47 protein-coding genes, 3 tRNA genes and 1 pseudogene (1 of these 51 running past the window's edge) are annotated in these 53,823 nt (G+C 35.5%); 18 read left to right on the forward strand and 33 right to left on the reverse strand.

Annotation, left to right across the window (positions count from 1 at the left end):
- A protein-coding gene (locus tag K8B81_RS21055; RefSeq protein ID WP_317196959.1) for a PKD domain-containing protein crosses the window boundary here: on the reverse strand, window positions 1–1,429 show its 5' portion. 2,912 nt of this gene lie to the left of the window's left edge; 1,429 of the gene's 4,341 nt are visible here — the first part of the coding sequence; the start codon lies at window positions 1,427–1,429; its stop codon lies off the left edge, out of view.
- A gap of 287 nt (window positions 1,430–1,716) precedes the next feature.
- Between K8B81_RS21055 and K8B81_RS12930 the strand changes: the two genes are divergently transcribed.
- From K8B81_RS12930 to K8B81_RS12940, 3 genes are read left to right on the forward strand one after another with little or no spacing between them, the layout of a single operon-like run.
- A complete protein-coding gene (locus K8B81_RS12930; RefSeq protein WP_223682014.1) occupies window positions 1,717–3,648 on the forward strand; it encodes a tetratricopeptide repeat-containing sensor histidine kinase in 1,932 nt (643 codons plus the stop codon).
- A gap of 10 nt (window positions 3,649–3,658) precedes the next feature.
- The gene (locus tag K8B81_RS12935) at window positions 3,659–4,420 is read left to right on the forward strand and encodes a LytR/AlgR family response regulator transcription factor (protein ID WP_223682015.1); all 762 of its coding nucleotides are present in this window, start codon (window positions 3,659–3,661) and stop codon (window positions 4,418–4,420) included.
- 46 nt (window positions 4,421–4,466) lie between these two features.
- Window positions 4,467–8,453: a T9SS type A sorting domain-containing protein gene (locus K8B81_RS12940; protein ID WP_223682016.1), complete on the forward strand. Its 3,987-nt coding sequence runs from the start codon at window positions 4,467–4,469 to the stop codon at window positions 8,451–8,453.
- A 165-nt stretch (window positions 8,454–8,618) separates the two neighbouring features.
- On the opposite strand, the gene K8B81_RS12945 is transcribed toward K8B81_RS12940, so the two are convergent.
- From K8B81_RS12945 to K8B81_RS12990, 10 genes are read right to left on the reverse strand one after another with little or no spacing between them, the layout of a single operon-like run.
- Complete coding sequence (locus K8B81_RS12945) at window positions 8,619–9,491, reverse strand: sugar phosphate isomerase/epimerase family protein (protein ID WP_223682017.1); 873 nt, start codon at window positions 9,489–9,491, stop codon at window positions 8,619–8,621.
- Between the two features lie 18 nt (window positions 9,492–9,509).
- Window positions 9,510–10,400 (reverse strand): hydroxypyruvate isomerase family protein, encoded by an 891-nt coding sequence (locus K8B81_RS12950; RefSeq protein ID WP_223682018.1) that lies wholly within the window; start codon window positions 10,398–10,400, stop codon window positions 9,510–9,512.
- Between the two features lie 22 nt (window positions 10,401–10,422).
- Complete coding sequence (locus tag K8B81_RS12955; protein WP_223682019.1) at window positions 10,423–11,652, reverse strand: nucleoside permease; 1,230 nt, start codon at window positions 11,650–11,652, stop codon at window positions 10,423–10,425.
- Window positions 11,653–11,692: 40 nt separating this feature from the next.
- Window positions 11,693–12,403 carry a 3-keto-disaccharide hydrolase gene (locus K8B81_RS12960; RefSeq protein ID WP_223682020.1) on the reverse strand — a complete coding sequence of 237 codons (711 nt, stop codon included), beginning with the start codon at window positions 12,401–12,403 and terminating at the stop codon, window positions 11,693–11,695.
- Window positions 12,404–12,432: 29 nt separating this feature from the next.
- On the reverse strand, window positions 12,433–13,896 hold the full coding sequence (locus K8B81_RS12965; RefSeq protein WP_223682021.1) for a Gfo/Idh/MocA family protein: 1,464 nt from the start codon (window positions 13,894–13,896) through the stop codon (window positions 12,433–12,435).
- Between the two features lie 8 nt (window positions 13,897–13,904).
- On the reverse strand, window positions 13,905–14,267 hold the full coding sequence (locus K8B81_RS12970; protein ID WP_223682022.1) for a c-type cytochrome: 363 nt from the start codon (window positions 14,265–14,267) through the stop codon (window positions 13,905–13,907).
- A 20-nt stretch (window positions 14,268–14,287) separates the two neighbouring features.
- Window positions 14,288–15,340 (reverse strand): sugar phosphate isomerase/epimerase family protein, encoded by a 1,053-nt coding sequence (locus tag K8B81_RS12975; RefSeq protein ID WP_223682023.1) that lies wholly within the window; start codon window positions 15,338–15,340, stop codon window positions 14,288–14,290.
- Window positions 15,341–15,350: 10 nt separating this feature from the next.
- The gene (locus K8B81_RS12980; protein ID WP_223682024.1) at window positions 15,351–16,505 is read right to left on the reverse strand and encodes a Gfo/Idh/MocA family protein; all 1,155 of its coding nucleotides are present in this window, start codon (window positions 16,503–16,505) and stop codon (window positions 15,351–15,353) included.
- A gap of 17 nt (window positions 16,506–16,522) precedes the next feature.
- On the reverse strand, window positions 16,523–18,229 hold the full coding sequence (locus tag K8B81_RS12985) for a GMC oxidoreductase (protein WP_394370722.1): 1,707 nt from the start codon (window positions 18,227–18,229) through the stop codon (window positions 16,523–16,525).
- Window positions 18,230–18,271: 42 nt separating this feature from the next.
- Window positions 18,272–18,835 carry a gluconate 2-dehydrogenase subunit 3 family protein gene (locus tag K8B81_RS12990; RefSeq protein ID WP_223682026.1) on the reverse strand — a complete coding sequence of 188 codons (564 nt, stop codon included), beginning with the start codon at window positions 18,833–18,835 and terminating at the stop codon, window positions 18,272–18,274.
- Between the two features lie 488 nt (window positions 18,836–19,323).
- Here K8B81_RS12990 and K8B81_RS20990 point away from each other — a divergent pair, with 488 nt between their 5' ends.
- Both K8B81_RS20990 and K8B81_RS21125 read left to right on the forward strand, forming a co-directional pair.
- Complete coding sequence (locus tag K8B81_RS20990) at window positions 19,324–19,452, forward strand: hypothetical protein (RefSeq protein ID WP_262902730.1); 129 nt, start codon at window positions 19,324–19,326, stop codon at window positions 19,450–19,452.
- Between the two features lie 163 nt (window positions 19,453–19,615).
- Window positions 19,616–19,950, forward strand: a pseudogene (locus K8B81_RS21125) (IS30 family transposase); the annotation flags it as partial.
- 53 nt (window positions 19,951–20,003) lie between these two features.
- On the opposite strand, the gene K8B81_RS13000 reads toward K8B81_RS21125, so the two are convergent.
- The 5 genes from K8B81_RS13000 to K8B81_RS13020 all read right to left on the reverse strand — a co-directional run bounded on the left by K8B81_RS13000 (window position 20,004) and on the right by K8B81_RS13020 (window position 23,701).
- Entirely contained in the window at window positions 20,004–21,719 is a 1,716-nt protein-coding gene (locus tag K8B81_RS13000; RefSeq protein ID WP_223682057.1) for an endo-1,4-beta-xylanase, read from the reverse strand.
- Window positions 21,720–21,814: 95 nt separating this feature from the next.
- Window positions 21,815–22,828, reverse strand: a complete 1,014-nt coding sequence (locus tag K8B81_RS13005; protein ID WP_223682027.1) for a non-reducing end alpha-L-arabinofuranosidase family hydrolase — start codon at window positions 22,826–22,828, stop codon at window positions 21,815–21,817.
- A gap of 563 nt (window positions 22,829–23,391) precedes the next feature.
- Window positions 23,392–23,474: transfer RNA gene (locus K8B81_RS13010), tRNA-Leu, on the reverse strand.
- Window positions 23,475–23,516: 42 nt separating this feature from the next.
- Window positions 23,517–23,589, reverse strand: a tRNA-Lys gene (locus tag K8B81_RS13015).
- A 39-nt stretch (window positions 23,590–23,628) separates the two neighbouring features.
- Window positions 23,629–23,701, reverse strand: a tRNA-Lys gene (locus tag K8B81_RS13020).
- Window positions 23,702–23,827: 126 nt separating this feature from the next.
- Here K8B81_RS13020 and K8B81_RS13025 point away from each other — a divergent pair.
- Complete coding sequence (locus K8B81_RS13025) at window positions 23,828–24,346, forward strand: shikimate kinase (protein ID WP_223682028.1); 519 nt, start codon at window positions 23,828–23,830, stop codon at window positions 24,344–24,346.
- Here the strand turns inward: K8B81_RS13025 and K8B81_RS13030 are convergent.
- Together K8B81_RS13030 and K8B81_RS13035 are read right to left on the reverse strand one after the other, a co-directional pair.
- On the reverse strand, window positions 24,338–24,838 hold the full coding sequence (locus K8B81_RS13030) for a phosphoribosyltransferase domain-containing protein (protein WP_223682029.1): 501 nt from the start codon (window positions 24,836–24,838) through the stop codon (window positions 24,338–24,340). The two genes, K8B81_RS13025 and K8B81_RS13030, sit on opposite strands and share 9 nt — an antisense overlap.
- Before the next feature lie 161 nt (window positions 24,839–24,999).
- Window positions 25,000–25,389: an RNA-binding S4 domain-containing protein gene (locus tag K8B81_RS13035; protein WP_223682030.1), complete on the reverse strand. Its 390-nt coding sequence runs from the start codon at window positions 25,387–25,389 to the stop codon at window positions 25,000–25,002.
- A gap of 79 nt (window positions 25,390–25,468) precedes the next feature.
- On the opposite strand from K8B81_RS13035, the gene K8B81_RS13040 reads away from it, so the two are divergent.
- Window positions 25,469–26,656, forward strand: coding sequence for an FKBP-type peptidyl-prolyl cis-trans isomerase (locus tag K8B81_RS13040; RefSeq protein WP_223682031.1), 1,188 nt, complete (start codon window positions 25,469–25,471; stop codon window positions 26,654–26,656).
- A 74-nt stretch (window positions 26,657–26,730) separates the two neighbouring features.
- On the opposite strand, the gene K8B81_RS13045 is transcribed toward K8B81_RS13040, so the two are convergent.
- The 3 genes from K8B81_RS13045 to K8B81_RS13055 form a co-directional block, all read right to left on the reverse strand.
- A complete protein-coding gene (locus K8B81_RS13045) occupies window positions 26,731–27,684 on the reverse strand; it encodes a transketolase family protein (RefSeq protein ID WP_223682032.1) in 954 nt (317 codons plus the stop codon).
- Window positions 27,685–27,758: 74 nt separating this feature from the next.
- Entirely contained in the window at window positions 27,759–28,613 is an 855-nt protein-coding gene (locus K8B81_RS13050; protein WP_163407504.1) for a transketolase, read from the reverse strand.
- A 239-nt stretch (window positions 28,614–28,852) separates the two neighbouring features.
- A complete protein-coding gene (locus tag K8B81_RS13055; protein ID WP_223682033.1) occupies window positions 28,853–29,155 on the reverse strand; it encodes a hypothetical protein in 303 nt (100 codons plus the stop codon).
- 425 nt (window positions 29,156–29,580) lie between these two features.
- Here K8B81_RS13055 and tgt point away from each other — a divergent pair, with 425 nt between their 5' ends.
- From tgt to dnaB, 5 genes are all read left to right on the forward strand, one after another.
- Window positions 29,581–30,711: a tRNA guanosine(34) transglycosylase Tgt gene (gene tgt, locus K8B81_RS13060; protein WP_223682034.1), complete on the forward strand. Its 1,131-nt coding sequence runs from the start codon at window positions 29,581–29,583 to the stop codon at window positions 30,709–30,711.
- An 88-nt stretch (window positions 30,712–30,799) separates the two neighbouring features.
- The gene (locus K8B81_RS13065) at window positions 30,800–31,888 is read left to right on the forward strand and encodes an LptF/LptG family permease (RefSeq protein ID WP_223682035.1); all 1,089 of its coding nucleotides are present in this window, start codon (window positions 30,800–30,802) and stop codon (window positions 31,886–31,888) included.
- Window positions 31,875–32,762 (forward strand): DMT family transporter, encoded by an 888-nt coding sequence (locus K8B81_RS13070; RefSeq protein WP_223682036.1) that lies wholly within the window; start codon window positions 31,875–31,877, stop codon window positions 32,760–32,762. The genes K8B81_RS13065 and K8B81_RS13070 overlap by 14 nt, the downstream gene beginning before the upstream one ends.
- A gap of 111 nt (window positions 32,763–32,873) precedes the next feature.
- Window positions 32,874–33,827, forward strand: a complete 954-nt coding sequence (locus tag K8B81_RS13075; RefSeq protein WP_223682037.1) for an acetyl-CoA carboxylase carboxyltransferase subunit alpha — start codon at window positions 32,874–32,876, stop codon at window positions 33,825–33,827.
- 140 nt (window positions 33,828–33,967) lie between these two features.
- A complete protein-coding gene (dnaB, locus tag K8B81_RS13080) occupies window positions 33,968–35,512 on the forward strand; it encodes a replicative DNA helicase (protein WP_223682038.1) in 1,545 nt (514 codons plus the stop codon).
- A gap of 92 nt (window positions 35,513–35,604) precedes the next feature.
- On the opposite strand, the gene K8B81_RS13085 is transcribed toward dnaB, so the two are convergent.
- From K8B81_RS13085 to K8B81_RS13105, 5 genes are read right to left on the reverse strand one after another with little or no spacing between them, the layout of a single operon-like run.
- Window positions 35,605–40,068, reverse strand: a complete 4,464-nt coding sequence (locus K8B81_RS13085) for a T9SS type A sorting domain-containing protein (RefSeq protein ID WP_223682039.1) — start codon at window positions 40,066–40,068, stop codon at window positions 35,605–35,607.
- Window positions 40,069–40,079: 11 nt separating this feature from the next.
- Window positions 40,080–41,012: a methionyl-tRNA formyltransferase gene (locus tag K8B81_RS13090; protein WP_223682040.1), complete on the reverse strand. Its 933-nt coding sequence runs from the start codon at window positions 41,010–41,012 to the stop codon at window positions 40,080–40,082.
- Between the two features lie 2 nt (window positions 41,013–41,014).
- Window positions 41,015–42,166: an ABC transporter substrate-binding protein gene (locus tag K8B81_RS13095; RefSeq protein WP_223682041.1), complete on the reverse strand. Its 1,152-nt coding sequence runs from the start codon at window positions 42,164–42,166 to the stop codon at window positions 41,015–41,017.
- A gap of 60 nt (window positions 42,167–42,226) precedes the next feature.
- Window positions 42,227–42,781, reverse strand: coding sequence for a phage tail protein (locus K8B81_RS13100; protein WP_223682042.1), 555 nt, complete (start codon window positions 42,779–42,781; stop codon window positions 42,227–42,229).
- A 27-nt stretch (window positions 42,782–42,808) separates the two neighbouring features.
- Window positions 42,809–43,363: a phage tail protein gene (locus K8B81_RS13105; RefSeq protein ID WP_223682043.1), complete on the reverse strand. Its 555-nt coding sequence runs from the start codon at window positions 43,361–43,363 to the stop codon at window positions 42,809–42,811.
- 464 nt (window positions 43,364–43,827) lie between these two features.
- Between K8B81_RS13105 and K8B81_RS13110 the strand changes: the two genes are divergently transcribed.
- The 6 genes from K8B81_RS13110 to K8B81_RS13135 all read left to right on the forward strand — a co-directional run bounded on the left by K8B81_RS13110 (window position 43,828) and on the right by K8B81_RS13135 (window position 48,907).
- Window positions 43,828–44,178 (forward strand): hypothetical protein, encoded by a 351-nt coding sequence (locus K8B81_RS13110; protein ID WP_223682044.1) that lies wholly within the window; start codon window positions 43,828–43,830, stop codon window positions 44,176–44,178.
- A gap of 20 nt (window positions 44,179–44,198) precedes the next feature.
- Entirely contained in the window at window positions 44,199–44,828 is a 630-nt protein-coding gene (locus tag K8B81_RS13115) for a hypothetical protein (RefSeq protein ID WP_223682045.1), read from the forward strand.
- 35 nt (window positions 44,829–44,863) lie between these two features.
- The gene (locus tag K8B81_RS13120) at window positions 44,864–45,622 is read left to right on the forward strand and encodes a hypothetical protein (RefSeq protein ID WP_223682046.1); all 759 of its coding nucleotides are present in this window, start codon (window positions 44,864–44,866) and stop codon (window positions 45,620–45,622) included.
- A 148-nt stretch (window positions 45,623–45,770) separates the two neighbouring features.
- On the forward strand, window positions 45,771–46,562 hold the full coding sequence (locus K8B81_RS13125) for a sensor histidine kinase (protein ID WP_223682047.1): 792 nt from the start codon (window positions 45,771–45,773) through the stop codon (window positions 46,560–46,562).
- 106 nt (window positions 46,563–46,668) lie between these two features.
- A complete protein-coding gene (locus K8B81_RS13130; protein ID WP_223682048.1) occupies window positions 46,669–47,337 on the forward strand; it encodes a response regulator transcription factor in 669 nt (222 codons plus the stop codon).
- A gap of 310 nt (window positions 47,338–47,647) precedes the next feature.
- Window positions 47,648–48,907 carry an asparagine synthetase B gene (locus K8B81_RS13135; RefSeq protein ID WP_223682049.1) on the forward strand — a complete coding sequence of 420 codons (1,260 nt, stop codon included), beginning with the start codon at window positions 47,648–47,650 and terminating at the stop codon, window positions 48,905–48,907.
- An 84-nt stretch (window positions 48,908–48,991) separates the two neighbouring features.
- Here K8B81_RS13135 and K8B81_RS13140 read toward each other — a convergent pair whose 3' ends face one another.
- The 7 genes from K8B81_RS13140 to K8B81_RS13170 all read right to left on the reverse strand — a co-directional run.
- Window positions 48,992–49,426 (reverse strand): carboxymuconolactone decarboxylase family protein, encoded by a 435-nt coding sequence (locus K8B81_RS13140; RefSeq protein WP_223682050.1) that lies wholly within the window; start codon window positions 49,424–49,426, stop codon window positions 48,992–48,994.
- Window positions 49,427–49,504: 78 nt separating this feature from the next.
- Window positions 49,505–50,077: a Crp/Fnr family transcriptional regulator gene (locus K8B81_RS13145; protein WP_223682051.1), complete on the reverse strand. Its 573-nt coding sequence runs from the start codon at window positions 50,075–50,077 to the stop codon at window positions 49,505–49,507.
- Between the two features lie 123 nt (window positions 50,078–50,200).
- Window positions 50,201–50,545 (reverse strand): 50S ribosomal protein L20, encoded by a 345-nt coding sequence (gene rplT, locus K8B81_RS13150; protein ID WP_007810721.1) that lies wholly within the window; start codon window positions 50,543–50,545, stop codon window positions 50,201–50,203.
- A 101-nt stretch (window positions 50,546–50,646) separates the two neighbouring features.
- Complete coding sequence (gene rpmI / locus K8B81_RS13155) at window positions 50,647–50,844, reverse strand: 50S ribosomal protein L35 (protein WP_026727505.1); 198 nt, start codon at window positions 50,842–50,844, stop codon at window positions 50,647–50,649.
- 97 nt (window positions 50,845–50,941) lie between these two features.
- A complete protein-coding gene (gene infC, locus K8B81_RS13160; protein ID WP_078226030.1) occupies window positions 50,942–51,493 on the reverse strand; it encodes a translation initiation factor IF-3 in 552 nt (183 codons plus the stop codon).
- A 22-nt stretch (window positions 51,494–51,515) separates the two neighbouring features.
- The gene (thrS, locus tag K8B81_RS13165) at window positions 51,516–53,462 is read right to left on the reverse strand and encodes a threonine--tRNA ligase (protein WP_223682052.1); all 1,947 of its coding nucleotides are present in this window, start codon (window positions 53,460–53,462) and stop codon (window positions 51,516–51,518) included.
- 161 nt (window positions 53,463–53,623) lie between these two features.
- The coding region (locus K8B81_RS13170) for a hypothetical protein (RefSeq protein ID WP_223682053.1) at window positions 53,624–53,823 on the reverse strand (200 nt) is incomplete at its 5' end.

The raw sequence follows: 53,823 nt of genomic DNA on the forward strand, positions 1-53,823 counted from the left end.
AAGTTCCGTTTGCAAAATTCCATTGACCTCTTCCTGATCCGGGCGAAGTTTCTTTACCACAATATGCCGGAGAATAACCAGTCACATCCCAAAAGAAACTTGAAACACCACAGCTTAAATTGGTGTCGGTAGTATTGTTTATCTGAACTGTTTCTGATGCACAGGCATTGCCAAAAGTAAATTGTGGCTGTAATACGGGTTCCACACAGATGTATTGTGCAGCAGGAGTGATCCCGACACCACAAGGTGTTGTAGCATTCAGGGTAACTTTATAAGTACCTGGCGCTGAATAGGAGTGATAGGGATTAACTTCTCTCGAAGTTGTACCATCTCCAAAATCCCAGGTATAAACATTCACAGTACTACAACCATTAGTATAACCTGCATAGGTTGAATTATTGAAGCGTACACCTGAATTTACACATGCAACAGACGGAATGTTAAAACTAATTACCGGCACGTCTAAAATAATAATGGGACCAGCAGTAAGATAAGTGCTTCCACAAGATGTTGTAATAGTTAAGGTAACAGTATTTCCTGACGGACAGTTAGCCCTTGTAAACTTATGTGGAATAGGAAAATTTTGTGAAGCCTGAGGATTGAACCTGTTATAATAAACAGAGCTTTCAAGTTGTGCCTGAGTATAAGGTTGAGTTGTGCCATCGCCATAGTCGACCACATATCTGGTATCTGATGGGTTAAGTGCCCAGGAACCAATCGCAAAATCCATTGGGTCTACCGGCACACATAAATTAGTTGTGTTTCCGGGAGCGATAAGGGCACCAATTGGATTATTAGAGTTCTTAACAACATACGTGACAGAATTATTACAGCTTCCAACGGCAGTAATCACCATATTAAAAGAACCCAATTTTTGGTATTCGTGAGTTTTTGGAAAAGTGACATTTGTTTCCGCACTTCCGTCGCCCCAGTTAACATTATAAGATGTTACACATGAAGCAGAAGCTGAACTATTTCCAACATTAATAGTATATTTTGGATTTGAATTATTGTCCCCGCATCTTTCAAAAGGTTTATTAGAACCCGGAGCATTTAGATCAGTAAATTTTAAATCGGGTTTTTGTTTTACAGAAACAGTTTTTGTAATAGAAGTTTCGCCACTGGCATCTGTAACGGTTAGTTTTACACTAAAATTCTGAGTTCCGCAACCTACTGCAGTAAAGATGTGAGTCGGGTTCATTTCGCTCGAAGTTGTCCCGTCATCAAATTCCCATTTGTAAGTAAGAGGTCCAGTACCGCTTGCATTGGAGTTAAAAGTAACCGGAGTGCCGGAACAGGCACCATCATTGGTAAAACTGAAATTAACGGTTGGAGGTAAAAATAATTTATTTGAACTGTTTTCGAAACTGTAAACAGTTGTGGTAATTATTGAAATAAAAAGTAATGTTAAGAAGTAAAGTTTCTTCATGTAGTATAATTCGGTTATTTTCGGCGGTAAAAGTATGTGTTTTTTTTTAATCAAAGAAAGATTACGAATAATGATTTTGAATAATTTGTAAGTTTTATAGCAAAATTGATAAAACCTGAAATTTCTTTTGTAGAGATAAATCACGAATCATTTATACAATAGTTTTAACTCTTTCACAATAAGTCAAAAGAATCAAATAATAATCAGAACCTTGTAAATAATAATTGTTAGTATGATAGTAAGAAACATATTATACATTTGTCAGACAACAACCAAAAACAAGCAAAGTGAATCTAAAATTACATCTTATAATTTTCTTTTTCGTCTTTCATATCTGCGGAATATTACATGCACAAAATGTTCAGTTAGATAGTTTAAAAAGGGTGGTTGAAAACACTAAGACTGACACGATCAAAGTTGATCAATATAATAAAATAGCCGACTTATATAAAGAAATTGATCCTGATTTGACTTTTTCTTACGCTCAGAAAGCAATTGTTATTAGTTTAAAAAACGAATATCATTTTGGATTGGCAACAGCATATGTAAACCAGGGAAATGCTTCTATAATACTCGGAAATTATCCGGATGCCCTGAAATTCTTTAAAAAAGCACAATCAGAATTTGAAATCGCATTGCAAAAAGAAGCCAACAAAAAGCGAATAAAAAGCGGTCTGGCTCGTGCTTATACAAGTTCCGGAGTTGTGTATTCCGAGCAGGGAGATTATACCTCATCATTAAAAAATTATGAAAAAGGCCTAAAATTATATCAACAGATTGACCAAAAGGAAGGCATTTCTAAAACGCTGAATAATATTGGAATTCTCTATAAATCGCAGCAAAAATATCCTAAAGCATTGCAATATCTCAAAGAGGCACACAAGATACAAACTCTTTTAAGTGAAAAAAATGCCCCAATGACATTGACTAATATTGGTGTTATTTATTTTGAAACTGGGGAATATCAAAATGCGATTCAGTTTTACCGGAAAGCTCAAAAAGGATTTGAGAAAAACGAAAACAAACGCGGTTCTGCATTACTCAATAATTATTTAGGAGATTATTATAAAGCACAGAAGAATTTTATTCTGGCAAATGAATATTATCAGAAATCATTGGCTTTGTATGAGGAAATTCAGAATAAATTCGGGGCTTCTCTTGCTTTGTACAACATTGGATTGTTGTTGCAGGAGCAGAAAAAATACAAAGAGGCTGTACATTTTGCTACGAAATCATTGGCCTATGCTCAGGAAATTGGCGTACTCGATCAAACTTTCCACACAGAAGAATTGCTAAGTGAATTGTACGAATCCTTAAAAGAACCTGAAGCTGCACTGGCTCATTATAAAAAATCAATTATTGCCCGTGACAGTATCATCAATCAGGAAACCAGCAAAAAGTTTGCAATGGCGGAAATGAATTATGAGTATAAGAAAAAAGAGGCCTTACTTTCTGAAAAGCACAAAAGAGAATTTCAGTTGATTGTGTTCTCTGTCTTGGGAGGTATTTTACTCGTTGTTTTAGGCTGGGTCATTTATAACCGAATGCAGGTAAAACGCCAACTCACACTTAAAAAAGAATTGGCGGAATACGAACAGAAAGCACTTCATATGCAAATGAATCCGCATTTTGTGTTCAACTGCCTGAGTTCAATTTCGAGTTTTATTGTACAGAACGGAACCGACTCGGCGCTGAAATATTTGTCGAAATTTTCAAAGCTGATGCGTCTGACACTTGAATATTCTAAAGGTTCTCTTATTCCGATAGACAAAGAAATCGAAAGCCTTCAGAATTATCTGGAACTGGAACAGCTTCGTTTTGAGAATAAATTTGAATTCGAAATCCATTCAAGCGAAAATGTAGAATTCAATGTGGGACTGCCTCCTTTGCTGATTCAGCCTTTTGTTGAAAATGCGATCCTTCACGGTTTGGTTCCCAAAGAAGGAAAAGGAAAAATAAATGTCGATTTTGATGTACAAAACGAGCAACTGATCTGCACTATTACTGATGACGGAATTGGACTATCAGAATCTAAACTCTTAAAAGAAAATTCGGTTACGGCACATCAGTCAATGGCATTGGATATTACAAAAAAACGCCTTAAGATTATGGAATCCATTACATCCAAATCAGCAAAAATTGAAATTCTGGAATTAAATTCAAACAAACAAACAGGTACAAAAGCAATATTGTATTTGCCTGTTCAATATATATCATAACAAAAAGCCAATGATAACAGCCTTACTTATAGACGATGACAAACATCTACGAACAGGTTTAAAAGCACTTTTAGAACGCTACACGAATGATATTTTTATTATTGGTGAAGCCGAAAGTGTTAAAACAGGAATAGCCGCTATTGAAAAACTAAAGCCTCAGGTTATTTTTCTCGATATTCATCTGACTGACGGAACAGGTTTTGACATTCTGGAAAATCTTTCAAAAATAAATGGAAAACTTAAAGCACATGTTGTTTTTATTACGGCTCATGAACAATATGCTTTAAAAGCGTTTAAATTCAGTGCTTTAGATTTTATTCTGAAACCCGTAGATCCTGAAGAATTGCAGGATACAATGGTAAAAATTAAAGATGCTGTCGGCAAAAAGAATTCTTTTGAAAACATTGATTTACTGCTTGAAAACATTCGGAAAAAAGTAGATAATTTCAAGCGAATCGCTTTATCAACAAGCGATGGCATTCATTTGTTTGAAGTTGCAGATATTATTCGCTGCGAAGCGAAAGCCAATTATACCGAGTTTTTTATAAAAAATCACAAGCCGGTTTTAATTTCAAAAACATTAAAAGAATACGAAGAACTGCTCGCAGAACATGGTTTTGAACGCATTCACCAATCGCATTTAATTAACCTTTCGTATTTGAAATCATATATAAAATCAGATGGCGGTTATGTAATTATGGCCGATAACAGTAATATTCCAATTGCCCAAAGCAAAAAGGAGAAACTGCAGGAAATGATCAAATCCTTATAAGATATATCTCCAAACTATAAACTAATCCAAAAACAACCTTTTAATTATGCAAAGAAAAATACTTTTGTTTGTGCTTTTACTGACCACGATAGTAAAGGCACAAAATGTTGCTGTCCCCGATGCAAATTTCAAAGCCAAATTGCTGGAAGCTGATGTTACAAATTCCATAGCACTGAATTCCGCTGGTATTTCAATTAAAATAGATGCCAACAACAACGGTGAAATTGATACTAATGAAGCCTTAGCAGTATATCAGCTGAAAGTTTCGAATTCAGGAATTCTTAATTTAACAGGAATTGCCAGTTTTACCAATCTTAAAAATTTAGATTGTTCCAATAACATCCTTTTAAACCTGGATGTTACAGCTTTAACCAATCTGACAAACTTAAATTGTTCAGCCAATTATCTGACGGCATTTAATGTCAGTACATTAACCAATCTTGTCAATCTTTTTCTGGACCAAAACCGATTAACCAGTCTGGATGTTAGTGGTTTAAGTAATCTTAAGATTTTATTCTGCAGTAATAATAAACTGACAAGCCTTAATGTCAATGGTTCAACCAGTGTTAAAACGCTATTTTGCAGCAGCAATGAACTTACAAGCCTTGATCTTGCCGGATTAACCAGTCTTGAATTATTGCTTTGTGAAACTAATAAACTTACCAATCTTAATCTAAATGGCTTAACCAATCTTAAATCATTGATTTGTAGCTATAATAATTTGGCTATTCTTAATTTAAATGGTTTAACAAACCTGGATAGCCTTGAGTGTAATTATAATCTTCTTACGAGTCTGGATGTTAGTAGTTTATCTAAACTTACGAAGCTGGATTGCTTTTATAATCAAATTACAAGTTTAGATTTAAGCAATACAACTCTTTTAACAGAATTAAGCTGTGGCGAAAACCACATTACTACTTTAAATCTGAGTGGTTTAAGCAATCTTAAAACTTTAGCCTGTTCGTACCTGCCTAATAATTTAATTATCAATGGATCGAACCTGACAGCTTTGAAAACGTTTCAATACACAGGTTCAAATTCAGATTTAACCTTAAATGGTTTTCCTGCTATTGAAAATTTTAATTTAAATTTATCTCCGGCAAACATCACTCTAAATGTATCCGGACTTAATACGCTTGCCAATATTAATCTGTTTAATAACCAAACCACCAGTTTTACTGTAAACGGTTCGGGGACAACTCATATTAAATCTATCAATTGTTCCAACGGTAAATTAACGAGTTTAAACTTAAATGGTTTAAACAATCTGGCTTCACTGAACTGCAGCAATAATAAATTGACAAGTCTAAGTTTAACGAATTTAACCAGCCTGACTTCCTTAAATTTTAGCCTGAACAAAATTACCAATATCGATTTAAGCAGTGTTCCTAATTTGAAATATTTGGATTGCAATAACAACGTTCTGGGAAGTTTAGATGTGAGTGGATTAACAAATCTGGAATATCTGGATTGCTCGAATCATATTTCGACAACCACCATAGGAAACCAAATTACTTCTTTAGCTGTCGGAGGATTAACAAAACTGAAATATTTAGATTGTTCTAACTATGGTTATAATGGTGTATTGGGCGCATTAGGAAACGTAATTACTTCTTTGGATGTAAATAATTTAACGCTGCTGGAACAATTAAAATGTTCCAAAAATCGTCTTCCTTCCTTAATTGTAAACGGACTGACAAATCTGACTACTTTAGATTGTTCTTATAATTTATTGACGAGTTTAGATTTGATAGGCTTAACACAATTGACAAATTTGAATTATGCGCACAATCAACTTTCGAATCTTAATATGATTGGTTTAATCAATATTAAGGAATTAGATTGTTCCTATAATACTATAAGTACATTAAATGTTTTGGGAATGCCTAATATTACAACATTAAATTGTAGCTTCAATGCGCTTACTACTTTAAACTTGAGCGGACTAAGCCAGCTTACAAAACTACATTGCGGCAATAATTTACTCACAAGTCTGGATGTAAATACGTTTACAAACCTGACCAACTTAAGCTGCAACAACAATAAACTGACTACGCTGGATGTAAATAATTTAACCAATTTGGACTATTTGCAATGCGGTGCTAATAAACTTTCCGGACTGAATGTAAATAACCTGACCAAGCTTACAAATTTACATTGCAGCGGTAATGAATTGACAAATCTTGATGTCAGCAATTTAACGTCACTGTTATATTTAGGATGCAGTGTTAATCAGCTTACGGCTCTTGATCTTAGTGGTCTGACAAATCTTTTGGATATCGAATGCAGAAATAATCAATTGACGAATATTGATATTACTACTTTATCAAATTTAAGATCTATTGATTGCAGATATAACCAGATTACAAATCTTAATGTTGCTAATTGTCCGGCACTTAATACGGTATCCTGTACTAATAATCAAATCACAACACTTGATGTGAGTTCATTAAAAAATCTTTCAAATTTATATTGTGCTAATAATTTGCTTACGAATTTATTCATGAAAAATGGCCGTAGTGAAACTCTGGATTTTTCCGGAAATCCGGGCTTAGCTTACATTTGTGCCGATGATGCTCAAATGGCGTATGTGCAATCGCAACTGAACAGCATGGGAATGACGGCAACAGTGGCAAATTCGTACTGTAGCTTCACTCCTGGAGGACAGCATAATACAGTTGTGGGAACGACAATATTTGATGGAAACAATAATGGCTGTAATCTTAACGATCCCTTGCATCCAAACATCAGGATAGATATAAACGACGGAACAACTACAGGTTCAGCTTTTACCAATACTGACGGAACTTCCACATTCTATACACAGGCAGGAACTTATAGTATATTTCCAAATATAGAAAATGCGGGTGCTTTCAATATCTCACCTGCAAGTGCTACAATTGACTTTACTGATAATAATTACAACACCAATTATCAAAGCTTTTGTTTGTCTGCAAATGGAGTACATCCCGATGTTGAAATAGTGATCAGTCCAATTACCCCTGCAAGACCGGGCTTTGATTCAGCATACAGGATTGTCTATAAAAACAAAGGAAATCAGGTGCTTTCGGGCAATATTACATTGGCTTTTGATGATTCAAAAATGGATTTGCTTTCGGCTACACCTTCGGCTGATACTGAAACAACCAATAATTTAGAGTGGAATTACAATGGTTTACTTCCTTTTGAAAGCCGTACAATCGATTTGGAATTCAATGTAAATAGTCCGGTAGAAACTCCGACGGTAAATAATGGAGATATATTTAACTTTACAGTTGCTATAACACCCGTTGCCGGAGATGAATCACCTGCGGACAATAGTTTTACGTATCATCAAACCGTTGTAGGCTCATTTGATCCTAACGATATTACGTGTCTGGAAGGCGAGAGCGTTTCTCCAAGTACAATTGGTGAATACCTGCATTATATTGTCAATTTTGAAAATACCGGAACGTATGAAGCTGAGAATATAGTAGTGAAAATTGCTGTTGATGAAAGCAAATACGACATTAGTTCTCTACAGCTGTTAAATTCATCACATTCTTCCAAGACCGTTATTCACGGAAATATTGTTGAATTTGTTTTTGACAAAATCCATTTGGCTGCTTCTTCAACTTCCAAAAAGAAAAACCCTGTAGGTGGTCACGGAAATATTTTGTTTAAAATAAAAAGCGCAGATGATCTTCTGAATGGTGATTTCGTAGACAAAACGGCTAATATCTTTTTTGATTACAATGCACCAATTGAAACCAATAAAGCTGAAACTGTTTTTGAATCATTAGGAAATAAGGATTTTGAAGTTGATAAAAGTATTTCACTATATCCTAATCAAACTAAAGGCAATGTAAATGTCAACTGTGATACTATTATAAAATATATTGAACTGTTTGATGTTCAGGGAAGACTGCTTCAGACTTCAATTGAAAATGATACTACTGCTAAGTTGGATATTTCGAATAAGCCAAACGGACTTTACTTTGTCAGAATCACTACTGAAAAAGGAGTCAAAGTAGAAAAATTAATTAAGGAATAAATTTAGGTACATTATTTATTCTGCTTAAAAGCCTTTCAAAGTCCGGAGATTTTGAAAGGCTTTTTTTATTATCTGAAATTATGAAAAGGTTCCATGATATCTTTTTCAAGGTGTTAAAGCTAAGTGATTTAGCTTAACAGCTTGATATCTATTGAATTGTTATGCCTAAATCAAATTTTTAGAGACAAACTCGGAACTTGTTTTAACAGATTCCATTGGATTTGGAGAGTAATTTGTTTCCTGTTCCACAAAAAAGTGCTGCATTCCGGATAGTTTGGCCTGTGCGAATATGTCTTTAAAGTTGATGCTTCCTTCTCCAACTTCCGTATTCCATTCTGCTTTGGATTTGTCCATGTCTTTTACGTGCCACATCGTAAATCGTCCCGGATTCGCTTTAAACATTTGCAAAGGATCATTTCCTGAGCGAACTACCCAGTATAAATCCAGTTCAAAATCAACTAATTTTTTATCCGTTTCCTGCAATAAAATATCATATCCGGTTTGATTTCCATGCTTTTTAAATTCAAAATCATGGTTATGATACGCTAATTTTAATCCTGATTGTTTGCATAAAACGGCTGCTTCATTTATTTTCTGGGCAATTCGTTTGTAACTGTCTAAATCACTTCTTAATTGTTCATCTAAATATGGAACCGTTATATACTCGCTTCCTAATTGATTGGCACCTTCAATACAGGCTTTTAGGAAATCGGCATTATTGTCTTTTATAAACGAATTAAAATCATAATGCCCGCTCGGTGCTTTAAGACCATTATCAGTCAATATTTTTTTGAAATCTTTTGCAGAAGTGCCAAAAAAACCTTTATCTGCAGAGAATCCATACGTTTCTACTTCTTTGTAGCCTGATTTAGATACATGTTCTAAAACTCCTTTTACATTTTTAGAAAAATCTTCTCTCAAAGTATACAGCTGAAGTCCGATATTTTTTGGCTTAGCCGAAAACGCAAGGGAAGGGGCAATTGCCAGTGCACCTAAAACCAACCCGCTGTTAATTATAAAATCTCTTCTCTTTATCATTGTTTTTACTTTATTAAGTTAGATGTCACAAATTGCAATTGCCTTTTTCAAAGAGGCTATTTTATCTTTTTGCAGCGGAATAAATTCCTGCCCTACAAATCCTGTAAAACCGGTATCTGCAATAGCTTTCATGATAGCGCTGTAATTGAGTTCCTGTGTTTCATCAATTTCATTCCGGCCTGGAACTCCGCCTGTATGATAGTGGGCAATGTATTTATGATTTTCTCTAATGGTTCTGATAACATCCCCTTCGTCAATCTGCATGTGGTAAATATCATAGAGCAGTTTAAAATTTTCAGAGTTGATTCGTTTTGCCAATTCTACTCCCCAGTATGTTTTGCTGCATTGGTAATCTTTATGATTGATTTTACTGTTCAGTAATTCCATAACCAGGGTTACTTTATGCTTTTCTGCCAGTGGAATCAGTTTTTGTAAACCCAGGACACAGTTATTCCAGCCTTCTTCATCGGTTTTTCCTCTTGTGTTGCCGCTAAAGCATATGAGGTTTTTGTAACCGGCCTGAGCTACCAGCGGAATCATTTCCGTATAATTTTTAATCAGCTGTTCATGAAATTTCTGATCATTGAAACCGTCCACCAGATTTAATTCGGCACCATTACACATAGTCGAAACAAGATTGTGTTTTTTTAGTACCGGCCAGTCTTTTGGCCCAACCAGATCAATACCGGTTATTCCAATTTTTTTAGCTTCTGAACAAAGCGTTTCAATATCAAAATCATTAAAGCACCAACGCGCTACCGAATGATTAATCCTTCCTTTCAGCATTGTATCTGATTTAGATTCTTCTTCAGGCTTAGCCAAAGCAAATAAATCCGCCGGAACTCCTAAGGTTACAGTCCCGGCAAGAATACCTTTTATAGCAGTCCTTCTGTTAAAAGTTGTACTCATTATTTTTTTACTTTAAAAATACTCAAATTTCATTTGCCAATTTGTTTTTATCCTTAAATAAAAGCGCAAAAAGAAGGAATACACCAAATGCGATTCCGGCTGGTATAATCCATACCATCACCCAGTTGACCGCTCCTTCGACAGTTTTATAATTGTCCGTAATCCAGCCTGCAACTGCAAATCCAATCAACATTCCGATGCCATAAGTAGCGAGCGTAATCAAACCCTGAGCGGCGCTTTTGTATTTTTCGCCTGCTTTTGAATTGGTATAAATTTGTCCTGATACAAAGAAAAAGTCGTAACAAATTCCGTGTAATGCGATTCCGGTAATCAGCATGAAACTCAAATCACCGCCATTTCCGTAAGCAAATAAAACGTAGCGGATAGCCCAGGCCAACATACCCACCAAAATAGTTTTCTTAAATCCAAAACGGGCAAAAAATACTGGAATAAATAACAAAAACAACGCTTCGGATATCTGTCCTATAGCCATTTTTCCTGTTGGATTTTCAACTTCGGCTGCTGTCAGGAAAGGATGTGCATTTTGATAATAAAAAGCTAACGGAATACAAATCAGAATGGATGAAATAAAGAATATCAGGAAATTTTTATCCTTTAAAAGCTTTAAGGCATCAAGACCAATAATATCTGCGATTCTAATTTTTCCTTCACTAACTTTTGGAGGGGTTTTTGGTAAAGTAAAACTCAATAAACCTAAAGCCAAAGCTGCAATCCCTGCTAAAAGAAATGTATTTTTAAGCAAACCATTAGAAACTGCTTCTGCTGAATCCCAATGAAAAAAGAAACTGATCGACAGTCCTGCCAAAATCCATCCAATTGTACCCCAAACCCTGATATTTGCAAATTCCTTTTCGGCATCTTTCATCTGATTAAATGCAACCGAATTTACTAAAGCCAATGTTGGCATATACAAAACCATATAACTCAAGACATAAGCATAAAACATACTAACATCTGTAGATTGATACATTTGATACATTAAAAAAGCACCTGCCAGATGTAAAATACCTAAGATTTTCTCCGCATTAAAATAACGATCTGCAATCAAACCTATGATAAAAGGAGCAATAATAGCTCCCCAGGATTGAGTAGAAAAAACGGCTGCTGTCTCTGCACCGGAAGCTTTTAGGTTGCTTCCTAAAAAAGTGCCAAGAGTAACAAACCATGCTCCCCAGATAAAAAATTCCAGGAACATCATTACAGATAATTTAATTCGGATAGTTGTATTCATATATAGTGGTTAATTTGGTTAGATAGGTTTTGAGCTAATATTATTTACAGCCGGTTGTAGTTTCCATAGTATTCCATTCTTTAATAGAAATATTGCGGTACCATACGTTGTTGCCGTGATCCTGCAAAGCAATTTTTCCTTTTTTGAATGTTCCGAAAGCCGGCCATGCTTTGAATTTACTTCCGGCAACCAGGGCTTTAAAATTATCATCCCAAAGTACCGTTTCAACAACAATAACGCCGTTTAAAACTAAGCTCAGTTTTCCGTTTTTGCAAACCACTTCTGCCGTATTCCATTCTCCAACTGGTTTAACTGGCTCCGATTTGCTTTGAATTAAATCGTATAAATCCCCGGCGCGGTGTTTTGTTATTTTTCCGTCAGGATGGCCATCATTGTCCAAAACCTGCATTTCTAAACCAGTTTCATACGTGTTTGGGTATTTTTGCGGATTTTCATTCACATAAAAAATAATTCCGCTATTCGCATTCGGAGCGACTTTCCATTCTAATTTTAAATGGAAGTTTTCATATTCGGCATCCGTGACTAAATCTCCGCCCTGTCCGTTTTTGGCAGCTTCAGGGTCAAAATGCAGTACACCATCTTCAACTTTCCATCCGGCACTTGCTGTTTTTTTACCATAGGTATGCCAGCCCGTTGTTGTTTTTCCGTCAAAAATAGGCTTGAATCCTTTTTGGGCGTGTAAGGTTTGTAATAAAGTGAATGCTAATACTGCTGTGATAATCTTTTTCATGGTTTTACTTTTTAATTCTTTACTATTTTTTAGAAGCTCAGGTTTTTCCAGCCTTCTCTATAATTGCGTTTTACAAATTGATTTACATCGTCTACATTGGTTACCTTCTTGGCATCATTATCCCAAAGTAATTTAACGGAACGGCCCGGATACACATCTTCACCTAAATACTCTTTGTGCAAGTCATATCCTCTTACGGCAAGATTAGCCATTAATAAAGCTTCTGTTAAAGGGCCTGCGATTTCAAATGGTGAACTCAGTTCTTTTTTACCATAACCGGCAATACATCCTTCAATCCATTGTTTTTGATGGCCATTTGCACCGTCTTTTACACGAGGATATTTTTCTTTTATTTTTAGATTTTCATTACGGCTTAAAGGCAGTAATCGTGGGTTCTCACTATAAGTGTCACAAAGCATTTTCCCTTTTTTTCCAATGAATAAAGTGCCGTTTCCGCCATCACCAAAGATTTCATTAGCCCCTAATTCCTCAGGGCGGTCAGGCTGGATACCACCATCCATCCAGTGAATTTTGATGTCGCCTTTCGTTTTATTCGTTTTTGGAAAAGTTAATGTCACATGACTTGAAGGAGGACAGCTTTCCGGAAAATAGCCTCTTCTGAACTCATCAACATAAACGGAGCCAACGCTGCATTGCACATCTTTGGCATATTTTAGATTTAATACAGAGAATGGTGCCTCCATCAAATGGCATCCCATATCTCCTAATGCACCGGTTCCGTAATCCCACCAACCACGCCAGTTGAACGGTACTAATTTGTCGACATAATTTTTATAGGGAGCAGTACCCAGCCATAAATCCCAGTCTAGTTCTTTGGGGATTTCGGTTTTTGCTGTTGACCATGGAATTCCCTGTGGCCATACAGGTCTGTCAGTCCAGGCGTAAACCGTGTGTACATCGCCAATTAAACCAGCTTCGTACCATTCCTTTAAAATCCGGGTACCATCATTAGATGATCCCTGATTTCCCATTTGTGTCACTACTTTATAGCGTTTTGCTGCCTCAGTCAGCATATGGGCTTCGTAGATATCATGCGTCAATGGTTTTTGTACATATACATGTTTGCCTAATTGCATGGCTGAAAAAGCCTGAATAGCATGATTGTGATCGGGTGTAGAAACAGATACTGCATCAAAATTTTTATGTTCCTTATCTAACATTTCACGCCAGTCTTTGTAAAATTTTGCTTTCGGATAAGCATTTACGCTGTCAGCAGCTCTTCTTGTATCAACATCGCATAAATAAGCGATATTGGCAATGCCGCTTCTTTCAAAAGACGCGATATCGGATCTTCCTTTTCCGCCAATACCAATACTGGCAATTGATAATTTGTCACTCGGAGCTACAAAGCCTCTGCCCATTACGTGTCTTGGAATAATCATAAATGCGGCAGTCGCCAGCACTCCTTTTTTTAGAAAATCCCTGCGTATAGTCGATTCTGGTTCTTTACTTTTATTGAAGTCCTGATCCATAGGTTTATTTATTTGTTCAATGATAGAATGTATATTGCAATTTTCTTTGCATCATCTTTTTTTAATGCAGTATGAGCCGACATAGGTATTGCACCCCAGACGCCTGAACCTCCTTTTGTGATTTTCTCCGTTAAATATTTGACATTTTTATCGTTCATTGGATATTTTTTGGCAATGTCTAAATAGGAGGGACCGACTACTTTTTTGTCTATTTTATGACAGGTAGCACAATCTTCTTTTTTTATTAAGGCTTCTCCTTCCGAAGGTTTGGCTTGCTTTATGACACTGTATTCTGCAGGAGCCGATTCATAATTCGAAAAAGAGTATAAAGCGCCCAAAACTATCATTGCAACTAAAATTTTAATTTTCATATGGTATTAATTAAACAAATTTATAATCCTAAATTTTTCCTGTTAAGCTGTGTATTGGTTTCTACCGCAGCAAAATCATCAAAAGCTTTCTCCGTCACTTTGATAATGTGTTTTTTTATAAATTCGGCTCCTTCACGGGCACCATCTTCCTGATTTTTTAAACAGCATTCCCATTCCATTACGGCCCATCCTTTGTAATCGTATTGTGCTAATTTGCTAAAAATGGTTTTAAAATCAATCTGACCATCGCCAGGTGAACGATAACGGCCTGCACGGTTCAGCCAGCTTTGGTAGCCTCCAAAGGTTCCTTGTTTTCCTGTTGGATTAAATTCGGCATCCTTAACATGGAAAGCTTTGATTCGTTCATGGTAAAAATCGATATATTGAATATAATCCAATTGCTGCAGGACAAAATGCGAAGGATCGTAGAGAATACAGGCTCGTTCGTGATTGTGTACAGCTTTGAGAAACATTTCGTAAGTCTCGCCATCAAATAAGTCTTCTCCAGGATGAATTTCGTAGCAAACATCTACACCATTTTTATCAAATTCATTCAATATTGGCAGCCAGCGGTTCGCCAGTTCTTTGAACCCATCTTCGATTAAACCAGGCGGACGTTGTGGCCAGGGATGAAAATATTGCCACAATAACGAACCGCTAAAAGTAGCATGCGCATTAAGTCCTAAATTTTGAGAAGCCTTTGCTGCGTAATGCAATTGCTGTACCGCCCATTCCTGCCTTGCTTTTGGATTTCCTCGTAATTTCTGTGGAGCAAATCCATCAAAAAAGTCATCATACGCAGGATGTACAGCGACCAGCTGACCTTGTAAATGTGTAGAAAGTTCAGATATTTTTAATCCGTACGAACCCACTATTCCGGTAAGTTCATCAGCATATGTTTTGCTTTCAGCGGCTTTTTGCAGATCAATAAACCGCGAATCTAAAGTAGGAATTTGTATTCCTTTAAAATCAAGGTTGGCTGCCCATTGGCAAATTCCTTCCAAAGAATTAAACGGAGCTTCATCCGATATAAATTGCGCTAAAAAAACCGCAGGTCCTTGCATTGTGGTCATTAGTAGTAATTTAAATTATAAATTCTGTCCATTTTTGAGTTGATTTTCCGGAGGCGATTACATTTTCTATAAAAGCCATTCCGCGTACACCATCTGCTGCTGTTGGAAAATCAAGCATGTTTTCTGTTGGTTCTTTGCCTTGTGATTTCGATTGTAAAGCCAGGGCAAAATTCTTGTATAAATTCCCGAAAGCTTCCAGGTATCCTTCCGGATGCCCGCTTGGAATTCGGGTATTAAAAGCGGCAATTGACGATAAATATCCGTTTCCGGTACGATACAATTGAGCGGGGGCGTCCTGCCATTTTACAATTAAAGTGTTCGGCTCCATTTGGTGCCATTCCAGGCCGCCTTTTTCTCCATAAACTTTGATTTTTAAGCTGTTTTCTTCACCGGCGGCAATTTGGCTGGCTACCAAAACTCCATTGGCGCCGTTATCAAATTTAAGGAGTACATTTCCATCGTCATCCAGTCTTCGGTTGGCAACTACAGTGTTGATGTCGGCACAAATCTGAGTTATTTTCAATCCTGAAATGTATTCTGCCAAGTGTGCTGCATGAGTTCCAATGTCTCCCATACAACCGCTGATTCCGCTTTTAGACGGATCTGTTCTCCATACAGCCTGTTTGTTTCCTGCATTTTCAAAGTCGGTGCTCAGCCAGCCTTGCGGATATTCAACCATTATTTTTCGAATGGCTCCAAAATCGTTTTCAGCTACCATTTTTCGGGCTTGTTTTACCATCGGATAACCGGCATAGGTATGCGTTAAACACAGATAAAGTCCTGTTTGTTTTACTTTTTGTTCCAATAATTTGGCTTCCGCTAAAGTCAGTGTCATCGGCTTGTCCAGAACAACGTGGAAACCATTTTCTAATGCCAGCATAGCAGGGGCAAAGTGGGCATGATTGGGTGTTACTATCGAAACAAAATCCATTCTTTCATCAGAAGGTAATTTTGCTTCGGTTTTAATCATTTGGTCATATGATTCATAACATTTATCCTGAGGCAAACCCAATTCTTTACCGGATTCAAGGGATACATCAGGATTAGAACTAAAAGCACCACAATGCAGTTCTATTAAACCATCCATGTTAGCTGCAATGCGATGAACTGCTCCAATAAAAGCATTTTTGCCACCGCCAATCATTCCCATTTTTAATTTTCTCATATTTAAATAATCCTAATCTAAATGTTTTTTTTCTTTAATTCTTTTACAGCGTAATCCACAGCTCTGGCAGTTAAGGCCATGTAGGTCAGGGAAGGATTTTGACAAGCACTTGATGGCATACATGAACCATCAGTAACAAAAACATTGTTTACTTCGTGCATCTGGTTCCATTTGTTCAGGACAGATTCTTTTGGGTCATTTCCCATTCGGGCTGTTCCCATTTCATGAATAGTCATTCCCGGATAACAGCCATTATCGTACGCTTTTACATTTTTGGCACCGGCAGCTTCAAGCATTTCTGCAGCGTCATACATCATATCCTCGCGCATTTTGGCTTCATTGTCTTTGTATTCACAGTCTATTGCCAATACAGGCTGTCCCCATTTGTCTTTTTTAGTATGGTCGATGTACACTTTGTTTTCATAATAAGGAAGCATTTCTCCAAAACCACCCAATCCCATAGTCCATGATTCTGCCGGTCTGGATAAAATTTCTTTGAAATCCCCGCCAAAGTCTAATTCGGCTACTTCTTTATGCCAATGGCCTCTGCTTGCTGCGCCCTGGTATCCAAAGCCTCGCAAGTAATCTCTTTTGTCACCATTAAAGTTCTGGTATCTCGGAATGTAAATACCGTTTGCTCTTCTTCCATAAGTGTATTTATCCTCAAAACCTTCAACAGTTCCTTCGGCACCACATCTAAAATGGTGGTCCATTAAATTGTGTCCAAGGTGCCCGCTGCCATTACCCAAACCATTCGGATGCGCTTCTGATGTTGAGTTCAGTAAAATAAAAGTGGAACCTAAAGTTGATCCATTAACGAAAACAATTTTGGCATAAAATTCCATGCTTTCATTAGTCTCGCTATCGATAACCATTACGCCTTTTGCTTTTTTAGTCTCTTTATCATAAATAATGTGATTGACAATCGAGTAGGGGCGAACCGTTAATTTTTTTGTAGCCATTGCTGCTGGTAAGGTAGAGGACTGCGTACTAAAATAAGCGCCAAAAGGACAGCCTCTGCTGCATAAGTTTCTATACTGGCAGCTGCCTCTTCCTAAGTGAGGGACAGTCAGGTTTGCTGAACGGCCAATGGTTAAAATCCGGGATTTGTTATAATGTTTTTCGATGCGTTCTTTTACGGATTTTTCAACACAGTTCATTTCCATAGGAGGTAAAAACTGACCATCAGGCAACAAAGGCCAGCCTTCATTCTGCCCGCTGATGCCTGCAAATTTTTCTACATAATCGTACCATGGTGCAATATCTTTATAGCGGATTGGCCAGTCATTTCCGTGGCCATCTTTTATATTATCTTCAAAATTCAGATCACTGAAACGATAACTTTGCCGTCCCCACATTAAAGATTTTCCGCCCACATGAAATCCTCTGTACCAATCAAAACGTTTGTCTTCGGTATAAGGACATTCTAAGTCGTTTACCCACCAGCTTTCATTAGCTTGCTGGTAGGGATAATCCCTGGTTTGTACCGGATGTGTTCTCTTTTGTTCCTGGGTTAATTGTCCGCAATAGGCTATTTCCCACGGCGCTTTCATTGCGGAATCATAGTCTTTAATGTGTTCTATGTTTTTACCGCGTTCTAACATCAGGACCTTTAGGCCTTTTTGCGTTAATTCTTTAGCAGCCCAACCGCCACTTATTCCTGAACCTATAACAATGGCGTCATAAGTATTTTGTTTCTTTAAGTCGGTATTGATATTCACGATGTCTTCTGATAAATTAGTAAAAATGAGTTAAGGCGCTTTTACTTATATTGCCCAGGCTTTCTGTCCGGGTTTATAGTCTACATTTCCATCATATTTCCCGGGTATAGGCAAATATTCTCTAGCCATTGTACAGCCAATTTCTGAAGAGAAGTATCCTAAAAGAGTTAAATCTCTGGCGATTAAAAAGAATGACGGTTCTCTGTTATTGTCTATCGTTTCTTGTTTTAGTTCATTCATGAGTTGGTTTTTCTCTGCGCTGCTAAGACTTAAGAATTCTTTATTGAATTTAGTTCTGCATTTTGCCAGCATATCTTCAAAACCTTTTTTAAAGATTTTTTGAAGATTTGATGGGTAACAGTCCTCTATAATCAATGGAATTAAAGTCCCAACGCCAGCTGCTTTTGCTCCGGGAGAGTTTGCAGTTGTGGGTAAAATAATTTCGGCAAATTCGGCAAAAATTTCTTCATCTGTAGCTAAAAACGAATAGGCATAATTCTGTTCGGGATTGTATACAGTAAAACTTTCAAATAAAACACCCATTGTTGTAGCAGAGATTGCTCCACCCATCAAATAAGCCATCTTTTTTAGTGCTTCTCTTCTTTCCATTCCAAAATATTAAAAATACGGTGTAAATATTAAAGATAATTTAATTATCAATACTTTACAATAATAATAAAAAAAGAGTTATATTTTTATTTTAAAACTTAATTAATTGTTTAAAATTAATAATCCTCATGTAATAAAACGTTTTAGTAATTATTTTTAAAAACATGTGACGTCAGTTAGGAATAAGTAAGAAAGAATGTAAAATTTTAAGAATGTTTTTTTAGAACAAATGACGTATGGTGGATTTTTTAGTCGTTTTATACTTGTTAAAAATAAAGTGATTTAATCTGATTCGTCATTTGTAATATTGGAAGGGAGGTTAGGTGGTATTGTAAATCCTTCGGTTTTATTGTTGAAAATTATGTATTCGCTATGCTGGATTGGGTGAAATTTATTTTTAAATTAAAGCGATCTTGTTTTTGATTTTATAATATTGGGTAAAATACAGGCAAAACATAAAATGAATAAAAGAATATCAAGAATAGAAAATGAAGTGGAGGACAGAAATTGTGGAAAAGGTTGCAGTAGAAAACCTTGAAGAGTTTTCTTCAGTAGAAGAACTTGGTCAGGAATTATTGCTCAAATATATGCTCTGCCGGAAACAATTTCTAAACTGAAGAAAGTTAAAAAAATATGTCTTTATGGAAGTAGGTTAAAGCGTATCCTGCCAGAAATTGGAGAGATGCATGCGCTTGAATACTTTAATCCTTATGCTTCATATGATTTGCATTGGTTTTCTTATGAAATAACAAATTGTAAAAATCTTAAAGATAGTAGGTGTTTAAAAAGACTTTTAGAAAACTTTCTGGCAACTTAAAACTGTCTTTGACCTATGACAACGGAACAGAGATGGCGCAACACAAAACTTTTACTAAAAACTGCAAAGTAAAAGTCTATTTTGTCCATCCCTATAGTCGTTGGAAAGACCAGTAAATGAGAATACAAATGGATTAATTAGAGACTATTTTCCCAAAGGAACTGACTTTAATCTAATACAAAAAAAACAGCTCAAAGAAGTACAAAATCAGCTTAATGAAAGAACTAGAAAAAACCTGGAATATGAATCAATAATAAATACAATTAGCAGATTATATATGAATCAAAATTTTATTTAATAATTTGCTAAATTCAAATCCCAGGTTATTGGCGTTATGCATTTTTCTAGAATTTATTTTACGATAACTTTTTTAGTAATAAGTTTTGCATTCTCTTTTTCGATTACAATAAAATAGATCGCTGGAGAGAGATTACTACAATCCACTGCCAAAGTACAATTACCTATTGCAAATTTTTGAGAAGCTATGTCTTTAACCGCAGCCCCACTAGAATCAACTAATCGGACAGTTATATTTTGTTCTTTTTCATTGTAAAACTCTAAATTTGTATTGCCATCAATAGTTGGGTTAGGAAATACGATTATTTCAGTTTCGTCCGATTCAATTTGCGTTACAAATTCTTTTGATGTTGCCATACGATTGGTAGTAGCTGCAAATGCAATATAACCATTACAATGCATCATTTGGCTGCTTCCGCCACCACCACAAGTGTTGTTGGAATAAAATGCTGTATTAACCGTTTGATTTTCGGCTTGTAAAACCGCACTATCCACTTGCAAATAATCTACTTCTACATCTCTATTTGCAATATCATTTACAACTTCTAGACGTACAGCACCTGTAGTTGTTGACGACGTGCTATAATTTGCAAAAGCCGTAGTGAGGTTGTATGTATCAATTACATTTCCGTTGATTCGCAATTGTAATTGAGCACCAGTAGCAGTACCACGAGCTCTAGTTACAAAATTACGAGTTGTCACAGTAGTGCCACAACCACCAAATGGAGCTGGTGCAGGACAACAAGAAAGCGATGGGCGACCGCTTAAATAAGATTTTAACCATGTCATTGCTGGGCGATCTGCAAAATTTCCATAAACTAATCCAGAATCAGTTCCGCCAGCACCAGAGGCACCATTACCATTGATCCAAGTTTTGCCTTGAATATAGCCCCATAATGTAATACCGGCTACTCTTGGATGTTCCCAGGCTACTGGAATTAGACTAGCGTAAACATCTCTTTGTTTGGTCTCGTTAGGATTAGCTGGTTGGTCAAACTCAGTAATATGAATTGGAACACCAGTTTTTGCCCAGATTTCATCGATACATGCTTTAAAATTTGCAGCAGTTAAATTTTCAATACCATGTGCCTGTAAACCTACACCATCAATCAGATTTTTTGTTCCATTTGTAAGGTTTGGAGCATTTTTTACAGCATTTACCATCGCAATATAAGGTGCTCGACAGTTGTTCCAGTTCATTTCTACATTGTATTCATTAATCAATAACGTAGCATTTGGAAAATTTTTTCTAGCCAATTGAAAGCACCAAATTACCCAACCATATTGATTATTGATGTCACCTGCATTGGCTGGTTCTGCTCGATAACCTGCAGTAAGAGCAGCCTTATAATTAGCTGTCATTGGGGTATTTACTGGCTCATTTAATACATCAATCATTTTTAGACCGCCCAAAGGGTTGTAATGGTCAGCTGTGGCTTTTATGAAGGCTTGTACCGAAGCTTGTATCGTTGCTGTACTAGCACTTGCAACCCAACCTGGTGTTTGAGCACCCCAAACTAAAGTATGAAACTTGAATAGTCCGCCGCTGTTTTTGGCTTGATTGTAAGATACATCCGAACCAGACCAATTGTAAACGCCTTTTGTGCCTTCAATTGAGCCCCATTTTGAAGCATTTTCACTGGTAGTCTGATTCCAAAATGTATTGTAATTACTTGGAACACTGCTTTGAATGATATTTCCAAAGTATTTTCCTTTACATTTTGCCAATTGAGCTTGCGCATTATTGCCCAATACTATACCTACTATCACTAACAATAACCACTGAATTCTAATTAAAATTCTATTGTTTTTCATAATTATGTCTTTTTATGTTTTTTATTAAAATTGTGTGTAATCTTTATTTCTTAAAAGTTTTGCATTAATCCTAAATCGTAAGGAATTTTGATATAACTACCAAAATTTCCATTTACCACACCTTGTATAAGGACTTCACAACGATCAATATTGTTTATTTCCATTAATTGATTGTTTCCTGAACGCAATATTTCACCATGTGAAATCTGATCAGTCCAATGCTCACTCCGTTCTGTTAAGTTTGCTTTTGTAGCCCATGTTTCGGAAACTTTAGTCCATGTTCCGTTAAGCGTAGTAGCCGACCAAAGCTCGAAGTATCTTGCAGCATCTTCGACCATCATATAAAATTTACCATCTGCTTTGTTTTTATATACATGAGGGGCTTCAAAAGTATTTGTTGCAGCAATTGTTGGCGCTTCCCAACCATTTGGAAAATTAGCGATCGTAGTTCTACGTCTTTTAATATTATTCGAACCATCTTGTGCAGAATAAAAACAATATACATGGCTATTGTCAGCAATGCACCAAAAGTCGATACCGTCACTAAACCCCATTGTTTTACCTGCTGCCCAACCTCCGTAATTGGATACACTAGTATTGGTAGAATATGTGGCGCCTAAACCCGATTGATATATTAAATACCATTTTCCTTTTACAGGAAAGTTGAATACTTGCGGAGCACAAAAATATCCCCCACCATTTAACGAATTCATAAACCTGCGGGGATCGGCTTTCATATTGAATAATGAGACTGTGTTTACATAACCCATCTTCCAATTCTTTCCATCTGTACCGGTATAAAACACATGCCATTTGCCACCGTCGTAAACAAGTGTTGGATCTTTTACGGCAACAGATTCAAAAGAACCCGCTGCACCTTGTTCAAAAATTTTGCCTGTAACACTCCATTTTGGACTTAAAATTACACTGACTTTTGCGTTTTTTTCAGTTTTACCGATGACCTCTGCTGAGGAAATGACTTCATCAGGTTTACTACAACTACATGCCATAATCACAAAGGAAGTTATAGCAAATTTTAATAAATTGTTTTTTTGATTTTTCATAATATTTTTAGGAATTAACTTACCAAATGTAATGAATAAAATTATTTAAAACGCAAATAATTTATATAAAAATTAAACTATTGTTTTGTAAACAAGCTTTTTATGTAAAAATCATAAAAAAAAATAATAAAATATTGAAATAAAAGTATTTGTAAATTTTGACAAAATCATCAAAAAAAACACCCAATTACGTATCCAATTATACTTCAGTTTAAAGGAACTCAAACGCTCTTAAAGCCAGATTTTACGAAAGGTTACAATGTAAAATTATCTCGAAGCTAAGAAGCAAAAATGAGATCAAAGACATCAATACGTTTTAAATTACCAAAGGAGAAACCGATATCATTTATGTTTGGAATGGTAGTTGGCAAATTGCAACCTACAATGAGAACTAAAGCATTTTCATGATTTTAACATACAAGTTAAGAAACATTTACAGGATTCGAACCAGAAAACTCAACAATCATAAGGGTTTGTTAGTCACTCTAAAATATCGAATCTTTTGTCGGACCAGAAAAAAAGCCTGCAAAATATACACTTTGCAGGCTTTCATTTTTTTAAAGTGACCATGGAGGGATTTGAACCCTCACGCCCTTGCGAGCACCACCCCCTCAAGATGGCGAGTCTACCGTTTCTCCACATGGCCGAAAAAGAAAAAAGGTCAAGTAACTTAATACTCGACCTTTTGTGACCCGACTGGGGCTCGAACCCAGGACCCCATCATTAAAAGTGATGTGCTCTACCGACTGAGCTATCGAGTCATTGCTTCAAGAAACTTAATTTGTTAATCACAAAATTTGTGACCCGACTGGGGCTCGAACCCAGGACCCCATCATTAAAAGTGATGTGCTCTACCGACTGAGCTATCGAGTCATTATGTTTCTTGAACGCGGGTGCAAATATAAGGAGTTTATTTTATTATTTCCAAGCAAAATTATTATAAATTTGTCTTTTTTTAACCAAATCTCACAATGCCTTAGTTTATAAGGTTTTATTAAAATGAAAAAAATCATATTATTAGGTTATATGGGTTGCGGAAAGTCTACAATTGCCCAAATTTTATCAAAAACTATCAATATTCCGTTTCTGGATTTAGATAATTGCATCGAAAAAAAAGCAAATTTGTCTATAAAAGAGATTTTCGTGCAGCATGGAGAAATCTATTTTAGAAAATTAGAGCATGAAATGTTTGTAGAATTACTTCAATCTTCAGAAAACAGCATAATTGGTTTGGGTGGCGGAACACCATGTTATGCTAATAATCATGAATTATTAAAAAGAGATGATGTTACCTCAATTTATTTAAAAGCTTCAATAGATACTTTATATAATAGGCTAGTGTATAATAAAAGCAAGCGTCCGCTCATTGCGAATATGGATGAGGAGGAAATGAGAGAGTTTATCGCGAAACATTTGTTCGACAGAAGCTTTTATTACAACCACGCGCAACATAAAGTTTCTGTCGATGATAAAACCGTTGAAGAAACAGTTCAGGATATTCTGGAGATATTAACTTAAAGAAGCGTAATTGCCTCCGTTTTCATCAAAAACAACTTTTACGTGTTCTAATAAAGATGTAGAGAGCGAAATTCCTTTGAAATCTGCTTTTACAGGGTATTTTTTGTGATTTCGGTCAACAAGTACTGCTGTTTTAAATTTTTTCAATGGAACGTCGAGAAAATGGCGAACAGCGTAGATTAGTGTAGTTCCGGAATTTAAGACATCATCAACCAATACCAGGCCTTTGTTTTCGTATTCAGATATAGCCAAAGAAGTCTGAATTGGTAATTGTGGATTCTGTTTATCTATGACAACTTCACACAAAGAAATTTTAAGGGTAGAGATACTGCTTAATGCTAAAGCAATTTTTTCGGCAAAAATACATCCGTTAGTAGCAATTCCTGCTATTACAACTTCGTCTTCATCAACAAAAGTCTCATAAATCTGATAGGCGATACGTTTTATTTTATGTTCAATTTCCTGATTTGTTAAGATGATATTTTGGCTCATGATTTATTTTTTTGCTAATGTACAAATTTAAAAATTCCAATATAAAAATTCCAAATTCCAATTTTATAAAGGAATTTCAAATCTTCAAATTACAAATTCCAATGTTAAGGTAGATAATTTTATAGTTGTAATTTTGGAATTTGAGATTTAAAAATCGGAATTTAATTTTCTTCCTCATCATCAAAAATTTCATTACCATACTCGTCAATATCCCTTCGGTCTTTTTTAGTTGGTCGCCCGGTACCGCTTTTACGGTAATGTTCTTTGGATAGTTTTAATAATTCTAAATGGGCATATGCTTCCGGAGGTGTCTCATTTTTACGATATATGTCAACGAGTTTTGCTCCGACACGACTTTCGGGGATATCCAGTACAGTTATAATTTGTGTAATCTGATCTTTTCTAAACGTAATTCGGTCTGCAGGAAAAACTTCTTTAGATGGCTTAGCTACCTGACCATTTACTGTGATATGGTTCTTTTTACAGGCCTCAGTAACCATATTTCGTGTCTTGTAATATCGCACGCACCAGAGGTATTTATCTATTCTCATAATTTTTCTAAAATCGGAGTTAAATTCTTTACAAAAATAAATCAATATTGTATCTTGCGCACCTAAAAAATTAACAATAATGAATAAATTTAAATATTTTTTTATTTTACTGATAGCGCTCTTTGCTTTGGTTTCTTGTAATAAAAATAATAATGATGATGATTTTCAAGTTGAGCCATTAAGAGATTTTGCTACTCAATATGCAACTGATAAAGCAACTATAGAGGGATATTTGAATACACATTATATAATTGTTAGTGAAAGTCCCGGTAACGTGGAAGATATGGATGTGGTTATTGACTCTATTGAAGATCCATTGACGCAAGTCCCAATTATGTCTTATAAAGCTAATGTAGGAACTGCTGTTTATCCTCAATTAAAATCTAAAAATGTTGATTTGCATGGAATAACTTATCAATATTATTATTTAGTGCTAAGAGAAGGATCAGGTGAGTCACCGATGAATACTGACGGTGTGTTGGCTTCTTACAGCGGTAGTTATTTAAAGGATGTGGCTAAAACTGATAAGAATTCTGCGTATATTAAGGCTACTTTTTTCGAACAACTTGTGTATCCACAATCTTTTACAGATTTGACTGGGGTTGTGTTAGGATGGTCAGAGATTTTTCCTGAATTTAAGACTGGGATTGCCGTTGGAAAAGACGATGGAAATATTAGTTATAAGGATTTTGGTGCAGGTGTAATGTTTATACCTTCAGGGTTAGGGTATTACAATACAGGAAAAGGCTCTATTCCTTCTTATTCTCCTTTGGTCTTTAGTTTTAAATTGTATAAACTGCAAAGATTGGATCATGATGGTGATGGAGTATTGGATGTTGATGAAGATATAAATGGAGATGGATATGTTCGTGATTATCGTAATACAACTTTGTATCCTAATGCTCCGGTAAATCCAGATGATACTGATAAAGATGGTGTTGCAGATTTCATAGATATTGATGATGATGGAGATGGATACACGACTCTTTTAGAAATTACAAAGCCTACTGGAGAGGTTGGGGGGGCTTTTGGTCCAAGTAAATATTTTCCATTTGAGGCTTTTGCTGTAGAAGATGATCCGACAACACCCAATATAAATGAAGCATTGAATAGTGAGCCAAGAGGGATTCCTTCATTTTTGAAAACTATAACAGAAAATGGTGTAACAAGGAACGAATATGATTATACTACACCAGGCAGAAAAAAGATTCATCTTGATAAAGATCATAATACGACTAAAGTTACTACGATAACAGCAAAAAAATAAAAAGATTAAGATTTAAAAATAAAAAACCTCGAAATGTAAATTTCGAGGTTTTTTTATGATTAAAAAAATTGAAATTATTTTCTTTTGATTACTCTTTCTACAGCTTCAACAATCGCCTGATTGTTTAGTTTGTATTTCTCCATTAATTGCTCCGGAGTTCCAGACTCACCAAAACTGTCTTTAACAGCAACAAATTCCTGAGGAGTTGGATTGTTTAAAGCTAATACACCAGCAATGCTTTCTCCAAGACCACCAAGGTAATTGTGTTCTTCAGCTGTTACGATGCATTTGGTTTTAGCTACAGATTTTAAAATGGCTTCTTCATCAAGAGGTTTGATAGTATGTATGTTGATTACTTCGGCAGAAATTCCTTTTGCTTCAAGAGCCTCGGCAGCAATAAGAGCTTCCCAAACCAAGTGTCCTGTTGCAACGATTGTTACATCAGTTCCTTCGTTTAACAGGATTGCTTTTCCAATTACAAATGGTTCGTCAGCAGGAGTGAAGTTAGGTACAACCGGACGTCCGAAACGTAAATATGCAGGTCCGTGGTGATCAGCAAGAGCTAAAGTAGCAGCTTTTGTCTGATTGTAATCGCAAGTATTGATTACAGTCATACCTGGCAACATTTTCATTAATCCGATATCTTCTAAGATTTGGTGTGTAGCTCCATCTTCTCCTAAAGTTAAACCAGCGTGAGAAGCACAAATTTTTACATTTTTATCAGAGTAAGCAACAGACTGGCGAATTTGATCGTAAACTCTTCCTGTAGAAAAGTTGGCGAAAGTTCCTGTAAATGGAATTTTTCCCCCAATTGTTAAACCAGCAGCGATTCCGATCATGTTAGCTTCTGCAATACCAATCTGGAAAAAACGCTCCGGGTGGTTTTTCTTGAACTCATCAAATTTTAATGATCCGATCAAGTCAGCACATAATGCCACTACTTTTTCGTTTTTCTGTCCTAATTCAGTTATTCCCGCACCAAAACCTGAACGGGTATCTTTACTTCCTGTATTTGTATATTTTTTCATTTTTGTTTTTTTGCTGTACGCATTAGGCATTAGGCGATAAACTAAGGTTTGCCGCTTAAGGCATAAAGCTTTATTTAATAATCTGAATTGCCTCCAGTGTTATAATTTTGTTCTAAAGCAGTTGCAAGCTGTGCATCATTAGGTGCTTTACCGTGCCATGCATGACTGTACATCATATAATCTACACCATTACCCATTTCGGTATGAAGTAATACGCAAACCGGTTTTCCTTTTCCTGTTCTTGCTTTTGCTTCGTTCATTCCGCCAATGATGGCTTCGATATCGTTTCCTTTGGTAATTTCAATAACTTCCCAGTCAAAAGCTTCAAATTTAGCACGCAGGCTTCCCATTGCTAAAACTTCGTCAGTTGTTCCGTCGATTTGTTTTCCGTTAAGGTCAACAGTTGCGATAAGGTTGTCTACTTTTTTTGCAGAAGCATACATGATGGCTTCCCAGTTTTGACCTTCCTGTAATTCACCATCTCCGTGTAAAGTATAAATCAAATGATTGTCACCATTTAATTTTTTAGCCTGTGCAGCACCAAGAGCGACAGACAAACCTTGTCCTAATGATCCGGAAGCCATACGAACTCCAGGTAGTCCTTCGTGAGTTGTAGGGTGTCCTTGTAAACGAGAGTTTAATAATCTGAAAGTAGCAAGCTCTGAAATAGGGAAATAACCGCTTCTTGCTAAAACGCTATAAAATACAGGTGAAATATGACCATTTGAAAGGAAGAAAAGATCTTCTCCGATTCCATCCATATCAAAACCTTCTTTACGTTCCATAATGTTTTGGTAAAGTGCTACCAAAAATTCAGTGCAACCTAATGAACCACCTGGGTGACCTGAGTTGACAGCATGTACCATTCTAAGAATATCTCTTCTTACCTGGATCGTTAAATCGCTTAATTGTTGTGTGTTAGGCTTCATTTTATATGTAAAAGTTAAACTGGTGCAAAAGTAATTTTTATTTTGCGGGCTGACAAATGATTTTCTGCTTTAGTTTGCTGCAATTGTGAAATTCCGGTGCTTTTTTTATTAATCTTAAAAAAATAACTGAAATGATTTTAATTTTCGAAAAGAGATGTTTCTGTTTTGTTGTTTTTTGATGAAAATTAAAAATAAAAAAAAGCCCCAATGGGACTTTGATTTGAAGTGCGTTTGTGTTTTTATTCTGTATCACCTTCGCTGTAATAATTGTTCTCTTCGTCTTCAGAACCAATTTCTTCCTGTTTATCATCAAGTTCTGAGCCCGGAATATCTAAGTCGTTCCCGAGTTTGTCACTGTTTTGTTTCCACTCGTGATTGTCATTGGTGATTATTCTTTTACCTGAAATGTCTTGTGGGTCAATATCTTCTAATCTTTCTTCTTGATTATAGATGTCTTCGTTTGCATCATAATTCATATTTTCAAGGTTTCTTTCGATTTGGTCATCTTTGATTTGATCTAATTTTTCATCTGCGTTTATCATGACTCTAAAATTTTTAGTTGAATATTAAAATTACAAAAGGAATTGCTGAAACTGTTATACTTTAATAATCTGATTGTTGCAGTTTTTACATTCCTTTCTCAATAAACTTTCCTGAGGGTCGTTTGCGTTAGGGATAGCAGCGACATCCTTTTGCGACAACGAAAATTTGTTGATTAAAAACTAAAATAGCTGGAGCAAAAGATATAGCGGATAGCCCGACCCTTGGGGAACGCCCAAATAAAAAATAAAATTTCAATTGGAGAAAATTCAAATTCCAAGTTTGTAAAATTATTATCTAATTTTCTAATTGTCCAATTGACTAATTCCCCAAATTCCAGGTTTGTTAATCATTATCTAATTTTCTAATTGTCAAATTATCTAATTCTCGAAATTAACCTATCTTTGCACCCTGAAAAAAGAAACAGATGAAGTTTGATTTATTACAAAAAGATCCGCAATCGAAAGCGAGAGCAGGAAGTATTACTACAGATCATGGTGTAATTGAAACGCCTATTTTTATGCCTGTCGGAACGGTGGCTTCGGTAAAAGGCGTGCATCAGCGTGAACTTAAAGACGATATTAATCCAGATATAATCCTTGGAAATACCTATCATTTATACCTGCGTCCGCAAACAGAAATTCTTGAAAAAGCAGGTGGATTGCATAAATTCATGAATTGGGATCGTAATATTTTGACAGATTCTGGAGGATATCAGGTATATTCTCTTTCTTCAAATAGAAAAATTAAGGAAGAAGGAGTGAAGTTCAAGTCACATATTGACGGTTCATACCACTTTTTTACACCCGAAAATGTAATGGAAATTCAGCGTACCATTGGAGCCGATATTATTATGGCTTTTGATGAATGTACGCCTTATCCTTGCGATTACAGATATGCACAGCGTTCGATGCATATGACACATAGATGGTTGGATCGTTGTATTAATCATCTGGAAAAAGTGCCTTATAAATATGGTTACGAGCAAACGTTTTTTCCGATTGTTCAGGGAAGTACTTATAAAGATTTGCGTCGCCAGTCGGCTGAATATATTGCGAATTCCGGACAGCAGGGAAATGCTATTGGTGGATTATCTGTAGGGGAGCCTGCTGAGGAAATGTATGCGATGACTGAAGTGGTCTGCGAAATTTTTCCGGAAGATAAACCCCGCTATTTAATGGGGGTTGGAACTCCTATTAATATATTAGAAAATATTGCGTTAGGAATTGATATGTTTGACTGTGTAATGCCAACACGTAACGCAAGAAACGGAATGTTGTTTACAGCAAACGGAACAATCAACATCAAAAACAAAAAATGGGAAGCTGATTTTTCGCCAATTGACGAAATGGGACATACTTTTGTAGATACAGAATATTCTAAAGCGTATTTGCGACACCTGTTTGCTGCTAATGAATATTTGGGAAAGCAAATTGCTACGATCCATAATCTTGGTTTTTATATGTGGCTGGTTCGTGAAGCCAGAAAACATATCTTAGCAGGCGATTTCAGACCATGGAAAGAAATGATGGTTAAAAATATGAGTCAAAGACTTTAAGAAAAAGTTTCAAGTTTTTTTAGTTTCAAGTTTCAGGCTCTGTAAGTAACGTGAAACTTGAAACCTGAAACAAAAAAACAAAAAATCTATGTTAACAATAATAGATAAGTATATTTTAAAAAGATATTTAGCCACTTTTTCAGTGATGATTCTTTTATTTATTCCAATCGGAATTGTAATTGATGTTTCTGAAAAGGTGAATAAAATGCTGGAAAACAAGATTCCGTTTACGCAAATCGCCATTTACTATTACAACTTTACGGTTTATTTTGCGAATTCGCTGTTCCCTATATTTTTATTTTTATCAGTAATCTGGTTTACTTCTAAGCTTGCAAATAATACCGAGATTATTGCCATTTTAAGTTCAGGGATTTCATTTACCCGATTTTTAAGGCCTTACATTATTGGTGCTTCTATCGTTTCGGTTTTTGTACTTTTAATGGGGTTTTTTATAGTCCCTGCTGCCAGTGAAGGTTTTAATAATTTTAGGTATACTTACTTAAAGGGAAATGGTAAACAGTTGATGCGTGGTGAAAACACTAATGTTTACAGACAGATTAATGATAACGATTTTATTTTTGTAAATAGTTTTAATGAAGAAACTAAAACGGCTTTTAATTTTTCGCTGGAACATTTTGAAAAAGATAAACTTACTTATAAAATTACTGCCAGCCGAATTACCTGGGATCCTAAAAAGAAGACTTATGTTTTGTATGATTATACCAAAAGAACGGTCGGAGAACTCAACGATGTAATCGAGAAAAATCCTGAAAAACCTGTAAAATTTAAGTTTGAGCTGGCTGATTTAACACCGGTTGTCTATATCGCAGAAACGCTTTCTCTTGGCGATTTAATTGATTTTATTGATAAGGAACGCAAAAGAGGTTCGGCAAATATAAATACTTATTTGGTCGTATTATATAAGAAATACAGTGTGCCTGTTTCTGCTTTTATTTTAACTATTATAGCAGTGGCGGTATCGTCTATGAAGCGTCGTGGCGGAATGGGAATTAATCTGGCCATAGGAATTGCAATTGCTTTTTCATTCGTATTTTTTGATAAAATCTTTGGTACTCTTGCCGAAAAATCAACTTTCTCACCTTTTTTAGCTGTGTGGTTTCCGAATATTGTTTTCGGGGCTCTGGCAATTTACTTACTACGCAATGCGAAACGATAATTTAAAAAGCTATTTAAATCTTCATTTAATAGTTTTTATATGGGGATTTACGGCTATTCTTGGGGCTTTGATTACTATTGATGCCGATAATCTGGTTTGGTACAGAATGTTGTTGGCTTTAATTTTTTTAGGTGCTTTTATTATTTATAAAAAACAATCTTTTCACGTTCCGGTAAAGGAACTTTTTAAGTTGGTTTTTGTAGGCTTGTTAATTGCGCTGCATTGGATATTCTTTTTTAAAGCTATTCACGTTTCAAACGTTTCGATTACGCTTTCCATATTTTCATTAGGTGCTTTTTTTGCTTCATTGTTAGAGCCGCTTTTCTACGGAAGAAAAATATTGTGGTACGAAGTTTTTTTCGGACTAATCATTATAGCAGGATTAGCTTTGATACTACAGGTAGAAATAAGATATCTTACAGGGGTTTATTATGCATTGGCATCTATCATATTAGGAGTTGTATTTACTTTACTAAATGGTAAATTAATCTCAGATCATGAGCCTTCGCTTATAACATTTTATGAATTTGGTGCTGGCGTTTTCTTTATCTCTCTTTATTTTTTAATACAGGGAAAATTTAGCGTAGATTTTTTTACGATCTCATTAAATAATTGGGCTTTATTGCTCATTTTAGCTTCGGTTTGTACGGCTTATGCGTTTACAGCTTCTGTAAAAGTAATGCAGCGCTTAACACCTTATACCGTTATGTTAACTACTAATTTAGAGCCTGTTTACGGAATTATACTGGCTTATTTTATACTTGGCGGAAAAGAAAAGATGAGTGCTGAATTTTATATTGGAGCGCTGATCATTGTAATTACGGTTATTTTAAATGGTGTTTTCAAACATTCTCAAAACAAGAAAAAAAAGTAATCTTTTACTTATTTATAAATTACGTAATAATACTTTAGTGTGAATTATTTACACCAATGATATAATATTTTTATATTTGCGGTTCGATTTAAAAACAAAATTCAAAAATCCATGGAATATTTAGATTTTGAGCTTCCAATCAAAGAACTTGAAGAACAGCTGGAAAAGTGTGTTATAATTGGAAAAGAATCTGATGTTGATGTAACACCTACCTGTAAGGAAATCAACAAAAAATTAGAGCAAACTAAAAAAGAAATATATAAAAATCTTACCGCCTGGCAGCGTGTACAATTGTCAAGGCATCCAAACAGACCTTATACTTTAGATTATATCAGAGCAATCTGCGGAGATACATTCTTAGAACTTCACGGAGATCGTGGATTTAAAGATGATAAAGCAATGGTTGGCGGATTAGGAAAAATAAACGGTCAGTCGTTTATGATTGTGGGCCAGCAAAAAGGTTTTAATACAAAAACACGTCAGTACCGTAATTTTGGTATGGCAAATCCCGAGGGATATCGTAAAGCTTTGCGTTTGATGAAAATGGCAGAGAAATTTGGAATCCCGGTTTTAACTTTGGTTGACACCCCGGGTGCATATCCTGGGCTTGAAGCAGAAGAAAGAGGACAGGGAGAAGCTATTGCCAGAAATATTTTTGAAATGGTTCGTTTGAAAGTGCCAATTATTACTATTATTGTTGGAGAAGGTGCTTCCGGAGGAGCTTTAGGAATAGGTGTTGGAGACAGGGTTTATATGTTAGAGAATACCTGGTATTCTGTTATTTCTCCTGAATCGTGTTCTTCTATTTTATGGAAAAGCTGGGAGTATAAAGAGCGTGCGGCAGAAGCTTTAAAGTTAACTTCATCTGATATGAAAAAGCAAAAATTAGTGGATGATGTTATTCCGGAACCACTTGGTGGGGCACATTATGACAGGGAAACTACTTTTAAAACTGTAGCAGAATATATTACCAAAGGATATAATGAACTGAAAGATTTATCAACAGCCGATTTAATTGCCCAGAGAATGGACAAATACAGTAATATGGGCGAGTATAAAGAATAAATTCATATTAAATGATATTAAATCCGAAGCCTTACAGTTTCGGATTTTTTTTTGGTTATGAACAAAAAAGACTTACTTATAAACAAATATTACTTATAACTAGATAGTAATGTTTTTTTAAATTTCGCTAATTTCGCTAAATGGAAAATTTCAAAAATATAAACCCTGTAAAGGTAGATAAAACCACCATAATTAATTTAGAAAAAGGAAAACTACCACCACAAGCGCTTGATTTAGAGGAGGCTGTCCTTGGCGCAATGATGATTGATAAAAAGGGGGTAGATGATGTAATTGATATTTTACAGCCTGATGCATTTTATAAAGATGCTCATAAATATATTTTTGAAGCTATTATTCAGCTTTTTACAGAAACGCAGCCTATTGACTTGCTTACCGTTTCCAGCCAGTTAAAAAAGAATGGAAAATTAGAGTTAGCCGGAGGCGACTTTTATTTGATTCAGCTGACTCAAAAAATTGCTTCTTCTGCACATATCGAATTTCACTCCCGAATCATTCTTCAGAAGTTTATCCAACGAAGTTTAATTAGAATTTCATCTGAAATTATTGAAGCATCGTATGATGAAACTACAGACGTTTTTGATTTATTAGACCAGGCCGAATCGAAACTATATGAAGTAACTCAGGGAAATATCAAACGTAGTTCTGAAACAGCACAGAGTTTAGTTTTACAAGCTAAAAAGAAAATTGAAGAGATTTCTAAAAAAGAGGGATTGAGTGGTGTTGAAACTGGTTTTACGAATTTAGATAAGCTAACTTCAGGATGGCAGCCTAGTGATTTAATTATCATTGCGGCCAGACCAGCAATGGGAAAAACAGCATTTGTACTTTCTATGGCCAGAAATATTGCTATACAATACGGACACGGGGTAGCTTTGTTCTCTTTGGAGATGGCATCAGTTCAGTTGATTACCAGGTTGATTTCATCTGAAACAGGATTGTCATCAGAGAAATTACGTACTGGAAAACTGGAACCTCATGAGTGGACCATGTTGAGTACCAAAGTAAAAGACTTAGAAAAAGCGCCTTTGTTTATTGATGATACCCCATCGCTCTCTATTTTTGATTTAAGAGCAAAATGCCGTCGTTTAGCTTCGCAACACGGTATTAAAATCATTATTATTGATTATTTGCAGTTGATGACTGCTGGAGGAAATAATAAAGGAGGAGGAAATCGTGAGCAGGAAATTTCGACAATTTCCCGAAACTTAAAAGCATTAGCAAAGGAACTTAATGTGCCTGTAATTGCACTTTCTCAGCTATCTCGTGCTGTAGAAACCCGTGGATCCAGTAAACGACCACTGTTATCAGATCTTCGTGAATCTGGAGCTATTGAGCAGGATGCCGATATCGTTTCGTTTTTATATCGACCAGAATATTACAAAATTGATGAATGGGATGATGATGAGGCATCGCCAACAGCTGGCCAGGCAGAAATTATGATCGCTAAGCACCGTAATGGAGGTATTGAAAACATTCGATTAAAATTTTTAGGACATCTTGGTAAATTTGATAACCTGGATGATTTTTCAGGAAGTTACGATGATCTGCCATCAAAAATGAATCATGATGATAATCAGTATATCACTAAAAATCTGCCGTCTGCAAATGAAGCTTTCGGAAGTAATCTGAATGAAGATGATGATGATAGCGATGTGCCGTTTTAAAAGTTAATTCAGATTTATTATAAAAAGAAAGGGAAAAATCATTTGATTTTTCCCTTTCTTAATTTAAACTAATTTATAAAACCTTTTTTGAATTATTTTTTCAGAATCAATTTGTGTGTAATTGTTTTGTTTCCTTGCTTTTCGTTAACAAAATACACACCATCAGCAAGACTTTCAATATTAAAAGTATTAATTACTTCAGATGAAACTTTTTCAGTTTTTACTGTTTGTCCTAATTGATTGACAATATTTAAATCAGCATCATAATCAGATTCAATATTTAATATTCCCTTGCTTGGATTCGGATATATTACAAATTTAGATTTTGCTTCAAAATCAGGATTATCTAATGTAGTTACATTTACACATGTTGATATTACACTACATAATCCAACGGTTACCACAACTGCATAAGAACCAACAGCTGTTGGAGTAAATGATTGCCCGTTTTCACCTATTAATATAGTAGCAGGACATTGAATCCATTGGTATATTGCACCTGACTGATTGGCAGTTATAGTTGCTCCAACAAGTGTAGTTGTTGAATCTAAAGCTGCCGGTTGTGTAATAGTAAAGTTACGGGTAGTTGTACATGCATTAGCATCTGTTATTGTTACGGTATAGTTTCCTGGGGCAAGTCCGGTTGCCGTAGCAGCTGTTCCTCCTGAAGGAGCCCAAGAATAGGTATATGTACCAGTACCCCCTGAAGCAACTACAGAAGCAGTTCCGTTCGATCCCCCATTGCATGACACATTGGTTTGTGAAGTAGTTGCAGTAATAGCTGTGGGCTGTGTAATGGTAAAGTTGCGTGTTGCCGTACATGCATTAGCATCTGTTATAGTTACGGTATAGTTTCCTGGAGCAAGTCCGGTTGCCGTAGCAGCTGTTCCTCCTGAAGGTGACCAGGAATAAGTATATGTACCAGCACCACCTGAAGCGGTTACAGAAGCAGTTCCGTTAGTTCCTCCATTGCATGACACATTGGTTTGTGAAGTAGTTGCTGTAATAGCTGTAGGCTGTGTTATGGTAAAGTTGCGTGTTGCAGTACATGCATTAGCATCTGTTATTGTTACGGTATAGTTTCCTGGAGCAAGTCCGGTTGCCGTAGCAGCTGTTCCCCCTGAAGGTGACCAAGAATAGGTATATGTACCAGCACCACCTGAAGCAGTTACAGAAGCAGTTCCGTTAGTTCCTCCGTTGCATGATACATTGGTCTGAGACCCAGTTGTAGTGATTGCCGTTGGTTGTGTAATGGTAAAGTTGCGTGTTGCAGTACATGCATTAGCATCTGTTATTGTTACGGTATAGTTTCCTGAGGCAAGTCCGGTTGCCGTAGCAGCTGTACCCCCTGAAGGTGACCAGGAATAGGTATATGTACCAGTACCCCCTGAAGCAACTACAGAAACAGTTCCGTTCGATCCTCCATTGCATGACACATTGGTTTGTGAAGTAGTTGCTGTAATAGCTGTAGGCTGTGTAATTGTAAAGTTACGGGTAGTAGCACATGCATTAGCATCCGTTATTGTTACGGTATAGTTTCCTGGAGCAAGTCCGGTTGCCGTAGCAGCTGTTCCTCCTAAAGGAGCCCATGAATAGGTATATCCACCAGCTCCACCTGAAACAGTTACAGAAGCAGTTCCGTTCGATCCTCCATTGCATGACACATTGGTTTGTGAAGTAGTTGCTGTAATAGCTGTAGGCTGTGTTATGGTAAAGTTGCGTGTTGCAGTACATGCATTAGCATCTGTTATTGTTACGGTATAGTTTCCTGGAGCAAGTCCGGTTGCTGTAGCAGCTGTTCCTCCTGAAGGAGACCATGAATAGGTATATCCACCAGTACCCCCTGAAGCAACTACAGAAGCAGTTCCATTCGATCCTCCATTGCATGACACATTGGTCTGTGAACCTGTTGTGGTGATTGCTGTTGGCTGTGTTATTGTAAAGTTGCGTGTTGCAGTACATGCATTAGCATCCGTTATTGTTACGGTATAGTTTCCTGCAGCAAGTCCGGTTGCTGTAGCAGCTGTTCCTCCTGAAGGAGACCATGAATAGGTATATCCACCAGCTCCACCTGAAACAGTTACAGAAGCAGTTCCGTTAGTTCCTCCGTTGCATGATACATTGGTTTGTGAAGTAGTTGCTGTAATAGCTGTAGGCTGTGTTATGGTAAAGTTGCGTGTTGCAGTACATGCATTAGCATCCGTGATTGTTACGGTATAGTTTCCTGGGGCAAGTCCGGTTGCTGTAGCAGCTGTTCCTCCTGAAGGAGACCATGAATAGGTATATCCACCAGCTCCACCTGAAACAGTTACAGAAGCAGTTCCGTTAGTTCCTCCGTTGCATGATACATTGGTCTGTGAACCTGTTGTGGTGATTGCTGTTGGCTGTGTTATGGTAAAGTTGCGTGTTGCAGTACATGCATTAGCATCCGTTATTGTTACGGTATAGTTTCCTGCAGCAAGTCCGGTTGCTGTAGCAGCTGTTCCTCCTGAAGGAGACCAGGAATAGGTATATGCACCAGCTCCACCTGAAGCAGTTACAGAAGCAGTTCCGTTCGATCCCCCATTACATGACACATTGGTCTGTGAACCTGTTGTGGTGATTGCTGTTGGTTGTGTTATGGTAAAGTTGCGTGTTGCAGTACATGCATTAGCATCCGTTATTGTTACGGTATAGTTTCCTGGAGCAAGTCCGGTTGCTGTAGCAGCTGTTCCTCCTGAAGGAGACCAGGAATAGGTATATGTACCAGTACCCCCTGAAGCAACTACAGAAGCAGTTCCGTTAGTTCCTCCGTTGCATGATACATTGGTTTGTGAAGTAGTTGCTGTAATAGCTGTAGGCTGTGTTATGGTAAAGTTGCGTGTTGCAGTACATGCATTAGCATCTGTTATTGTTACGGTATAGTTTCCTGCAGCAAGTCCGGTTGCCGTAGCAGCTGTTCCCCCTGAAGGAGACCATGAATAGGTATATGTACCAGTACCTCCTGAAGCGGTTACAGAAGCAGTTCCGTTAGTTCCTCCATTGCATGACACATTGGTCTGTGAACCTGTTGTGGTGATTGCCGTTGGCTGTGTTATGGTAAAGTTGCGTGTTGCAGTACATGCATTAGCATCTGTTATGGTTACGGTATAGTTTCCTGGAGCAAGTCCGGTTGCCGTAGCAGCTGTTCCCCCTGAAGGTGACCAAGAATAGGTATATGTACCAGTACCACCTGAAGCGGTTACAGAAGCAGTTCCGTTAGTTCCTCCATTGCATGACACATTGGTCTGTGAACCTGTTGTGGTGATTGCCGTTGGCTGTGTTATGGTAAAGTTCTTTGTAATTTGTGTTAATTCGCCATCTGTTATTGTTACAGTATAGTTTCCTGCAATAAGACCAGTTGCTGTAGCAGATGTTCCTCCTGAAGGTGACCAGGAATAGGTATAAGGTGCCACTCCACTAGAGGCTGTTACGCTTGCGACTCCAGTAGCCCCTCCATTACAGGCTATATTTGTTTGAGATGTAGTCGCTGATAAAGCGGCATTCGTAGTAAATGTTAAATCCGAACCATAACTTGTTCCTGCTGAATTAATGGCATATGCTCTAAAGTGTACAAGTGTCCCTGCCGGTAATGAAGGAATAACTGCACTAAAAATTCCTATTCCAGTTCCGTTTGTAATTTTGTTATTTGAAGTAGTAGGATTGCTCGTTGTTGCCCAAACAATTCCTCTTTCTGTCACAGTATCACCTCCATCAGCAGTAACATTTCCTCCCAATGTAGCTTTTAAAGCCCCTATTCCAATCGCTGCAGTTGTAGTAACTGTTGGCAGTACGACTGTAGGTGCCTCAAATAATCTAAAATCATCTATTCCCCATTCTTCGTTGTTTCCTTCAGAAAATACGCGAATTCTTAAGCTTAAAAGATTTCCTGTACCGGCAATAGTTTTGCTAAATTCGCCAAAAACGTTCGTCAATTGTGTACCATCTCCACAACCATTGCCATCGGTATCTTCGAATAAATATTTATCTACCCCGTTTGCGGCACTACCTCTGTTAAAAAAACGGATTAAGCTGTTATATGCACCTCCATCAATACTGTATTCAACAATAATGTAATCTGTATTGGTTGTTCCAACTCCACTGGCACAGGCATTTGTGTTATCCCAAGGTTCATTGGTACTTGCAGCAGCAATTAAACCCTTGAAACTTAATCCCGTTCTTCCGGTGATTGGAATTCCTGTCCATTCGATTTGGAGTTCATTATTAGGGCTATTTGTAGCTGCTCCTTGTGCACCACTTGTAATAAAACCAGTGCCCGCAGCATTATGATCTTCTCCAGCCCAAAAGTATGTTCCTTGTTTTCCGGTAAAAGGAACAATTTGCTGTATTGTAGAACCATCGGTTAACTTGAAATAACTAGCGCTAGGGGAAGTAGTTCCTCCATTTTCTTCAGGAACTCTAAGTCCGCTGGTAGGTGCTCCTTCAAAATTGTCGCTCCAAAACTGTGTTTGTGCACTTCCCCTTATCCACGAAAGGAAAAGTAACATTGAAAAAATTAAAGTAAAGTTTTTTTTCATGATTACATTATTTAATTTGTTAATAATTTTTTTAATGCCAGGTTTTTAGATAATGAAAATTGATTGGCTGTCATAATGCCTTCATCAGTACTAAGCATGGTAATTGCAATTTGTTTGTTGTCTTCACATGCTATATTTATGGTATCAGTTATTGTTACTATTGTTCCGGGTAGATTATTATGAGATTCATCTAATATAGAAGCCATAATTATTTTAACCTGCTCTCCTAATAATGTGGCATCTGCACCTGTATTCCAGGGATTGCATGCATTAATGAGTGCAATAATCTCGTCTGCTGACATCTGTTTCCAATTAATATAAGTATCAGAAAGTTCTGGCTTCTCGTAATAATAAGCCAAAGTTTCATCTTGCGGTTGATTAGGAATACTACTGGCAAATTGCAACATGTTTGCCATATTTAAAGTTACCTGAGCCAGACGCTCACTTAATCTGATAGTTAATTTTCCATAAGTGTCTGCTTCTTCAATAGCTATAGGGTCGTTAAAAATTATATTTCCTTCATCAAATTTTGAATTCATAAAATGTGCACAGATAGCAGTTTCTGTTTCCTGATTTTTTAAAACCTCAAAAATGGGCATTACACCACGATATTGAGGTAATGGTCCAGGATGAAAATTGATGAATTTTTCATGTCCGTAGGACAGAATAGTTTTCGGAAGGAGAAATGGAAAAGAAATACAAAATATATAATCAGGCTGGACTGTATCAATCCAGGTTCTCATTTCGTGAATACTTTTTTTATCTGGAAAAGATTTAAAACTTATGTTACTTTCTTCTGATTCTCTTTCCAAAGCATCTATAATCATATTACTGCCTTTGCCGATACCAATTCCGCATATAAATTTTTCATATGCCAGTAACTGCAATGAAGGAAAAGCAAATTTTCCACCACATAATATGATTATTTTTATTTTGTCTTCCATAATTAAATACAAGTGTAGCTGTTATACCATGCCGATGCTGAATTGTTTAATTCATGTGTGGTTAGGCTTTCAAAGTGGGCTTGTACATCATTGGCCATGTGTTCTAATTGTAAATCACATTTACCTTCATTTGTTGAAATCACAATTGCATGATATAAAGGCGCAATTGACGTATTTGTTTTTGAATCAAAATAAATCTCACCTCTTGGGCTTTGAAATTTAAATGATTGTAAGCCTGAAGCTATTTGTGACATATTGTTTTTGCACTGGTCAATTAATTCTATAACTTTTAAAGCTATAAAAGAACTTTCCCAGCTTAATAATGAAAACAGGTTAGGAATTCTGCCTGCAGTTGTCATGCTTTCCATAAATATTTTATTTTCATCAGATTCTATTTTTTTTGACCAGGCTGCAATTCCTTTTATATTATTACCAGGATATGCTGCATCAGCCAGCATCATTTCTTCAAATCCAAAAGGAGGTAGATAAACCGGAATATTTTCTCCTTCAAATGAGTTTTTAATGCCTTCAAAATACCAATGAACAAAATCACCGCTAAACAAGCTCAATAAAGCACTATTAGGAAATTTCTCTAAATGGTCTTTTAAAGGGGCAATTGTAAAATCTTCTGTTTTATATCCTGTAGCGTGATTAAAAGAAATTTTTCCTCCATTTTCTTCAAATCCTTTAGATATACTATAGGTGTGCAGATATCCACCATCATAATAACCGGTTACCATTCCGGCTGATGTATATCCATCAGTTACAGCTTGTTTCGCTGCAATTGAGGCTCCTAAGCTATTATGTAAAGAATGATAAAATATATTTGGACAGGTTGGCCATTCGTGAGGTAAATTGGCTCCGGCATCTAAAACGATTAACATTTTATTGGCAGCAAGAAAAAGTGGACGAAGTAATTGTGCCATGCGATGCCCTATGTAAGCAATTACTAAAGAAACATTTTCTTCCAATAAAAGTTTTTCTGCGCTCCTGTAGCATTGTTGTTTGTCAGCTCCAAAGCCTATGTTTTCGGTAACGATTTGAATGTCTTTTCTTCCTAAATGTTTTAATCCGGAGCGTAGTCCTTCATAAAGGTCGAAGCTAATGCTTTGATAGTATGTTGATCGGGCTAATAAAATTCCTATTGTTTGCATATTTTTATTGAATAACAAAAAAGGAAATTTTCAATATGAAAATTTCCTTTAATATTTGAATTAATTTCTACTTGGAAATATTCCTTCTGTTGCAATTGAATAATTAATCGTGACATAAGGATTCATTACACTAAATGGAATCGATGATCCGGTAGGTCCAGTATTTCCTGAAACTGTAGGAGCTCCATAATTTTTACCAGCCGTTGCTACAGACGAATAAACTTCCACACCCCTGTCAGAAAGAAATGCATTTTCTGGTGAAGCAATATCAGGACCACCCGTTGAAACAGGAATATTTATTGAAATTCCAATACCTGAGTGAATGTGAGCTGGCAAGTTTTGTGTTGATAGAGTAACACTTGTAAGCCCTGCCTTTTCTCCTATACTATAAAAAGGAAGTCCAGCCCCTTGCCCTTGCCCAATAGGAACTCTTCCCTGTAGATCTGGTAAAGCAAATGTCGATTGCCCGTTTCCACCGTAATTAGTTCCGAGAAGTGCAAATAATGCTGTGTTTTGGGCAATACTAATTACTTGTCCCTGACACGTTAGATAACCTAACGGTGCAAAATTAAATCCGAGTAATTTGATTTCTCCTATAAATGGTTCTGTAGACATAATTTAATTTTTTTAAGTTAGATTTTATTAATTTCTACTTGGAAAAATGCCTTGAGTCGCAATTGAATAATTGATAACCAAATAAGGATTCATTATACTAAATGGAGTCGATCCTCCTGTTATTCCTGTATTTCCTGCAACAGTAGAGGCTCCATAATTTTTATTTGCAGTAGCTACACTTGAAAATATTTCTACACCTGTATCGGCAAGATATGCTCCTTCTGGTGAAGCAATATCAGGTCCGCCTGTAGAAATTGGAATATTCACTGTCAGCCCTGTAGCCGGATGGGTATGAACAGGAATGTTAGATGTTAATAATGTAACATTTGGAGAACCTGCAAGTTGTCCCATAGCATACGCAGGTAATCCAGCGCCTTGGCCTTGTCCAATGGGCATTCTGCCTTGTAAATTAGGAAGTCCGAATGTTACTTGTCCATTTCCTCCGTACATAGTTCCCAGTAAAGAAAATAGGGCAGTATTTTGTGCAATTGATAAGAGTTGACCGCTGCAGCTCATATAACCTCGAGGTGCAAAATCAAATCCAAAAATTTTAATTTCTCCGATAAATGGTTCTGTTGACATAGTTTTTTGTTATATAGTTAAAAATAAATTACATCTATTTTGTCCTTTTTATCTTGACCTTTTGATGTAAACCATTGATGGAATTAAGTCTTCCAACTATCAAAAATATTTTGTTAGAGATTTTTTTTATAATTAAATGTCATGAAAGCTACTTTTTATGTTACGAAAGATGCTTTTGTGCCTTCTTACATTTTTTTTATTCTTTAATAATGTAAGTCTATAGATCTCTAATGGACTCTGTTAATTTATTTTTATAAATGGTTTCTTAACAAATTTAAATTATAATGAAAAAACAGAGATACGTGTTTATACCTGTTTTTTATGTTTTTTAGGTGTAAGTATTTGTTATACAGTGGTTTTTTTACTGTTTAGATGTTGGTTTTTTATTTTTAAATGTTTAATTTTTTAAAATAATTCATTAGCTTAGCTAATAATTAGTAACTCTTAACCAAAACAAATCAATTATGGCAGAAGAAAAATTTCCGGGACCAATTCAGATTCCATTAGCAGTTGCGAAAGAATGGGAAAAGAGATACGAGAATGATACTACACTTGAAGATAGTAACAGCAAGATAAAATCTTATTTGATACCGAGGGAAAGTTTAGAAATTGTATTGCAGCTTAATACTGATGCTGTTCGTGCTTACATAGGTATTAATGATCAAAATGAAAAAACATTGCTTTTTGTTGGGGCAAATTTGGATAAAGAAACCGGTAAATATATAGATGTTTATGGACCTCCTGGAAACCAGGGTAGTGCTAAATCAGTTGAAGAGGTTGTTTATGATGGAACACGCCCTTCGCCTCCTTTTTAAAAATACAGAATTCAATATTAATGATAGATTTTTTAATATATTCAGGTTATTTATTATTATTAATTAATCTGATTTTATATACTTATAGCTTTTTCCGTAAGGAAAAATCTAATATTTTTTTTATGTGTTATTTGCTTTTTTCTTTTGTAATGCAGATAACGATGGAATTTATGTACCATTTTAGATTTGATAATTTGTTTGTAATCAATATATTTGTTATCGGGCAGATGATTTTGTTAAGTTTATTTTATGCATCCATTGTAAAATTACAATCTCAAAAACGAATAGTAAAGCGTAGTTTATTTTGTGCTTTATTCATTTTGAGCATTCAGTTTTTTATTGATTACAGGCAATTTTTAAAATTTAACTTGTTTGCAATAACTATTGCTTCTTTGTTAATTCTGGCATTTGCATTATTACATTTTTATAATATGCTTACTGAGCATAAATCTTACTATTACATTACTATAGCTGTAATATTTTTTATGTTAGGCTCTACAATTTTATATTTAGTAGGAAATTTGACTCTAAGCCTTAGTAAAGACCTAAAATATCTTTCATGGAAATTAAATGCTTTTTTATTTCTGATTTACCAATTATTTATTTTATATGAATGGAAAATAAGTTTTTCCAAAAAATATTTTATTTAACTTAAGTAGTATTTATTAATTAAATTTTTTTAGTTATGAAGAAAATAAAAAAAATCGGTTTTTATGTATTGATTGTTTTTGCATTGTCTTGTCAAAGAGAAAATAATCAGGAGGATACTGCTTCGGCATCAGTTTTACAAAATGAGGATTGGTTATCAGCTAAGCTGGATACTAAATTTGCAAGTTCGCAAAAAGAGGTGGCAGGGTATCTATTTCCTATTAGTGAAATGAAGCCATTATTGGAAAAATCAAATATAACTGAGGTGCATTTCAAATTAGGATTTATTGACAATAAAATACAAATGCAAGTAGCGGGAGTTGATGAATCTGGTGTTGAGTTAGGAATGGTTAAGTCTGCAATATTAAAAGAATCCATTTTTAGAAATGAATTAAAGAATCTCAATGCATTATCTGTAAACAGAACTAAAAAAAGAACAAAATTATTAAATTCACATTTATTGTCACCAGTTGACGCATCCCTCTGGATTAATGAATGGCAAAAGAAACTCAGCAATATTTCTGAACTGGACGAAGTAACTTCATATGAGGGTAACCGTTTTCGTTACTTTAGTTTAGAAGCCGAAGTTGTAAAAGCCATGCTGTATCAGGGCAATGTAAATTTAGGTGCATTTTTTGGGATTAATGCTAAAGGAAAAGCCACTATTATTTTGATTGGGCTTGATAAAAGTAATCATTTGAAAAAGGCCTCAGTCACATCTGAAGAAACTGAAGACATATACGATGGTACGCGCCCATGTCCACCTTGTATTGAAGAAGAAGATCCAATACAATAGTATTTAAATAAGAAAAGTACAAAAAGTCTCTGTCAATTTTCCTGACGGAGACTTTTGTTTACAATTAACAGGATGGCACTTCATTGATAAAATAAATCAATATATTTGAATACGATTATATTCGATAATAAAAAATACCACGATTTATATGAATGTAAATTCCATTCCTGAAAAAGAAGTTGTCGCAATTATTTTGTACATCTCACTTTTTTTTATGATTGTAGCAGTTGCTTTGATTGTCTTTTTCTATTTTTCCAGAAAAAAGATTATTCAAAAAGAACTGGAAAAAAGAGATTTAGTATTAGCACATCAAAAAGAACAATTGCATGCTGTTATTATTACACAGGAGGAAGAAAGGAAAAGAATAGCTCAGGATTTGCACGATGACATAAGCTCAAAATTAAATGTAGTTTCATTGAATAGTTATTTACTTGCCTCTCCCAATCTAAAACAAACAGAAATAAAAGAAATTACCGATAATATTATCAATATTACGGCAAAAGCATTAGATAATTCAAGAAAAATTGCCCATAATTTATTGCCTCCTGTTTTTGATAAATTCGGACTTCATGCCGGAATTGAAGAACTATGTGAAGAATTTGAGAGTAGTAAATCTGTTAAAGTATTTTATCAAAATAAAATTGAATTTAATGAAAATGAAAAAGATAAACATTTACACGTTTTTAGGATTTTACAGGAGTTGATGAATAATTCTTTGCGACATGGAAAAGCTTCAGAAATCTCTATACATTTAGATAAAGTTAATGGTAGCAATAGCTGTTTTTATAAAGACAACGGTATAGGTTTTGATTCTAAAAATTCTGAAAATCAGAAAGGATTAGGAATGAAGAATATAGATAGCAGGATATCTTTCTTAAATGGAAGCATTGATATAAAATCTGAAATCAATAAGGGGATTGAAGTTTTTTTTACATTTTAACTTAATTAGTTGCTTTGCTTAAATTACTATTAATGTTTACTGATTGGTTTCTTATGTGATATAATTTGTAATTTCGAAATTCTAAGAAGATTTAAACTCAGGAAAAATGAATAATTTTACTATCAAAATAGTTTTAGTTGATGATGAAATCTTATTTCGTAAAGGAATTTCTTTCCTACTCCAAAGAGAAGACAATATTGAAGTTCTTTTTGAAGCTTCAAATGGAGAAGAATTGATTTCAAATTTGAATAATAGTGAGACTAAACCGGACATTATTATTATGGATCTGAAAATGCCTGTTTTAAATGGTGTTGAAGCTACTAAAGTTATTAGAAAATTTTTCCCTGATATTAAAATTATTGCATTAACTAGTTATGACACTAAATCATTCGTGATAAATATGATTCAGGTGGGGGCCGTTGCTTATTTAGTAAAAAATACAACTCCCACAGATTTAATAAACACAATTAATGAAGTTGCAAAAAAAGGATTTTTTTATAATGAGAAAATTTTAAAGACAATACAGGATACTATGCATCCTTCAAAAAATTCTAGAGTCAATTTAGAGTCTGGTTTTTTATCACCAAGAGAGATCGAAATACTTCAACTTATTTGCAATCAAAAAACCACGGCTGAAATCGCCGAAGAACTCTTCTTGAGTCCAAGAACGGTTGAAGGACACAGAAATAATTTATTGCTTAAAACTGAGTCTAGAAATATTGCCGGATTGGTTGTATATGCTATTCAAAATGAAATCGCAGTTTTAACTCTTTAAGTTAACTGGTTAAAAACTGAATAGACAGTACGTAATACGTTATAATAGTTATTGCTATTATACAAAGAGCTATTTTTTGTAGCATATTTAATTGTTTTGATTCCTTATCACTTTCATTGATTTTCATTGTATCTCAAAAATTTTATTATTGAATGTCAAATTTAATCAGAATATCTTTTCTGATTGTAAGTATTTATACCTGTTTTTACTTGTTTAGTCCAAAAAAAACGATGATTTATAGCGATAAATAGTATTTCTAATATAGTTTTTAATACTTCCTTTATACCTTTACAGAAAATAGTTTATCGAAATGAAACAAAGCTTAATATATATAGTAGTGTTATTAATGTCTATATCGGCAAAAGCATCTTTTATACTTCTCCCTATGGACGAAACTACGCAGCAAAATCATCTTAAGGCGTATGGAATAACCTATTGGTGTCTGAATAAGGACTATAAAGCCAGCTGGCTTTTAAATTATCGGGGAGGGTCATTTTTATTGCCAGATGCTGACGAAATTCGTAAAGAATGTAAAATTCGCGGCGTAAGTTTTGAGGTTCTTTCAGATAGTGAACAAGCTGCGATCTTAGACGAAATTTCAAGTCCTTCGCAAAACATGGAATCAGTCATTTTAGAAAAGGCTCCTAAAATTGCTGTTTATACACCAAAAGGAAAACAACCCTGGGATGATGCTGTAACTCTGGTTTTGACATATGCCGAAATTCCTTTTACACCAATTTATGATGAAGAGGTTTTAAGTGATCAGTTGTTACTTTATGACTGGCTGCATTTACATCATGAGGATTTTACCGGACAATATGGTAAATTTTATGCTGCATACAAAAATACACCCTGGTATATTGAACAAAAAAAGGATTCAGAAGCATTGGCCGCCAAGCTCGGCTATTCTAAAGTTTCACAGGAAAAAGGAGCTGTTGCTAAAAAAATAAGGGATTTTGTTATTGGAGGAGGTTTTATGTTTGCTATGTGTTCTGCAACGGATAGTTTTGATATTTCTTTGACAGCAGATGGAGTTGATATTTGTGAAGCAATGTTTGACGGAGATGCAAGTGAACCAAATTATCAGTCAAAACTGAACTATGGAAATTCTTTTGCCTTTAAAGATTTTACACTCGAAAGAAGACCGGAACAATACGAGTTCTCAGATATTGATATGACCACAAAACGTAGAATCACACCTGATAAAGATTATTTTACTTTAATGGAATACTCTGCAAAATGGGATCCCATACCAAGCATGCTGTGTCAAAATCATACACAATTGGTAAAAGGATTCATGGGACAGACGACTTCATTTGATTCAGCATTGATAAAATCTAATGTTTTAATTATGGGGACATGTGAACTTAATGGCGAAGCACGCTATATTCATGGAGAAAAAGGTAAAGGGATGTTTACTTTTTTTGGCGGACATGATCCCGAAGATTATCAACATCAGGTAGGTGATCCACCAACAGTTTTGGATTTGCATCCAAATTCTCCGGGCTATCGATTGATTTTAAATAACGTTTTATTTCCGGCTGCAAAAAAGAAAAAATTAAAAACGTAATCATCCTCTGAATATGGAGTTAAGAAAATATAAAGGCTTTTTCATAAATTTGAAAAAGCCTTTTTTGTTGGTTTTAATTGAGAATTAAACTGCTCTTAATCCCGTTGTAATTGCGAATCTATTCCATGAGTTTATCGTGATAATGGTAAGGATAATTTCAGCCAGATATTTTTCATCAAATAGACGGGCAGCATTTTGATAAACTTCATCAGAAACATGATTACTAATTAATGTTACTTGCTCTGTTAAAGCTAAAATTGCTTTTTCTTCTTCTGTAAAAACATCAGCTTCTCGCCAAGCACTGGTAAGGTAAATGCGCTGTTCGGTTTCGCCTAATTTTCGGGCATCCGCTGTATGCATATTGATGCAAAAAGCACATCCGTTTATTTGTGAAGCACGAATTTTAATTAGCTCTTTATAAGTTGAAGTTAGTGAAGTTGTAGAAATGTATTTTTCTAAATTCATTAAGGCTTGATAGGCCTCTGGGGCAACTTGCGGAATAACTATTCTTGAATTCATTTTTATATGTTTTAAAGTTCATTACAAAGGTCAGTGATGTATACTTTAAAAAACTTGAACTGCTTCAAGAAATTCAGGTCAGATTTTGCCGGATCTTATTTTACTCATGAATTCTGCAGAAAAATCTAAATAGGAGGCAAGCATGTATTGAGGGACCCGCTGTACAAAATCTGGTTGCTGGTTTTTGAAATGATTGTATCTCTCTTCAGCCGACATAGTAAATAGAAATTTAATGCGCATTTGTGCGGCGCCAAAAGATTTTTGGGAAACAATTCTGAAGTATCTTTCCAGTTTGGGAATTTGAATTATAAGGGATTCTAATATATTTTTTTCTAATGCTATAATTTCGCAGTTCTCAACAGTTTGTATATAGAAATGTGAAGGACTATTATTATGATAACTTAAATAATCAGTTATCCACCAGTTTTCAATTGCAAATTGCAGGGTTTGTTCCGTTCCTTTAGGATTGATAATATATTGGCGCATGCAGCCTTTTGTGACGAAATACATAGTACTGCAGATTTGGCCTTCTTGTAATAAGTGTTCTTTCTTTTTTACTTTTGAAAGGATGAGGCTCGATTCCAGAATATCAATTTCATCAGAATTTAATATTACGAATTTCTCTATATGGTTTAGAAGGGCTGTAAACATATAATTTATTACGGAGTAATATTGCCCAAAGATAAATCAGATTTGTTATAAAAACAAAAACCCAATCGAATGATTGGGTTTTTTATGATAAGTAAGTAATCTTAAATTGAGTTTATAAAACGTTTATTTTACTTTATTAAGAATCGCTTTGAAAGCTTCTGGGTGGTTCATAGCTAAATCTGCAAGAACTTTACGGTTCAATTCGATTCCATTAGCTTTAACTTTACCCATGAATTGAGAATAAGACATTCCTTCTAATCTGGCTCCAGCGTTGATACGTTGAATCCATAAAGCACGGAAATTTCTTTTATTTTGTTTTCTATCGCGGTAAGCGTAGCACATTGCTTTCTCTACTGCATTCTTAGCAACTGTCCAAACGTTTTTACGTCTTCCAAAGAAACCTTTGGCTTGCTTCATTATCTTTTTTCTTCTTGCTCTTTTAGCAACTGAATTTACCGATCTTGGCATAATTTTAATGTGTTTTTGTAGCAGGCGTCCCGAATTAAATCAAGGGAACTTAAAAGCCATACTCCAAGGTTATATAAATAATTTTTTAACCTAAAGAATTATTAGATAATTCTTAATTGTTGTTTAATGCTTTTCATATCTGTTTGGTGAACTAGCGCTGAGTGTGTCAAAGCTAATTTACGTTTTTTAGATTTTTTAGTCAAGATGTGACTTTTAAAAGCATGCTTTCTTTTAATCTTTCCAGAACCAGTAACTTTAAAACGTTTCTTGGCGCTAGATTTTGTTTTCATTTTAGGCATTTTTCCTAGTGTTTTAATTTATTCTTACTTACTTATGCTTTTGTTTCAAGTTTTATGTTTCATATTCAAAGTTGAATACTGAAACTGTAAACCGAGACTATTTCTTTTTCTTCGGAGCAATGAACATAATCATTCTCTTTCCTTCTAAAACAGGCATAGCTTCCACTTTGCCATGCTCTTCTAGGTCAGTTGCCAAACGTAATAATAAAATTTGACCTTGATCTTTATAGATGATCGAACGTCCTTTGAAGAATACAAAAGCTTTTAATTTTGCACCTTCTTTAAGGAACTTTTCAGCATTCTTTCTTTTAAATTCGTAATCATGCTCATCAGTCTGAGGACCAAATCTAATTTCTTTTACGACAACCTGAGACGACTTAGCTTTTAAAACCTTATCACGTTTCTTTTGCTCGTAAACAAATTTCTTGTAATCCATGATTTTACAAACCGGCGGTTCTGCGTTTGGCGAAATCTCAACTAAATCCAATTCAAATTGATCTGCTAAACGTAAAGCCTCTGCTAGTTTAAAAACACCAGGTTCGATGTTTTCACCCACTAGTCTCACTTCTTGCACCCCACGAATGTTGTTATTTATTCTGTGTGCATCTTTTTTTTCTACTCGAGGTTGAAAACCTCTGTTACTTCTTATTGCTATGACTTTATAATTTAAGTTAAACTGTAAAAACTTTTAATGTTTTATTTATTTCTTCGTTTACAATTCTGACAAATTCCTCGATTGTAACTGTAATATTTCCTTTTCCTTCTTGTCCATGACGACGAATAGAAATCGTTGCGTTTTTCTCTTCTTCTTCACCAACAATAAGCATAAACGGTATTTTCTGCATTTCTGCATCTCTAATTTTCTTACCAATAGTCTCGTTTCGGTTATCAATTAGGGCGCGAATTTCGTGATTTTCTAGCAAATCTAAAACTTTTTTAGCATAATTTTCATATTTCTCACTCAAAGACAATATAATAGCTTGCTCAGGCATTAGCCAAAGTGGGAAATTTCCTGCTGTATGCTCTAGTAAAATTGCTATAAAACGTTCCATAGATCCAAAAGGAGCTCGGTGAATCATAACAGGGCGATGTAGTTCATTGTCAGCACCTTTGTAAGTTAATTCAAAACGTTCTGGTAAGTTATAATCTACCTGAATTGTACCCAATTGCCATTGTCTTCCTAATGCATCTTTAACCATGAAATCAAGTTTTGGACCGTAAAAAGCTGCTTCGCCGTATTCTACAACTGTATTAAGGCCTTTGTCTCTGGCTGCATTGATGATCGCATTTTCTGCTTTCTCCCAATTTTCATCTGTACCAATATACTTTTCTCTGTCTTCTTGATCTCTCAATGAAATTTGAGCAGTAAAGTTTTCAAAACCTAATGAGCCAAATACATATAATACAAGGTCAATTACTTTTTTGAACTCTTCGTCTAATTGCTCCGGAGTACAGAAAATATGCGCATCATCCTGAGTAAATCCTCTAACACGAGTTAAACCATGTAGTTCCCCAGATTGCTCATATCTATATACTGTGCCAAATTCAGCATAACGCTTTGGTAAATCTTTGTAAGACCATGGTCTTACATTGTAAATTTCACAGTGGTGAGGACAGTTCATTGGTTTCAATAGAAACTCTTCGCCTTCTGCAGGAGTATGAATTGGCTGAAAACTATCAGCACCATATTTTGCATAGTGACCAGAAGTAACATATAATTCTTTTTGTCCAATATGAGGAGTCACAACTTGTTCGTATCCGGCTTTCTTCTGAGCCCTCTTTAAGAATTGCTCCAAACGATCTCTTAACGCTGCTCCTTTTGGTAGCCATAAAGGTAAACCTTGGCCAACTTTCTGTGAGAAAGCAAACAACTCAAGTTCTTTTCCTAATTTACGGTGATCACGACGTTTTGCTTCTTCAAGAAGTTCAAGATATTCAGTTAGATCTTTTTGTTTTGGAAAAGAAGTTCCATAAACACGAGTCAACTGTTTGTTTTTCTCATCACCTCTCCAGTAAGCGCCGGCAACACTCATTATTTTTACAGCCTTGATGATTCCAGTATTCGGAATATGTCCACCACGGCATAAATCAGTAAAAGTTGCGTGATCACAGAAAGTAATAGTTCCGTCTTCAAGATTTGAAATTAATTCAGTCTTGTAAACGTTGTCTTTGTACATTTCCAAAGCTTCCGCTTTACTTACCGGACGCATTTTAAAATCGTATTTTCCTCTTGAAATCTCAAGAATACGGTCTTCGATTTTTTTAAAATCAGCTTCAGAAATTTTCTGGTCTTCAAAGTCCACATCATAATAGAATCCATTAGCAATTGCTGGTCCAAGAGTTAATTTAATTCCAGGATACAATTCCTCAAGAGCTTGAGCCATTACGTGCGAAGTGGAGTGCCAAAAGGCTTTTTTTCCTTCTGCATCATTCCAGGTATATAATATAAGATTACCGTCGGTCGTTAATGGAGTCTCGGTTTCAATAGTTGTACCATTAAAAGATGCAGAAATCACATTTCGTGCAAAACCTTCGCTAATGCTTTTAGCGACCTCCATTGGAGTTACGCCTGAGGCAAACTCTCTAATTGACCCATCGGGTAAAGTAATCTTGATCATTGTTTATAATTTTGTGAATGCAAATATACATGATTACAAAAATACATACAATATATATGTACAAGTTTACTTTATTATGTGTAAGTATAGTTTTTGCTGTAGTATATATAATTGTATTATGTGTTTTTAACTAAGACCTGTTGGGTTTTGTTTTTATATATCTATTGTGATATATAAGTAGAGTTTGTCGGGCTGAGAGGAGTCGAAACCTTTGAGTCTCTAGAATAATAATCAAGTAGCTTATTCCCGCTATCCGCTTCAATCTTTTGCTTTTTAAAGAAAAAAGCAAAAGGATTTCCTCTTCTATCGGGGCTAAAGAGGGTTTTAGGGAATTTTGTTAGGAGAAAGAATGATATTGTCT

The organism is Flavobacterium hibisci, assembly GCF_020026925.1.
Lineage (GTDB): Bacteria > Bacteroidota > Bacteroidia > Flavobacteriales > Flavobacteriaceae > Flavobacterium > Flavobacterium hibisci.

Excerpts from the sequence above, each read along its gene's own strand:
- K8B81_RS12960 (WP_223682020.1), bottom strand. The coding sequence starts at position 12,403 with ATGAAAAAGATTATCACAGCAGTATTAGCATTCACTTTATTACAAACC.
- K8B81_RS13095 (WP_223682041.1), bottom strand. The coding sequence starts at position 42,166 with ATGCAAACAATAGGAATTTTATTAGCCCGATCAACATACTATCAAAGC.
- K8B81_RS13120 (WP_223682046.1), top strand. The coding sequence starts at position 44,864 with ATGAAGAAAATAAAAAAAATCGGTTTTTATGTATTGATTGTTTTTGCA.
- K8B81_RS13140 (WP_223682050.1), bottom strand. The coding sequence starts at position 49,426 with ATGAATTCAAGAATAGTTATTCCGCAAGTTGCCCCAGAGGCCTATCAA.
- rpmI (WP_026727505.1), bottom strand. The coding sequence starts at position 50,844 with ATGCCTAAAATGAAAACAAAATCTAGCGCCAAGAAACGTTTTAAAGTT.
- rplT (WP_007810721.1), bottom strand. The coding sequence starts at position 50,545 with ATGCCAAGATCGGTAAATTCAGTTGCTAAAAGAGCAAGAAGAAAAAAG.
- K8B81_RS13025 (WP_223682028.1), top strand. The coding sequence starts at position 23,828 with ATGAAAAAAATCATATTATTAGGTTATATGGGTTGCGGAAAGTCTACA.
- K8B81_RS13125 (WP_223682047.1), top strand. The coding sequence starts at position 45,771 with ATGAATGTAAATTCCATTCCTGAAAAAGAAGTTGTCGCAATTATTTTG.
- K8B81_RS13110 (WP_223682044.1), top strand. The coding sequence starts at position 43,828 with ATGGCAGAAGAAAAATTTCCGGGACCAATTCAGATTCCATTAGCAGTT.
- K8B81_RS12955 (WP_223682019.1), bottom strand. The coding sequence starts at position 11,652 with ATGAATACAACTATCCGAATTAAATTATCTGTAATGATGTTCCTGGAA.
- K8B81_RS13075 (WP_223682037.1), top strand. The coding sequence starts at position 32,874 with ATGGAATATTTAGATTTTGAGCTTCCAATCAAAGAACTTGAAGAACAG.
- K8B81_RS13070 (WP_223682036.1), top strand. The coding sequence starts at position 31,875 with ATGCGAAACGATAATTTAAAAAGCTATTTAAATCTTCATTTAATAGTT.
- K8B81_RS13040 (WP_223682031.1), top strand. The coding sequence starts at position 25,469 with ATGAATAAATTTAAATATTTTTTTATTTTACTGATAGCGCTCTTTGCT.
- K8B81_RS13130 (WP_223682048.1), top strand. The coding sequence starts at position 46,669 with ATGAATAATTTTACTATCAAAATAGTTTTAGTTGATGATGAAATCTTA.
- K8B81_RS12990 (WP_223682026.1), bottom strand. The coding sequence starts at position 18,835 with ATGGAAAGAAGAGAAGCACTAAAAAAGATGGCTTATTTGATGGGTGGA.
- K8B81_RS13115 (WP_223682045.1), top strand. The coding sequence starts at position 44,199 with ATGATAGATTTTTTAATATATTCAGGTTATTTATTATTATTAATTAAT.
- K8B81_RS12940 (WP_223682016.1), top strand. The coding sequence starts at position 4,467 with ATGCAAAGAAAAATACTTTTGTTTGTGCTTTTACTGACCACGATAGTA.
- K8B81_RS12980 (WP_223682024.1), bottom strand. The coding sequence starts at position 16,505 with ATGAGAAAATTAAAAATGGGAATGATTGGCGGTGGCAAAAATGCTTTT.
- K8B81_RS12945 (WP_223682017.1), bottom strand. The coding sequence starts at position 9,491 with ATGATAAAGAGAAGAGATTTTATAATTAACAGCGGGTTGGTTTTAGGT.
- K8B81_RS12975 (WP_223682023.1), bottom strand. The coding sequence starts at position 15,340 with ATGACCACAATGCAAGGACCTGCGGTTTTTTTAGCGCAATTTATATCG.
- tgt (WP_223682034.1), top strand. The coding sequence starts at position 29,581 with ATGAAGTTTGATTTATTACAAAAAGATCCGCAATCGAAAGCGAGAGCA.
- K8B81_RS13135 (WP_223682049.1), top strand. The coding sequence starts at position 47,648 with ATGAAACAAAGCTTAATATATATAGTAGTGTTATTAATGTCTATATCG.
- dnaB (WP_223682038.1), top strand. The coding sequence starts at position 33,968 with ATGGAAAATTTCAAAAATATAAACCCTGTAAAGGTAGATAAAACCACC.
- K8B81_RS13105 (WP_223682043.1), bottom strand. The coding sequence starts at position 43,363 with ATGTCAACAGAACCATTTATCGGAGAAATTAAAATTTTTGGATTTGAT.
- K8B81_RS13085 (WP_223682039.1), bottom strand. The coding sequence starts at position 40,068 with ATGAAAAAAAACTTTACTTTAATTTTTTCAATGTTACTTTTCCTTTCG.
- K8B81_RS13100 (WP_223682042.1), bottom strand. The coding sequence starts at position 42,781 with ATGTCTACAGAACCATTTATAGGAGAAATCAAATTACTCGGATTTAAT.
- K8B81_RS13045 (WP_223682032.1), bottom strand. The coding sequence starts at position 27,684 with ATGAAAAAATATACAAATACAGGAAGTAAAGATACCCGTTCAGGTTTT.
- K8B81_RS20990 (WP_262902730.1), top strand. The coding sequence starts at position 19,324 with ATGAAGTGGAGGACAGAAATTGTGGAAAAGGTTGCAGTAGAAAACCTT.
- K8B81_RS12950 (WP_223682018.1), bottom strand. The coding sequence starts at position 10,400 with ATGAGTACAACTTTTAACAGAAGGACTGCTATAAAAGGTATTCTTGCC.
- K8B81_RS13145 (WP_223682051.1), bottom strand. The coding sequence starts at position 50,077 with ATGTTTACAGCCCTTCTAAACCATATAGAGAAATTCGTAATATTAAAT.
- K8B81_RS12970 (WP_223682022.1), bottom strand. The coding sequence starts at position 14,267 with ATGAAAATTAAAATTTTAGTTGCAATGATAGTTTTGGGCGCTTTATAC.
- K8B81_RS12935 (WP_223682015.1), top strand. The coding sequence starts at position 3,659 with ATGATAACAGCCTTACTTATAGACGATGACAAACATCTACGAACAGGT.
- K8B81_RS13090 (WP_223682040.1), bottom strand. The coding sequence starts at position 41,012 with ATGGAAGACAAAATAAAAATAATCATATTATGTGGTGGAAAATTTGCT.
- K8B81_RS13030 (WP_223682029.1), bottom strand. The coding sequence starts at position 24,838 with ATGAGCCAAAATATCATCTTAACAAATCAGGAAATTGAACATAAAATA.
- thrS (WP_223682052.1), bottom strand. The coding sequence starts at position 53,462 with ATGATCAAGATTACTTTACCCGATGGGTCAATTAGAGAGTTTGCCTCA.
- K8B81_RS13055 (WP_223682033.1), bottom strand. The coding sequence starts at position 29,155 with ATGATAAACGCAGATGAAAAATTAGATCAAATCAAAGATGACCAAATC.
- K8B81_RS13035 (WP_223682030.1), bottom strand. The coding sequence starts at position 25,389 with ATGAGAATAGATAAATACCTCTGGTGCGTGCGATATTACAAGACACGA.
- K8B81_RS13065 (WP_223682035.1), top strand. The coding sequence starts at position 30,800 with ATGTTAACAATAATAGATAAGTATATTTTAAAAAGATATTTAGCCACT.
- K8B81_RS13050 (WP_163407504.1), bottom strand. The coding sequence starts at position 28,613 with ATGAAGCCTAACACACAACAATTAAGCGATTTAACGATCCAGGTAAGA.
- K8B81_RS12965 (WP_223682021.1), bottom strand. The coding sequence starts at position 13,896 with ATGGATCAGGACTTCAATAAAAGTAAAGAACCAGAATCGACTATACGC.
- K8B81_RS13005 (WP_223682027.1), bottom strand. The coding sequence starts at position 22,828 with ATGAAAAATCAAAAAAACAATTTATTAAAATTTGCTATAACTTCCTTT.